Genomic DNA, 47,298 nt, shown 5'->3' with positions numbered 1-47,298 from the left:
CGAACGCGCCGCGGACCTCGACGACCTGCGCGCCCGCGCGATCGCGCACCTGCTCGGCGCCCCCATGCCCGGGGTGCCCGACCCGGGCCACCCGTACATCCTGATCGCCGACGACCTCTCGCCCGCGGACACCGCCGCCCTCAACCCGGACCTGGTGCTCGCGCTGGTCACCGCCCGCGGCGGCCCGACCAGCCACACCGCGATCCTCGCGCGCGCCCTCGCCCTGCCCGCCGTCGTCGGCTGCGCCGGGATCCTCGCCGTGCCCGACGGCACGCTCCTGCGCGTCGACGGCGACCAGGGCCTGGTCGACACCGGGGTCACCGATACCGCGGACACCGGCTCGGCGCCCGCGTCGGCCGCGCGGCGCCGCCCGGCCCGCGACGTCGAGGAGTACTCAGGCCCGGGGCAGACCGCCGACGGACACCTCGTGCCGCTGCTGCTCAACGCCGGATCCGCCCGCGACGCGCACACCCCCGCGGCCCGCCACGCCGAGGGCGTCGGCCTGCTGCGCACCGAGCTGCTGTTCCTCGGGCGCCACCAGGCCCCGACGCTCGAAGAGCAGCGCGACGCCTACTCCCAGGTCCTGCAGGCGTTCCCCGGCCGCAAGGTGGTCGTTCGCACCCTGGACGCGGGCGCCGACAAGCCCCTGCCGTTCCTGGGCCTGGGCGAGGAGCCCAACCCGGCGCTCGGCATACGGGGCCTGCGCACCGCGCTGGTGCGCCCGGATGTGCTCGACCTGCAGCTCGACGCCCTCGCACTGGCGGCCGCCGCCAGCGATGCAGACGTGTGGTGCATGGCCCCGATGGTGGCCACGCCCGGCGAGGCCGCCGCGTTCCGCGAGCGCGCCCGCGCCCACGGCCTGCACGTGATCGGCGCGATGGTCGAGATCCCGGCCGCGGCGATCAGGGCGCGCCGGCTGCTGGACGAGGTCGACTTCCTGAGCATCGGCACCAACGACCTGGGCCAGTACACCCTCGCCGCCGACCGGCAGTGCGGGCAGCTGGCCGAACTGCTCGACCCCTGGCAGCCCGCGCTGCTGGACCTGATCGCCGCGTGCGCGAACGCCGGGCGCGAGGCCGGCAAACCGGTCGGGGTGTGCGGCGAGGCGGCCGCCGACCCGCTGCTGGCCTGCGTGCTGACCGGCCTGGGCGTCACGAGCCTGTCGATGTCCGCCGCCGCGATCGCCCCCGTCGGCGCCCGGCTGGCCCGCCACACCCTGGCCGACTGCGAGCGGTTCGCCCGCGCGGCCCTGGACGCCCCCGACGCGCGCACCGCTCGCGCCGACGTCGCCCGCCTCGCCGCAGACCGCGACCCCGACCCACCCGAATCCGAATCCGAATCCGAGCCTGGGGCCGGGGCCGGGGCTGAACCCGCGCCGCGCCCCGGCGCACCCGACACGTTCGCGGCGGTCTGACCTACCGCACGAGGCCACCGCCCCCGCCGCGACGCTCTGAGGCCCGGCTCCGACGGGAGCCGGGCCTCGGGGAACCCGGGCTGCGCGCCCGCACGCCGCTCGTTGGAGAGCGCCGTGCGGGCGCGCAGCCACGTGAGCTGAGCGCACGCGTTGCGCGTCGCCCGGGTCGCGTGCGGGGACCGGCCGTAATGCCAGGTCAGCAGTAGGGGATGGGGTTTGTTTCGTCGATGATGTCCGAGTCGGGCACCCAGCCCCACTCGCCGTCGTCGGCCTCGGTCCACACCCACCGGTACGGGTGCGGGCTGCCCTCGCCGTTCCAGGCGCCGCTGTCGGTCTTGCAGGCGAACCAGCTCGGGTTGGAGTCCAGCGACCCGACCGAGTCGTCGTAGCTCGCGGGGATGTACGCGGCCGTGTTGACGTTGTGGCACCAGTAGGCCTCGTAGACGCCGCCGCCCGGGTCGCTCACCTTGAAGCCCCCGTCCCAGCAGTTGCTCGCGGCGCTGGCGTGGGCGGCCGGGACGACGGCCAGGGCGGCCGAGACCGCCATCGTCGCGCTCAGCGCGCTGATCCGGTTGAGAACACCCATCATTTCCTTCGCTCCTTACACGTGTTCTTCGTCTGTCGTGTCGTGCCGTGCCGTGGCGCAGTGCGTGCGTCTCAGAAGCCGGAGTCGTTGTAGTTGCCGCAGGGGCCGTAGACCCAGTGGTGCGCGACCGCGTTGTTCCAGAAGCCGTCGCCGAGCCCGTCGGAGCCGTGGTAGCCCTGCCAGGAGAAGATGTAGGTGTTGCCGTCGCCCTGGAACCAGAACGTGCCCGGGGTCATGCAGGCGTAGGCGCCGTAGCCCTGCGCGGCCGTGTCGTAGAAGATGTCGACGTCGGCCGGCCCGGCGTTGGGGTCGCCCTCGTTGTCGACGAAGATCTGCTGGTTGGCGATCCACGACGGCCAGGCGGAGCTGTTGCCGGCGGTCTCGTAGACCACGTTGTCGTTGCTCGCGCAGAAGTCGGTGAACGGGCAGCCGTCGCCCTTGTACGGGCGCGCCCCGTGGGACGGGGCGGGGGAGTGGGATGAGGTCGCGGCGCCCGCGGAGGCGGCGGACAGGACCGCCGCTCCCGCGACCGTGGCGGCCACGACGGTCGTGCGGATAAAGGACATGGCGATGCGAACTCCTTGTCGAACCGGTGTGTGTCCGCAGCCGGATCGCGGCGGACGGTCGGAAAGGGGTGGGGTGGGCGTGGGCCGCGGCCGACAGTGCCGTGAGTCGACCTTGCGCAGCTGCGGTCCGCGCGCTCTAGCCGCGCGCGACGACGCTGCGCGCCCTGGGCAGTGCGGCGACCTGCAGGGCGTACATCGTGTCGAACTGCGCCTTGAACTGCTGGTACACGGTGGCCGCATACGTGGCGTCGAGGTGGTCGGCGAGTGTGGCCAGCCCGGTGGACTGTGCGCACTGCGCCTCGGCGACGGCGGCCCGCACGTCCAGCTGCTCAGCGTTCGGCTCGTGCGACGCCAGGCGCTGGCTGCGCGACTGGGCGGGACTGGCAGCGGTCAGGCCGCGCCCGCGCATGCAGGCGCTCCACCGGGGCAGAGCCTGCTGGAACGGGGCGGAGCGCTGGACGTCGCCCTCGCGGATCGCGGCGGACTCCTGCACGGTCTCGCTCGCGGCGAACCAGGCGCTGCTGTTGCCGTATAGCTGCTGCCACACCTGCGCGGCGCAGCCGTTCGCGTCGTGCCCGAGGGTTCCGCCGAGCAGGTTGGGGACCGTCATGACCGCGTCGCGGGTGCCGTACAGCGCCTGCCCGAACTGTTGGAGACGCTGCGGGGTCAGGCTGTGCTCGTAGCGCGCGCCCGGGCTGCCGGCCGCCTGTTGTTCGATCTCGCTCTGAAGGTCGCGCCCGTATCCGTGAGCGCTGGCCCAGGCGACGTCGTCGACCACGTAGGGGAACTGGCGGTCACCGGGCACCGGCACGCGCGGCACCGGGAAATAGGTGAACCCCTGCCGCGCCATGCAGTCGCGGACCATCAGCTGCTCGGCCTGGTACAGCACATCCGCGTCGGCAGCGCTCACTGATCGCGGCCCGGCGGCGGTGCCCGAGCCTGACGAGTTCACAGCAACAGCGCCCCGGGCGGACGCGGTCCCCGGCCCGGTGAACGCCCCCGTGGCGAACACCGCCGCCACGCCCGCGACCGCTGTGCCGAGCGACAATCCGACCCGCAGCCCTCGCCCCGACATCATGCGCCTCCCGAAACCCCGTCCCGCGTGCGCCGACCCCGTCGGCCCCCTCATGGTGTCGGGCAACGCGTTCAAGCGGTACCTGAGGGCTCTTAGGGTCGCGGCGGTGAGCCAGAGATCGCGTTCCGGCTCGTTCGCCGGGATCGCCGCGTGTCCGCGTCGGGCGGCGACGAACAACCGGTCGCCTGCGACGCGACCGACGCCGGGCCCCTATGCCAACTGCGAACCTGCACGAAAGTGTCCCGCAGATACTGCATTTACGTGTCCCTGAACCTGCATCATATGTCCCGCCGCAGGTCAACGACCGAGCTGGGTGTCCGGAGGACATCGTGTCAGCCGCCGGTCAGATGCCGAAGTCGTGCATGGCGATGTGGCTCCATTGATTGGCCGCGTGTACGTACTGCGAGACGGCGTCCGAGGAGGGGGCCCAGGCGCCGTGTTCGGCGATGGTCGCGGTGGGAACGCCCGCCGACGCGGCCAGGGTTGCGCCCGTGGCGCGCAGCGAGTGGGTACAGATCTCCTGACAGTCGGCGATCCCGGCGTGTTGGGCCAAGCGGCGCAGGATCAGATTGAGCGCCCCTGGGCTGAGCCGTCCACTGGTTTCGAGCCGCCCGCCGCGGCCGCATGAGCGCAGGAGGGGACCGCCGAGGATGTCATGTTGGGCCAGTACATCGATCCATCGTCGGGTCAGCCTTACCGGGTCGGTGTCTTGGCCGCTTCCATGAGGGACGGTGGCCACGTGCGTGGCGCGGGCGCGCCCGCGGACGACGATGTTCAGGCCGCGCGGAAACGGTGTGATGTCGGCCAGGTCGAGACCGCACAGCGCGGACACGTTCGACATCAGGGCCGTACCCAGTGCGACGATCACTGCGTCGCGCAGCCCACGGGGCGAATCCGTGTCGCATGTTGCGAGCATCGAGTGGACTTCGTCGAGGGTCAATATCCTGGCGTTGCGCGGCGCGCGGCCGCGCCGGTGCGCTGCGGTGATTCGTCGGGCGGCGGTAGCGTCTGGTACGAGCTGACCGGCGTCGATATGGCGGGCCCGGATTGCGGCGATCGCCACGTCGATGCTGGAGGGGGCGTAGTTCGCCTCACAGAGTGTTGAGGTGTACGCCTCCAGCGTGTCGCTGGTAGCCGGACACGGGGAATGTCCGGTGCGTGCGCACCAGGCGGCGAACTCGGCCCATCGCTGCGCATAGGTGCGCGCCGTGTTGGCCGGGACGGGCTTGGGGAACTCGGTGGCGTTCATCGACCATCCGTATGGTGTTGTTCGCGGTACGCGGGTGTTTGACCACTGCCGTCCGGCGCCGGGTGGTGGGGTGGTCGCGGTGGCCCGCTGAGGTCGAGGGCGAATAGCAGGTCCGGATGCAGCCGGGCGGGCTGGTCGAATCCGGACACGTCGAAGGTTCCCGGTGCTCTCGTGCCCTCGTCCGCCACGGCGAGGTGGCGTTCGGTCAGGCGCTGCAGGTCGGTCGCAGTCATGATCGCGGTAGTCTCGCTGGCGGGTGCAGCAAGATGGGCATGGGCGATTCGTAGTACGTCGGCGGCGTCGAACGGGTCCGGTGCGGTGCGGTGGGCCAGCCACTGTTCGCGCTCATGCGGCGGCGCCGCGGCAGTTTCCTTGGCGCTGATCGCGAGTCTCCACCATCCACCTGTGCCTTCGAGGTGGTAGCAGTGGTCAGGGTCCGGGCTCAGCCTGGACTCGGTGATGACGGAGGTCAGCAGCCAGATCGGCCAGCCGAGGATCTCCGCGAGGTCCGGCAGTTGCCGCGGCGCGGCCGCCAGTGCGAACTCAAGGAGCAGCCTGTCGGCGACGGAGCAGTTCGGGGCGTCGTCGAGGTCCTGGACGATCAGGTCGAGAGGGAGTAGGTGCAACAGGTCCGCGAGCCTGTCGATCTGGCCGAGGCTGATGTCCTGTGCGCGCTCGCCGAGGCGCAGGCCGGTGACCTCGCGGATCTCCTCGTCGGCGAGTCGGAGTGCGGCCATGCGCTCGACCACCAGGCGGTAGCTGATCGACAGGCTCATTGCGCTGCCACTTTCGCCTGAGCGCGTGGGGTGGTGGTGCCCGTGCGGTGCACTGGATCGCCGACGATCCACGCAGCCGACATCGCGTGCCATGGGTCTCGATGGTCGCAGTCCGTGGAGCTCGGCAGCACAACGCCCACCGCTTCCGCAGCACGCTGCACCTGTGCCGCACTGACCCCGGCGAGCAGATGTGGCTCATCGCGCGGCCTGAGCCGGCAGTAGTGCGCCGCGGCGTCGATCAGAGGTTGAGCGGGACCCGGAACGCTATAGACCGCACGCGATCCGCCAGTTGCGATCTCGATCAGGTTGCCATGGTGCCCCGGCGGTAGGGGGATAGGGCGCTGCGTGATGCTCGCGGCGGGTCTGCCGGCGATCGCGGCGATGGCGAGCGCCGCGGCGAGCCGCGGATGGGCGAGGCGTTGTCGGATCGTGCCGGCGAGCTGTTCGGTAACGCACGGCCCGGTCAGCCCGGGGCCGCAGGCGCGCGCGAGTTCGGCGGGTACTTGCAGCAGCACACCGTGCAGGAGCAACCCGGCCTGTGCGCCGCGTAGGCGCGCGACTGTCGCGCTCGGTGTGAGCGAAGAGCCGGACAGTAAGGTGAGAAAGGCCTGCAATCCGACCTGATCGGGCCTCGGGGCCGGGACCCGTGGTTGGCGCCCGCGGGCTCGGCCTAGGCAGGCTGTAGCGCTGCGGCTGCTCGTAGTCACGTTTGGCGCGGCCTGAGATCGGTCGGCGCCGAGCGCTTCCAGGATCGGTTGGCACCGGCCTTGAGTGGTGAGCCAGACGCAGGCGCGCTGGAGTCCGTAGCGGTAGTGCAGATCTACGGCGGCGAACTGCGGGGGTGTCAGGGTTTGATGAGCCTCGGCCCGGAAGCGGGCGAGGCCAGAAACCGGCATGGCGGCCAGGGCTGGCAGCCCATCGGCCGAGAGCGTGGGCGGCAAGGTTGGGCGCATCTGGGCCCCGGCCAGCGCGGCGTCGAGGTCGCAGGTCTCGCGGAAGATGCCGCCCGGCGACCCGAAGGCCTGAGCCCAGTCGGGCGGGCGCCGATCATGCCAGATCGCGACGATCCGCAACTGCGCGGCGTGGGCCAGAACGGCGAGCCAGCGCAAGGAGGCCTGCGTCAGCCGGTGGGCCCGGACAACGACCACCAAGTCGATTCCGTCGGCGGCGAGCCAGGCCGCTACGGCGGCGAACATCGCCTCGGGCGTACCGAGGTGCTGGGCTCGGTCGGTGTCCTCGTCGATATGGCAGCCGAGCGCGGTGAGGATGTCGGCTGCGAGCATGGCCGCGGAGTTGGTTCCAACGGTCGGGTGCACCACGATCTGGCCGCGCCGGGGATCGTGGGCGGCCAGAGCGGCCCGGGTGATCTCGGGATCATCGTCGGGATCGTGGATGATTGTGACCACGCCCGCCCCGGGTCTGGTCATCATCCGCCGCCGAGGCGGGAGAAGATCCATTTGAGCAGGTCCGCGTCGAGGTCGGCGCCGCCGCGGCGCCGGGCCTGCAGAACGTGGTTCGTGATCCGCGCCCAGTTGCGGAAGTTGCCGTGGCCCGCGTGGAGGTCCGCGTAGCTGATCAGCTGGTCGGGTGCCTCGGACCAGACCGGGTGGAAGGCGGGGATGACCGAGAGGATCTCCTCCGGTTCCATCTTGCGGAACCTCTGCCACAGGTAGATCCGGGAGGCGAGCATCGGTTCGCGGCTCAAGACCCGGTAGCAGTCGCCTCCGCCGACGAACACGACCGCGATCTGCGTGGACGGGTCGTCCCACAAGTGCCTCCAGTACTCGAAGCATTCCCGGGACATCCACTGGGCCTCGTCGCACACCAGCACTCGGAACCGGTCGGCCAGTGCGGCTTTGAGCAGCCTGTCGAACTCGATCGGGTGTCCGGGCGGCTGTCCCGGGAGGTGCAGGCCGTGGAACAGGGCGTGGCGGATGTCGCGCGTGGTCGGCCGGGAGCGGAAAACGACCCGGACGGTGTTGTGCGGCGCCAGCGCACGCAGGGAGGCGTTGACCGCGAGTGACTTGCCGAAGCCCGCGCTGCCGTGCATGCAGGCCATCGCGGCGGCCTCGATGACGTCGTCGAGATTGTCCTGACAGGTGAGCAGCGCACGGGTGCCGACGATGTTCGCGTCCTGCAGGTGCAGGTAATGGTCGGCCTGGTCGTGTTCGCCCACCCAGGCCGGCTCGCCGGACACCGTCTCGATCTGCTCAGCCATCGGCTTCACCGTCGACAGCTTCCCCGTTCCTGATGCGAGGCATGACCCAGCCCGGGGCCGGGTGGCGCCGGGCGAACAGGTCGGGCATCGCCTGCGCGCCAGCGTCGAGCGCGCCGGCCTCGGCGAGCTCCGTCTCGGCCTCAAGCGCGCTGACCGAACCAAGGACCTGCGGCGGTGCGGCAGTGGTGGCAGCCGCGTACCGGACGCGGCGCTCGCGCTCGGCGGCGGCCAGGTCCTGGCGCAGTTGCCGGGCCTTGCGCGCACGCGCCTTGATCAGCTGCTTGACCTGCTCCGGGCTGGCCTGGTCGTCGGGGTGCGCGGGGCCGAGGTATTCGCCGGTGGCGGCGTCGAAGACCTCGATCACTTCGGGGTGGTTCGGCATCCAGCGCACGCGAACGCGGTCGCCTGCGCGCCCGACCATGCCCTCGCCCACGTAGAGCGTGCCGTGGAAGGAGACGCCCTTGGTGGTGATCATGCGGGCTCTGCCGTCGTCTTCCAGCGTGAACAGCGCCAGGTCGTGCTCGGGGACCTCCTCGATCGGCGTCGGGTCCTCGGTCCAGGCTTGCAGCGGAGTGCGTCCGCCGAGGGTCGGCATCGCGTTCGTGGTGTTCCAGTCCTGGACCCATCCGAGTACCTCGGCGACGAACGCCTCGAACCTCAGCGGCGGAGCGTGAGGGTCGGCGCCCTTGTTGTTGGCCAGCTTCGCCTCGCCGGTGAAGCGCGGCAGTCGCGCACACAGTTGGGTCTTGAATGCGCCGTTGACGGCTTCGACCCGGCCCTTGAGGTGCGGGGTGTAGCCCGGCAGATCGGATACCTGCACGGCGAACACCGCCATCGAGGAGGCGACGGCTTTGGACAGGAAGTCTTTGCCGCGGTCGATGCGGATCATCCCGGGAAGGCCGCCGAAAGGCCCGAACCCTGCGCCGCGCGAGATGCTGGCGCGCAGGGCGACGAGGATCGATTCGCGCGAAGGATAGCTGGGGGTGATAGCGGCGCCGCATACGGCGTTCGTACCGCAGTCCACGAACCAGGTGATCCACGGCTTGCGCAGCTCGCCGTCCACGTCCACCCAGTTCGAGGCCTCGACGTGGTCGCCTTCCCACACCGCATTGCGGCACACCTCGGGGCGGCGCATATACACGTCGTGCCGGCGCCGGGCACGCTCGCCATCTTTGAGACCGGAGCGCTCGCCGCGAGTCAGATCGCGGCGTACGGCGCGCTGCACCGTGTGCACGCTCGGTGCCGGTCGGTCGGAAGAGCGCGCCTGCTCGGCCAGCTCCCGGTGCAAAGCCGCGGCATTCCCGCGGTGGTAGGCCAGCCGGACGCGCAATGCGTCGTTGATCTCGAAGCGTGTGCGCCCGCGCGCACTGGCCGGGTCGACGGCGGCCTCGATCCATCGCCGTACGGTTTTCGCGGTTCTGCCCATCATCGACGCGACCGTGGCGATGTGGGCGGCGGTCAGCTCGTCACGTGCTCGCAACTGCACCAGTCGTCGGACAGCAGCCTGGCGCAGCAGCGCCCGCTCGCTGTCGCTATCAGCCCAGTTCCCGGTGGTCATGTATTCACTCCCGTGCCGGGTCGTGCGACCTGTCGTCCCCATACGTGTCGACCTTCACCTTGAGCGTCGCACGAGTCAGATGCCGGAGGAGGCAAAATGATCCAGTGCGCCTCATCCACCCCCGTACGCTCCTGTGTGGTGCGGTTGGGCGCGCCGATATCGGTCGGGGCCGACCCCCCGGGGACTGCTCGCCGCCGCGCCTCGGTGCGATCCGTCGTCCGGGGCGACGCAGACGCCCGGTGGGTGCGCGGCTACGGTGCGGCCATCGAAACGAGCACGGACAGCAGGTCGCGGCCGCTGGCACGCGGCATCGCGTAGGAGGGTGCGAACTTCTCCACTCGCGGCGCGAACTGGTCCGGGTCGATGAGGCCCCGCCGCTCGGCGTCCAGGATCACGCCGCCGACGTGGCCTCCATCGGCGCGGTCACGCAACAGGTCGATGATCGTGAGCGCCACAGTGGTGACCGGCAGTCCGTCGAGCATCGTCACCTCGCACACCGACAATTCAGTACGCACCCTCAGCCGGAGCCAGGGGCCGGTGATCCTGCGGCGCCTGGGCACGATCAGTTCGACTGTGGGTGCCGGGATGTCCCCGAGCCCGTGTACCACGCAGGCCGAGCGGTGGGAGACGACTCCGTCGTTGGTCCCCAGCCCGTCGCGTTCCCGCGCGGGCATCGCGGGGTCCAGGCGCAGCCACGCGACCCGGATCTCGAGATGGCTAGGCTCCGGAAACCCGTCGAGCAGATACACGCCGGGACCGACGGCATCCAGCGCGCCTTCACATACGAGTCGCCGCCTGGCACTGCCGTCGACGCCGACAGCGTTGGCCCCGGCTGCGGTCACCAGCCCCTGTTGCCCAGCGCTCAAGGCGCCGAGCCTACGCAGTGCGTCGCTTGATCTCACCGTTCAACTATCGCAGCGGCCGGACTCCGGCAAGCGGATCCGGCGCCCGCCCGCCGACCAACCGCCTTCGTGCTGCTGTCGGGAGTCAGTTAGACGCATACCGAAGCAGGTCCTGCGGGTCCCAGACCACCTGCGCAAGGCGCCGGTACAGCTCGGTCCGCTCCTCCAGGTCGGTCTTGGCGAAGTGGCCGTGCGGGCGGAAGGGCAGGCCGGTGGACTGCGCGAAGCCGACGAACCCCGGGTTGTGGCCGTAGCACTGCGGGTGCAGCGACCGGGCCAGGAGGTTCTGGGTGTTGTAGTGCGGGAGCTTGTCCGCGTAGGGAAGGTCGCCGTAGCTGGCGTTGAAGCTCTTGGGCAACAGCAACAGCCCGCCGAGCCGGTTGCGGTGCTCGGCGAAGTCGGCCGGGTGCGTGAACTCGCCCGTGTGGCGCTCGGGGTGGTCCGCCCAGATGTGCTCGACCTCGTACCGGACCTTGCCCATGTTGACGTACTCGGTGTAGCGGGAGGCCTGGCCGGAGCGGGTCTCGACGTAGTCGGTCACCCGGGCCAGCAGGCGGTGGATCGCGTGGCGGTTCTGCTGGTGGACCCGGGGCCGGTCGTTGGTTGCGAATGTCTCGCCATCCTCGGCGAGCTTCGCATGCAGGTGTTTGCCCAGCGCGTCGAGGTCGAGTCCTCTGATCTCGCGCATCACGAGGAACATCGCGTACTGCATCGTCGAGTACGCGATGCTGCGGGAGTTCCAGATGCGCCGAGCCAGCAGAATATCGACGTACCTTGCGACCAGATCCACCTTGCGCAGCGCCTGCGTGTCGCTGTCACTCGTCGTCAGCGGGGCGAGCAGCAGCATGTACTGGAGGGTGAAGCCGTTCTGGGCGTTGTACAGCACGTGCTCGAGTCCATCGATGGGTGCGTTCGAGGCGTCGATCAGCCGCAGGTACCAGCGGCTGTAGAAGTCGAAGTCGCTGTCGATGAAGCGGTAGAAGTCCCCGGTTCCCGGCTGCAGGCCGATCTCGGTGCTCGTGTTGCGCAGCCACCGGTGGTACTCCGTGCCGATCCGGTCGAAGTCCTCGGGGCGCGCACCCTTGCGCCGCTCACGGATTTTTGTGGCGTAGCGGCTGCGCAGCCATGCCTTGAAGAAGTCAGATTCGACGTCCTTGCCGGCCTCGTCCAACTGCCCGATGCGCGAGCGCCACCGGGTGTCGGCGTTCTGGCGCTGTGCGGGATCGGTGATGTTGGCGAGTAGGTACCCCTTGAGCATTTCAGTTGGGCTCAGGGACAGGCCCCTGTCGTTCATCGACTCGAAGATGGTGTACGCATCGTCGTCGGAATACGCGGTGATCTCCACGAGGTGGACGTTCTCGAGCAGCCAGTCGATGAAGTACGGCATGGCGTGGCCGCGCAGTTCCTCGGGGAAGTACTCCTCCAGAGTGCGATAGCGATCATGGAGGTTGCGGACCGACTCCGGGCGATCGGCGGTGTCGTACGCCAGTCCCCCGTATAGCGCTTCCATGCAAGCCATGCGTTCGTCGACGTGCAGGTTGAAGCTCTTTTTGCCGTATTTCTCGGACAGGATCAGCTCGTCGACGTTGACCGGGTGCGGGAACCCGGCCTGCAGGTTCCGCAGCAGGACCAGCAGCAGCGTCAGGCTCGTCAGCCGCTGCTGGCCGTCGACGATGTTGCTTGCCGCATCGGTCTTGCTGATGATGATCGAGCCGAGGAAGTAGTGTGGGTATTCGGCGACCTTCTCGCGCGGATGGGAGGCGTCGTATCCTTCCAGGAACTTTCCGGTCAGGTCGTCGACCAGTTCGCGGATCTGCTTGTCGTGCCACTTGTACTCGCGCTGGTAGTAGTCGATCGAGTATTTGACCCCCTTGAGCAGTTCGCGGACCGTCTTCGCTTTCCCGAGAATTTCCCGCACCGCCGTACCCTGCCTTCGCCTTCATGGATATGTGACATGGCTGACGTTGTGCCGCCGCCGGGTCAGGGGCGCTCGAGTCGCCCACCGGAATCGCGTGGGGGTTCACGCAGCCGCAGGTCACGCGCCGACGAGCGACGGTGATCAGGCACCGGTTCGTAGAGGAGGTTTTCGACGCGTCGCAGTTCCCGTTCGACGCGATCGGCCAGGTTCGGGTTGTCGATGACCACGCCGAACTCGACGTTGCCGTGCTCAGCGCTCCAGGAGAAGTTCGCACTGGTCACCAGAAGGAAACGGTGGTCGACGACGAGAAGCTTCGCGTGGTTGCGGACCGTGACCCCGTCGAACGCCTTGGTACGCAGCACTATGGCCCCGCGCAGGTGCGCGGCGATCTGCGCGGTGCCGGGCGTACCGGGCCGGCGATCGCGGTCAGCGGCGTCGGCGTCGAGGTATAGCCGCACCTCGATCTCCGGGCGCTCGGCCGCGCGGGCCAGCGCCAGCCACAGGCTCGATGTGGTCTGGAAATTGAACGTCGAGCACGTGACCGACTGGCGGGCGCCATCGACCAGCCGCGCGACCGAGCTGGTCAGCGGGCCGCTGCGAGACAGGTGGCCCGGCATGGTCCACACCGGGTCCAGCGCGGTCGTCACCGCTCTGGCGCCTTCGACAGCCCGCAGCAGCGCGATGATCCAGCCGCGTCCGTCTGTACCGGCGGCTGGCGCCTCCAACAGCGTCCTGATCTCCTCGCGCCGGCCTATCGGCACCACCTTGAGTGCCGCCGTCAGGGTGTACCCGTCGGCGAGCCGGTCGGCGATCGCTCTCGCCTCGGTGCCGCCGAGCAGGCGGCCGATCCGCATCGCCGCGTCGCGGTCAATCGGCTCGGTCGAAGAAGCCAAGGTCGCTCCCGGGCAGATCGATCAGGAACCTGCGGTCCAGGAACCGGTTGGCTCGTTCGCATGAGGTCTCCGAGGCCATGACGCAGCAGTGGCAGGCGGCTCCGTGCAAGAAGTCCTCCGGGTCCTGGGGTGTGCGCTTGGCGCAGACCGGGTCGGAGGAGCAGCGTGTGGCCCGGTCGAGCGCGTTGTGCACGACACGGCGCAGTCGCGCCGGCTCGCTCAGCTGGACCAGGCCGCCGAGCGTGCCGTCGCTGTCGGAGGCGGTGGTGCAGATCAGCAGCCCCGCCGCAGGCGCACGGTTGTCGGTTCCGGGCCAGGCGTAGAGCCGCTCGCTCAAACTGGCCGCCGAATAGCCACAGGTCATGGCGAGTTCGCGGATCATGGCGTGCGCGAAGGTGTGAATGAGCCAATAGCGCGGGCCGCGCAGCCTGGTGTCCGGGTCCACGTTCGCCGCGGTGTCGGAGAAGCGGCGGTGGAAGTTACGCCGGTGGGCCTGGCGGTGGGCCTCCCAAAGATCGGAGGCGAGGATCCGCTGTTCCCAGGCCGCGACCGTCTGCTCGTGGAGTCTGAGGAAGATGCCCTCGCCGTGGTCCTCGGTCGCCACCGTCCACTCCGGGCGCTCGGCCCGGGTGAGCGGGACGAGCCGGCCGGGCACGTCTCCGACGCGGTCGAGCGTGTCGATTCTGGTGAATCCGACCAGGGCGTTGACCTTGCGCAGCCTTTCCACCGCGAGCACCCGGTCGATCTGCGACGCCAAGTCCGGGTCGAGGTCGCGCTGTGAGAGCGTCAGTCCGCTTATCGGGTCTTCGACGAGCGGTCCGTTGACCGGCCGCTGCAGGTAGGACCACTCCGGGACGAGCAGGTCCACCGGGTCCCAGTCGCGGATGCGCTGCTCCTGCTCGGCGGCGGGTTCCGGCGGGGCCGACGCCGCGGCAGCCGCCCCGGCCAGTTCCGCATCCGACAGATCGGTGACGTCGACCTTGCCCTCGAGCACGTCGCGCAGCGTCTCGACATCGTCGCGGTATTTCGCCAGCCGGCTTTCGCCGAGCGCGATGCGGATCCTGTCCGCGAGATCGGTCCTGCGTTCCTCGACCGATTCGGGCATGACGATGATGGAGGTCGTCGCCCCGAACCACAGGTTGGAGGCGCCGACGAGCATCAGCCGGGTCTTGTTCTGGCAGGGGTAGAAGGCGTCCAAGTGCGGGTGCCGACCGCGGCAGCGCGGCAGCTTGTCGCGCCCGGCCTCGCCCTGCGCCTCGTTCATCGGCCGTCGGGCCCCGCAGGATTCGCAGCGGATGGTGGCCGAGGCGCCCTTGCCGCCGGTGCGGTCGACCATCTTCAGCGCCGGAAACTCCGCTTCCTTGCATTTCTCGCCGTGGTGCACCCACCGGTCGTAGGGGAACTCGTCGAGGTGCCCGTCGACGCAGGCCAGCAGGTAGCGTGCCGGAACCGCGGTGCGCCGGGACGGGCGGCGCGAACGGTCGCCGGCGCGGCCGGTGCAGCGCGCGTGCTCGAAGCAGGCCAGATCCGTCCGGTAGGGGTGGGTGTTGGTGTAGTCGAACTGGGCGACGGTGCCGAGCATGTCGCAGCCGGTGCACCGCAGCCACTGCGGGAATACGCGCGCCGGGACGCCGAGGTCGTTGCCCTCGGTGGACATGCTCACCTTCTTCGCCTGCCATGGGTGCGGGCGCAGTTGCACGTCGCGCGAGCGCAGCAGCAGGGCGACGACCTGGCGCAGCCTGGGTGCGCGGATCTCGGGGACGCCGTCGCGCCGACGCCAGATCCGCTCCCAGTCATCCAGGCCGGTGGGCATGATCGTGAACTGCGGCAGGTCCATGATCGCACCGGGGCCGTAGGTGTAGAGCAGCGAAGAAGGCCGCTCCGAGCCGACCTTCGCCCTGTTGTGCTTGCGGCCCTGCTCGGACTCGCGCTCCGCATCGCCCAGCGGGTCGACAGCGTTCGCCGGGTCGTACAGGAACCGCGCCTCGGCTCCCTGTTCCGCAATACTCACGCGTCCTCCTCAGCACGGGTGAACTCCCAGTCGGGCGCGCCCGGCGGCGGCATGAAGACGAGGTTCTCCTTGATCGGACTGACCAGCAGGTTGATTTCCGGCTGCACCTCGCGCATGGAGTTGGCCACCACGAATGGCGGGGTGTCCCTGCTGCCCGCGCTGCGCGCCCAGCGCGCGTTCTCCGCGCTCAGCAGCAGCGGACCGTGGCGGGCTTCGTCCTTGAGCCGCTCGTAGACGAGCGTCTTGCCGATCGCGGCCAGGTATTGCCGCCGCTTGACCCACTGATCGAGCCCGTTGAGCAGGTGCTGCCGGGCGCGGTCCGCCGACAGTTCGCTGCCGGCGGCGCGCCGGATCCGCTGCGTCAACGTCTCGATCAGCGACTCGACGAACGCGTGCTCGTTCCCGATGCGGCCCGCGCTCTGCTCGGCCGACAGCCCGAGCGCCCGGTCCGACTGCATCACCCGCGCGGCGCTCACCAGCACCGCGTCGAGCCCGCGCTCGAGCGAGGTCGCGGAGAACGGCGTCACCGACAGCGCCTCGACGCGTGCGTAGAACGTCTCGTGGTAATGCCGGAACTGCTCGAAGTGCGCCAGGTCCCGGGGCCTGGCCCAGTTGCCCAGCGCGACCACGAGACCCGGACGGTCCGGGTCACGGCCCACGCGCGAGGATGCCTGAATGTACTCGGCGGTGTTCTTCGGCTGGCCCACCACAAGCATCAGCCCTAGCCGGGTCACGTCCACACCGACCTGCAGCATGGAGGTGGCGAGCACCACATCGAACGGCGCTGCCTCACGGGACGGCGTCTCGCTTCCTGCGGCGCGCGCGGCGGCGAGCGCCGCCTTGCCCGCCCGCGAGTCGAACCGCGGGTCGAAAGGCACCGCCATCTGGTCGAGGGTGCTGGTGATGTCGGCGCTGGCGATGCGAGAGGTCAGCTCGGCCGTGTTGAGCTGGCCGAAATCGGTGCCGGTACGTCGCGGCAGCAGCGACCACGGCCTGCCCTTCGACAACGCCGTCTGCACGTCGTCGGCCATATAGCGCGCCATACCGGCGAGCTCACGGGTGGCGCTGAAGTAGCCCACCAGCGTCATGTACGGGTCGGCGGCACGACCCGACCGGTTCAGCAACTCCTGTCCGCCGGCCATCAGCACCTCGGCGATGCGGATCTCCGCCGTGGTCAGGCGCACTCCAGTCGTGCTGATGCCCAGGTACCGCCGTCCCGGAGAGTCGTCCGTGACGGGCTTCTCCTGGGAGAAGAACGTGCTGCCGGCGTCGAGTACCTGCGGAGGGAAAATGGTGATGTCGCGGCCGTAGAGAGCCCGCACCTGATCGGACGCGTTGCGCGCCGTGGCCGTCGAGGCGACCAGCAGCGGCATGACAGGCCGGCCCTCGGCGTCTCGCCAGGCGCAGAACACGTCGATACCGACTTCGAAAAGGCCGACCGTCGTACCGAGCGCACCGGTGATCAGGTGCAGCTCGTCCTGGATGATCAGATCCGGCGGTCGCAGCCGGCCGACCGGGCGCACCGACGCCGCGGGCAGCCCGTCCTTGGCCGGATGCCGCCCGTTCTCGGTCAGGTCGCACGGCAGGTAGTCCGGGTGCACATAGCCGTGCCGGGCACACCGGCGCGAGACGTAGCCGAACAGGGCGGCGGCCTCGCCCTCGCGTGCCAGTCGCGCGAACTTGTCGACCGTCGCGATCACGAACGCGGGCGCGAGCCGGTAGATCTCCTCGTCCACGGTCAGCACGGGCAGCCCCTCGGCCACCTCGCCGCCTTCGGCGAAGGGGCAAGCCGCGAGCTCGTCACCGCAGTACACGTGCACGCGCCGGGTGGCCTCGATCGCCTTGACCTCCCTGGCACCGATCTTGCTGCCGCACCAGGGGCACCGCTGGATCTGCAGCACCGTCAGCCGGTAGGACCTGGCGCCGTTCACGTTCAGCAGTTGCTTGGCTGCCTCGTCGTAGCGCTTGGGGCTGACATCCGTACCGACCCACAGCCCGATCCGGAACGGCTCGGTGCCCCAGGTCTCCTCGTCCCTGCGCCGCTCGATCTCCGCCGCGCACACCAGCGCCGTCGCGCGCTGGAACTGCTGGGCGGTGAGCAGCCGCAGGGTGTAGCGCATCAGGACCGCGACGCCCGACATGCCGTCGAGCGCCGCCCCGTCAGCCGTCATGACTGCGCCCTGCCTGCGCCGGATGGCGAAGGTGAATGCGGCCAGACCGAGATACGCCTCCGTCTTGCCACCACCGGTCGGGAAGAACAACAGCTGCGCCTGAGCCAGCTCGCCGGAGCGCTTCTCAGCGGCGGGGTTCGTCAGCAGCGGCAGCTGCATGAGGATGAAGGCCAGCTGGAACGTGCGCCACGAGTGCGCCTTAGCGCCCTCGGCGTCGAGGATCGCGGTACGCGCCTCCTTGATGGACTCGCGCGGCGTGTTCGCGCGCCGCGCGGCCACCTGCGACTGGATGCGCTGCTCGGCCATCACCTGGTTCATGAACTGGAAGCAGCGCAGCGCCTCCGGATCCACGAGCAGGTGATCGAGGCCGTCGATAAGCTGCTGCTGCACCCGGCGAGCGTCACCGACCGCCTCAAGGCCTTCGGAGCGCAGATGATCCGGCAGAGCCTCAGCGCGTTGCTGCTCGCCGTCGAGCCAGGCGGTGTATCCGGAGACGATCGGCGTCAGGCCGGCCCGCAGCTCGTCGACACTCGCCTTGGCAAGCAACGTCATGTCCAGAAGCGCCGCACCGATCTCCTGCGCGTCGGTCTGCGGCGTCTGGCAGGTGGGCAGCCACGTCGTCCACACCGAACTGGCGCGACGCGCTCCCGGCGCAACCTGCCAGTCGACCGAGCAGGTGCGCCCGGCGGCGAACTCGAGCCGGTCGCGGTACTGCAGGTTGAGGCGGCGCACCTCGTCGTTCGGCTCGCGGCGGGTATCGGTCAGCGCGTCGTAGACCGGCAGGAAGACCTCCGCGCCGCCGGCGTTCACGGTCAGCTTGGTCTGATAGAGCCACGCCTCGACGGGGATCCGGCGCGGCGTCTCCCGGTCGTTGCACAGCGCGATCTCAATCAGGCGGTAGCCGGCCGCCTCGTCATCGTGTCGATCGATGCGGAGAACGACCTTGTCCTTCAACGGGAACTCGCTCGTGCCGCCGGAGGCGAGGTCGGCGACCGGGATTGGAGTGTCGATCTCGACCGGGGTCCGCTTGTACGAACGCTGGCGCGAACTCTCGTCTTCGCTCTTGATTGGTGTGTAGACGCCCCACGACGCGGTGACGGTGAATGACTCCAGGTCGCAGGGGATTTGACAGCGCAGACCCATCGACGCCGGGATCATCAAACCCCGCTGTTGTGGCAGGTCCTCGGAAGAGTCGGCGCCGTCGCTGGAATCCGCGTCGGCGAACGAGTCGTCCACTGCGGTCAGCGGGACTCCGCGCCCGTCGAGTGCGTCGACGGCGTCGCCGATGTCAGCGGTGGAGGCGCCGTTCCCATCGTCGTCTGAATCGCCATTGCCGTCAGTGGTCGCGGCGGACTTCGGATCATCCTTGCTTGCGGTCAGCTTGTACGGTGCGATCCGTCCGACGAGGTAGGCGGCATCCGGTGAAGCGGTGATTACTTCCTCAGGACCGTTCGCCGGGCCCAGAAGCTCGCGTTCGAGGATATCGACGAGGTTCTCACGCGCCGTCCAGGATCGGGAATCGGGCGTCAGTTTCAGCCGGTACTCCTTCGCAGGAGGCTGCGAGGGCTGCTGCGGCCGCGGTTCAGTGGTAGGCGCGCTCACTCGTCGTCACCTTCGATCGAGTCGGAGTCCTCGTCCTCGGAGTCGAGAGCTGGAAGCGCCTCGCCCTGGAGCGCGGTGCGACGATGGTTCTCATCCAGCAGTAGGTCGAGAATCCTGACTTGCGCTTCAGGGCTAACAGTCCAACGGCGCATCTGGCGATATGTATTGAAGCCGTGGTCGAGCGGAACATCGGACCAACCGTAGGCGTCCATGACGACGCGATCGAGCTCAACATGGATCTCGCGCAGGCGCGCAACGTCGGAATCGGACGAGTCGGTTTCCGGGTCGTTGACCAGATTGTAGAGCTTGGTCAGACCGAGACCGCGACGCACCATAATTTCGCGCCGCTCTAACTCGAGTATCTTTCCAATCTCTTCGAGCGGTTCTGTAGCCGGTGGCCTAGGAAACGTTTCATAAGCCACGCTTGGTGAATAGCTCGGATCTACTCGGTTCGTGGTGCTGTAACGAGCTACCCACAACCAGTGAGCCGATGAAGATAACGCGCCTTGCTCTGCGTACGAATCAGTAGCAACTATAATTACCTTATGGCTATAGACTGGGCCAGCCGGGACGCGCCGGGGAATAATTGTGGACGACACTTCTGCGAAAACCAGAAACTCGCGAAGCCGGCTTGTCGCGCGCCTCATTCCCTGGGCAGTTGATTCAAACCTCCACCATTGCTCTCTCAATTGACGCGTAGAACTATTTTGACGTTGCCTGCGAACTGTATTTGCGAGACGGTCGAAGGGGGCTTCGAACCCTTCAGCCTCCGCCCTTGTCATGCCACTAAAGTCAATCACCATTCGCTGTGCGTGTAGTTCTACCATATCATTGATGTCATCGCCCGTGAAATATGGCAGCACCACGCGGCCAATGGACGGGTTTGCCGAAATCCAGCTTGAGGCAATTCTCTTTTCAATAACAAAACCCGCTCCACGTAGCTTGCAACCAAGGAAGGCCCGCGCCCTGTTGCTACTTAGACGATTGGGCTCGCTGAAAGCTGTACCCGTGGGTTCTAACAGACTTGAAATAGCCCCTACCGGCTGCTCATCTAATACGCGAACTGCTGCGGCACCCAAACGTCGTTTCGTTGCCCAGACAAGAGCGAACTCAAGAGATACAGCTCCTCCGGGCCACGGCCTGCTTCTCGCCGCTCGATACACCTCTAATCCGTTTTCAATCATCGAGGCCAGGCCGACCTTTCTACTGTCGCCCTGGGCAATAGAGTTAGTACCGATTAGGGCAAGACATCCATCCGAGCAGACAAGCTGATGTGCTCTCAAGAAGAAGTAAACTACGAGATCGGCTTTTCCGCTTCTGCCTTCTGCGGTATGCCAAATTGCCCAGTCGCGAATCCGAGAGCTAAGCGCAGGAGTGATCTTAGTCGAAGTCAAAAACGGTGGATTTCCGATGATAGCGTCAAAGCCACCACGCTCCATAACGTCAGGCACAACCAGGATCCAGTGCAGCGGCTTCCAGCGCTCGTAGTCAGTCTCGACAGTTGGCGTCAGCCCGGCCTTCAGAATCCCGTCCAACATTGAACGGTCCGGCTCGCTGCCGTCCGCTGGATAGGCCATCCCGACTGCGATGCGCAGGTTTTCGTACGCCTCGTTCAGCGCTTTGCCCGGCTTCCCGCCGAACCTGAGTCCTGTCGCGATCACGCCGTCCGCGACATCTGCCAACTGCCTCGTCAGTTCCTGGTACTCCCGCCACTGCCTGCCCTTCGTCGCCGCAGAGCGCTGCGGGTCGTCGTCGTTGACCTCCGAGGCCAGCGCCTTTCTCAACCTCGACGCGCGCCGCAGCACGTCGTCGACATCCAGTTGCCTGACCATGACCGACCCGGTGCCGATGTCGAACAGCGCGTCGGCCGCAGCCTTCTTCGGCGTGATGTGCAATGCACGCAACTGCTCCGGATCGGTCAGCCCCAGCAGCGAGTTTCCGTGTAGCACCTTGTCGTCGACGAAGGAGAACGGCAGCTTGGGGTCGAGTGAGACGAGCCAGAGCGACAGTTTGCACATTTCCACGGCCATCGCGTTGATGTCCGCGCCGTACAGGCAGTGCGCCACGACCTCTCTTATCGCGTGCACGTACAGGTCGTGTGAGCTGCCGCGAGCCACATCGTCCCGTCGCCATGCTTCCACGAGCCGCGCCGCGAGGAACCTTGCCGCCGCGACAAGGAAGGCGCCGGAGCCGCAGGCGATGTCCGCAACCTTTAGGTCCAGAATCTCTTCGGGCGAGACGAGCCGCCACGCATCCTGGTCCGCGGTTTGGTGCGGACCAGGGTTGTAGACCAGCGGTTCGAGCGCATACTGGACGACTTCCTCGGCGAGCTTGCGCGGCGTGTAGTGGGCGCCAGCCGTCGCGCGCGACGGCGTCTCCACGACGAGGACCCCGCCCGGCTCGACGACGACCGGTCGGTCGCGCAGGTCGCGTCGGATGATCCCGATGAACGGACGCAGACGGTCGCGCAGCTCCTCGTCCCCGGGCGCGACCCGCCGAAGTGCGCGCTCTGCGTCCGTAGCGTCCGCGCCTGTGCGGATCGCTTTGGCCAGCGCGGCCTTCGATGGTGCCTTGGCCGCCGGCTGGTGCTCTTTGACCCAGGCGAGAACGTCATCAGCGAGCTTGCCCGAATCGTCGCCGCGCCGCTCGGCCATCTCCTCGAACACGTCGAGAGGGATCTCTGGTTCCTCGCCAGATTTTCCGATCAACCCGAGGACGACGCCCGTCTCGCGCGTGACCTCCGCGCTCGAGTAGCCGAGTAGGCCTTCGTAGATGTAGCCGATCTGCTCGACGTCGACGTCGCGGAACGAGATGCGCCGCGCCGGTTCGCCGCGCAACTGCGCCATCTGCACCGATTCGAGGACTGCGAGCATGACCCGGTCGCTGACCGTGATCGACAGAGTGCCGCGCGGGCTGCGCGCGGTCAGGAACGGAAACCGCTCCGGGTCGAACAGGGATCCGCCGTAGGAGGGCAGCCGCAGGTCCTCAAACGACGCGCCGCGCGCGAGTGCATGGGAGGTGGCGAGCAGCCTGTGCCACGTCAGGTGTGTGCCGTCGAGCGCCTCGCTTCCCTGCTCCTCGCGGGTGCGCTGGTCGAGGACATCGAGTTCGTCGCTGATGCCGTAGCCCGCAGCGAACAGCCGGGTCTGCGGCAACAGCCCGCGTTCCTCCGCGAATAGCAGGAACACCACCCGCATCATCACCGTCACGGCCGCGTCGTAGACCACGGACCGGTCCTTGGGCAACGGGTCGGGCTCGCCGCGCCGCACGGCGTCGAGGGCGGCCTCCGACAGTGCCTGCACCAATAGCTCGACCGCCCGGCGCACCTGCACTCCGAGCGCTTCGGTGATCTCCTCGGCCGCCGCGACCGACTCGCCGAACAATGCGGTGAGCCGGTCTTCGGGCTTACCTCCGCGCAAGCGGCGCAGCCGGAGCAGTTCAATGAACGCGTCGCGGGTCTGCGGCTCTTCGATCCACGTTTGCGCGTCGATGATCCCGGATGCGGCCATCGTTTCTGTGCGGGCGCTGACAATCGCCCACCAGCGGCCGTCGGTCACGACACCGATCGTCTCGGTCAGTTTGGCGTGCCGCAGCAGTTCTTCCATACGGTCGATCGGGCTGGTCGCCCATCCGTCGTCGAGCGGATCGCGCAGCGATTCCACCGGGTCGACGACGAGCACGAGCGCCCCGATGTTCCCGGCGTGCACGAGTGCTCCGGTCGGCCGGACGGTCACGACGTGGCTGGGTGAGTGCACACCGCCGGCCACGGGCGCGAGCGCGGCGTCGCCCAGGTCGCTCGTATACCTATCGCCCCAGCCGAGCACGTCGCGGAGCACACGTTCGACCCATGTGTCGCGCGCCTCGCGGTATCGATCCAGGGCGGCTTGGTCGTCGCGGCGTAGGTCCCAGTCCTCCCACGCCTTCTCGAATGAGGGCCTGGCTGCCTTGAGCAGCGCCACCTGGTCCGCAGCGAGGCGCGGCATCCCCTGCGGCCACACCCGTTTGAGTGCGGGGATCGCGAGGAACGGCCCGTCGGTGTCCACCAGTTCGAGCCATGCCCGGTGCTGGTCCGCCGCGGACGGCGCGCCCGCGCGGCGCCGGTTCTGTGCGCCTCGCCTCATGACAGCACCTTTCCGGATTCGATCAGGCCGCGTTCGGCGTCGGCTGGAGTGAGCGCGAAGACGACGGCTGCGGCCGACACGTGCGGCTTGATGTCGGTGTAGCGTTCGTCGATCGCGGCGATCTCGCGCTGTTCCTCCTCATGCAGGCTTTCGAGCCGGTCATCCATACCGGCCAGGTCCCTGCGCCGCTGCCGCTGCTGGTCGTCGGTGAAAAGCATCTCGTCCTGCTTGCTGATCTCCGCAGCCAGCCGGTCGCGCGACTCTGTCAAGTTCCTGCGGAACGCGGCGAAGATCTCGCGTGCGCGTTCGATGTCGGCGGCGCGGCGCGCCCTGAGTTCTTCGGTCACCCGCTCCTGGTGTGTCTCGGCCCGGCGCGTGACCGCGCTGAGCAGGCGGGTGCGCAGGCGCGAGCCGTCCGCGTTCCACAGTTGCGCGAGCTGCGCGCGGGTGCGTTGATCGGCAGGAAGCAAGCGCTCGGCGTCGAGGGCCTCGTCGAGCACGGCCTCGACTTTGGCCTCCGCCATCGCCTGGCCGCGCAGCCGCACGCCGGTGAGGAAGACCTCTTCGTGCAGCCGCAGTCCGCCGCGGCCGACGAGCACGAGCCTGGAGATCGCGGCGACGCACGATTCCGGCGCATCCTCGATGACGACCGCCGTCACCCGCTGCACCGGGGACTCGACACTGAACAGCGCGCTGCGCAGCAGCCTGGCCGAGCGCTGCATGAGCGCGTGTCCGAGGTGGACGTACACCAGGTCGGTTCGGCCCTGCGCGGCCTTGTCGTCGAACGTGATCGGGCGCGGGACGCCTGGGTGCAGGCGGGTATCGAGACCTTCGAGGGCGTGCTGCCAGGATGGGCCGAGTGCGGGGACCTCGAAGACTCTCGCGTCTGTGCGGTCGTCGCCGATCTCGTTCAGCGGGGGCTGCGCGGTCAAGGTGAGTGCAGCGTCCACGACGCGGCGTGCGTTCTCCGGGGTCAGGTGCATGGCCAGCTTGCGCTGATCGTAGGTGCTGGACAGTTCCGTGAGCCGCCGGTTGAGCTCCATGCTGCCCGCCAAAGCCCGGGTGATGATCGCATCGCCACTGTCCCGGTCCGCCGCGGAGGGTTTCTTGCGCCGCGCAGTCTTGTCGGGGCTGAAGTGCTCTTGCAGTTCCGCGTCGATGACCTGGTTGACCGAACCCAAGTCCTGCGCCACCGCGCCTACCTTCTCGGCGATCCGGCGCAGAAAGTCCATGTCGGCCGCGTATGTCGCGGAACTCGCCACCGGCGCGAAGTGATAGATCTCCGGGGTCTGCTGCTGGCCGTAGCGGTCGATGCGGCCGATGCGCTGCTCCAGGCGCGAGGGGTTGAACGGGACGTCGAAGTTCACCAGCCGGTGGCAGTGCGTCTGCAGGTCGATGCCCTCCCCGGCCGAGTCGGTCGCCACCAGCACCCGCACCTTCTCCTCGGCCGGGTCCTCGGTGAACCGGGCGCGGATCTCCTCGCGCTCCTCGGTCGGTGTCGAGCCCTGGATCACCGAGAGCACCTCGCCGTAGCCGCGCTGGGTGAGCACGTCGGCGATCCAGTCGAGCGTCGCGGCGTACTCGGTGAACACTACGACACGCTCGTTGGACCAGTGCTTTCCGTCCGGCCGGCAGACCGCGTCGAGGAACTCGATCAGCGCCTCGAGCTTCGAGTCCGGCTTGTGCTCGTACCGGCGCCCCCACTCGACCAGAGACCTGATCTCCTCGGGTGAGGCGGCCACCAGCGGATCGGAGCCCTTGCTCAGCTGCAGCGCGGTGAACTCGGGCTGGTCGACGTGGCCTTCCTCCTCGTCCGACTGTCGGCTGCCAAGGACTTCTTGGTAGTACTCGTCGTCGTCATCCGGGAGGTCTGGCAGCCGCCCGGTCGCGGCCGCTGCCTCGTAGAGCTCGAGAGTGCGGGCGAAGGACCACGGACTGGACAGGAACCGCTTTTTGAGCAGCATCGCCACGATATCGCCCGAGCGCTTCTTGCCGTTGGCGCGGGCGCTGTCCGCGAGCAGGCGCTCGAGCAGAGCGAACCTGCGCTGCTCATCCTCGTTGGGGGTGAACGGGATCGTCTGGAGCCGTCGTGTCGGGAAACCCTTGTCCTTCAGCTCGGTCTTGAGCCGACGGACCGTGACCTCGCGCAGCGCCTGCTCGTTCAGGATCGCGCCGCGCTTGAACCGGCGGCCGTCGATCATCTCCATGAGCGCCGTGAACGACTCCTGGTAGCCGTTGTGGGGCGTGGCGCTCAGGAACAGGCGGTGTTCGCACCTTTCGGCCAGCTCCCGCGTGGCCAGCGTGCGCTGGCTGTCGATGGCGTAGCCACGGCGGCCGTCCGGCGAGCTGGGGCTGGCCGGGGCGACGTGGTGTGCCTCGTCGACCACGAGTACGTCAAACGCGAAGCGCCGCGCGGTGGCCGTGTCGCGGGCGTCGGCGTACACGGCGCGCAGCAGACGCTGCGCGCGCACCGTCGGCAGCCAGGACATGCTCACGATGACGCGCGGGAAGAGCCGAAACGGATTCGCGTTCAGCCCGTGGGCGCGCCGCACCTGCGCCATCAGGTCACTGTTGACGATCACGAAGTCGAGGCCGAACTTCTCGCGCATCTCGTCCTGCCACTTCAGCGCCAGGCTCGGCGGACAGACGATGACCACCGAACGCGCCCGGTGCCGCAGCAGCAGCTCCTGCACAACCAGACCCGCCTCGATCGTCTTGCCCAGGCCGACGTCGTCGGCGAGCAGCAGGTTCGTGCGCGCGGACTGCAGCGCCCGGCGCAGCGGCTCAAGCTGATATGCCTCAACGTTCGCGCCGCTGCGGAACGGCGCCTGGTACGAGTCAGCGTCAGCGGAAGTCACGGCCCCCCAGCGCACGGCGTCCACGAACGCCGCAAGCGTGCTCGGGTCGTCGAAGCCGTCTGCGGCGATCGTCTCCGGTAGCCCCTGGTCAGGCGCCACCGTGTGCCCGACTTCCAGCTCCCAGACCACCGCGAGCTCCTCGCCCAGGCGGTCCTCCGCCAGGGATTGCAGGCTGACCACGTGCGAGAGCCGAGCGGTCCCCTCGTCGGCGGGGCTGCGCGGCAAACCCTGCTCGCGCACGTCGGTCACCGCCCACGTCGCACCCCGTACATCGACCACCTGCCCGGGCTCGGGCAGCGGAGGCAGTCCGGCGGCCCCCCGGGTCGGGCCGGACTCCGGCGTCGAGCGCTGCTCCGTGGTCACTGTCATCCCGCAATCCTTCCGCCGCCGGCCGCTCCATCCTCCCCATGTTTTTCGATTTTCGCAAGTTCGGTGCTATGATCGCTTCATGCCGAGCGCCTCCGACCGCGTCCGCGACCTGATTCAGGCGTCGGGGCTGAGCCAGCGCGACTTCGCCCTGCGGATCGGGCTCGACGATTCAAAGCTCTCCAAATCCCTCGGCGGCACCCGGCGCTTCTCCTCGCTCGACCTCGCGCGCATCGCGGAACTGTGCGAGGTCACCGTCGACTGGCTGATCACCGGCGAGGAGCCGCCGCTTGCGCTCGCCGCGCGAACCACCGGGGGCAGCGCCGGCGCCGCGATCAAGGCAGCCAAGCGGTACAGCACTCTTCGATCGGACATCACTGCTCTGGGCTATCCCCAACCCTGGCGCACGCCGACGGCACGAATCAACGGCGGCACGTGGGCAGCTCAGGGCGAACAGCTCGCAAAGGCGGCTTCCGCGGAGGTCACCCAGGCAGGCCGCACGCTCGACGAGGCCGACCTGCCGAAACTGATCGAGCACGTCTTCGGCGCGGACGTGGCGGTCGCCGAACTCGGCGCCGACTTTGACGGCCTCGCCGTCTCCTCGCCCGAGGTCAAGCTCATCGTGCTGTCCACCAGCCACGTTCCGGCCCGTCAGCGCTTCACGCTCGCTCACGAGCTCGCCCATCTAATCGCCGACGACGACCAGGGCGTGCACCTGGACCGGGACGTGTACGACAAGGTGCAGTCGAGGGATCCGACCGAGCAGCGCGCCAACGCCTTCGCCGCGGCGTTCCTGATGCCGGCCGAACGGCTGACCCGAGCCGTCGACACCGGCGGATTCGGAGAGACGGACTTCGCCGCTCTCGCCTGCGAGCTCGCGGTCTCACCCTCAGCGCTGGCGATCAGGCTGTTGAAGCTCCGCCTGATCGACGCAGGCACCTGCGATCGCTTCAAGGCGGTCAGCGCTGCAAAGGCGGCCACCCTTGCCGGACGCGGGGAGGAGCTCTCTCGTCGCACGGCGGCGGCCGCCATCCCGCGGGCGCCGGGCCTGCTCGTCCGCGACACGTACGCCGCGTACGAGGCGGGGCGCTCGACGTTGCGCCCCTACGCCGCGCTCATAGACGTCGAGGTCGAGGACCTGCGCGACGCCCTGGAGTCGGGGAGCGAGGTCCACGGCGGAAAGTGAGCGTCTTCTTCTTCCCGGACAACACCGTCCTGTGCAACTTCGCGGCCGTCGGCCGCCTCGACCTGTTGGCCGGGGTGCTCGACGGGCGCGGCAGGTGGACGGCGGCGGTGGCCTACGAGGCGAGCCGTTCAGCACACCACCATCCCACCCTCGCGGATCTGCCCACTGCCGGCTGGCTGGGCGAGCCGATCGAGGTCACCGAGGACGCGGACATCCAGCAGGTCAACCTCGTGCGCCGCGCCGTGTTCGGCGGCACCGACGATCTGCCGCTCAAGCATCTCGGCGAGGCGGAGACCTGCCACATCATCCTTCATTGGGAGCAGTTCAACGGCTCCTGGTGGATCAGCGACGATCGCGAAGCCCTGATATACGCCAGAGGTCGCGGCATCACCACGCGCGAGACGCTCGACATGGTGGCGGCCGCGACCGTAGCCGGCGCGATCACCGCCCAGGACGGCTTCGACCTGCTGCAGAAGATGGTGGACGCGGACCGGCACCTGCGGCTTCCCACCCGGCCATCCGATCTTCTGCTGTAGCGAGGTTCCATCGGGGGTGCACTCGAGAACCGAGCTCATCGGGCCCGTCTCGCTTGTGAGAGACATTCCGGAGTTGATCCGCGGAAGCGACGAGCTTTTGCGCACGGCGCCTTCGCCGCGGTGGTCGTGATCTGGCCGCCACCGTCTGCGCGGAAGGCTGATTCGCGGGGAGGTCCGACGCCTCATCGAGCCGAGGTCGTGGCGCTAGGCTTCGAGCTCCGACTGCAGGATGAGCGCCCTGCGGTGGCCGACAGTGACGAGCTCGTCGAGCATCCGCTGCAGTGTGGGTCGATGATCACCGATTGCCGACGGGTGGGTGAACACGTATCTCAGCCATGCGACTACTAATCGCGACTCCGCCTTGATCCGCACAGGATCGGTGCCGAGCACGAGTAGCGTTGCCCGGGTGGCTTCCGGCTCCTCGAGCCACCCGCCGCGATTGATGGTGTCGATCAGGCGGTCTGCGAGGTGCGGGCAGCTCTCATACGAGCGCACCCACCTCCAGATGAGTACGCCGGTTCTTTCTGTCGGCCACGGCGCGTCCTCAGGTGGCAGCGGAAGCAGTGCGGCGTCGAGGGCCTCGATGTCTTCCTCCTGCGGGCGGCGGCCGTCGATCGTGACGATCTGCCGGTCCTCAGGCAGCAGCGCGTTCATGACCGAGGGCCACACACCCTCCAGCGCGCTCACGCGTTCCGTAGTAGTGGCCAGTCCGACCATAGCGGTCAACAGCCCAGAAAGTTGCTCCGCGACGGGCGCGAAGGCTCGCAGGTACCGGCTCAGGTGACCTTGATCGCCGTCGAGGATCCGTTGAGCGCTGTACTGATCTATGGCGTTTCGCCACGCGAAGCGCTGTTCGAAGCGTTCGCGGGCGTACTCGATGGGCCAACGCACCGTGTCGTAGGTTGTCAGTGCTTCGAGCAGGTCCCTGGCCTGCCGACCGTGAGGGCACTCGGATCGCGCCGCGGCGGCAAGGCCTGTGATCGCCGGGCTGACCAGGCCGAACTCGAGGCGGATCGCATCATCGACGATCGCGTCCGGCAGCGGCTCAAGGAGCCTGACCGGCTGGCGGATACGGGCACCAGGGTGCCGCGGCCCCAGTCCGCTGGTGGCGAGCATGCCGCGTAGGGCTGCCAGGGCCGTGTCGTGGTTCGGGCAGTCTTTTTCACACGGAACGCTCCAGGTCGGCGCCAGTGCACGCGCGAGGCGTTGACGCACCTCGATGAACATGCTCCCGGCGAGAGTGACGAGAGCCTCGGTCAGTGTGTCGGCCTCGACTCCGGTGCGCTGCTGGATGTGCGGGTGAAGCAGGAGCCACGGCAGCCCGACGGCCGCGGACCGGTCGGCGCCCATTTCCCAAAGCTGCTCTGGGGTGTCACCGAATGCACGTGGCAGTTGGGGTTCGGGGTCCGCGGCATCGAGTAGCGTCCTGGCAGCCCAGGTGAGGTCTTCGTCGGCGATCTGCTCGCCTCGTGCGGGCGCGATGAGCAGTGCTGCCGCGACGGCCGCGGCGCAATCTCGAACCAACCGGGTCTCTTCCGTGGCGGTGACCGAGGTGAGTTGGCCGAGTGCCGTGGTCATGGTGCGGTGCATCTCGGCGGCTGTGGTCCCGTCGGTGCTGCAGTTGCCGTACTCGATTGCCTGCGCGGTCACGGCCGTGATCTCAATATAGGCGGCGGCGTGGCGCCCACCCGCTGCGGCGAGACCTTCGGCGACCTCCGGGTTGATGCTGGGTCGGATCGCGATTCTGCCGTCGGGCTCGTGGTTTGTCGTGTATGTGGCGCCGTCGAGGATCGCCGCCCACTTGCGGGTGATCATCTCGTTCACTGTCGTGTCGGGCTGAGGGTATGTGATGCCTGCGTCGGGTTGCTCCAGTGAGAGTTGGGGCAACCCGCAAGGGCCCTCCAGTTCTGAACCGTAGGAGATCAGTACTCGCCCGACGTGCTGGAGGGCGAGGCGCTGTGCCTCGTCGCTGGCCAGTGTCAGATCCAGGGCGACCGACTCGATGTCCTGGTCGATGCGCGGCGCCTCGGGTACGTGAAGGGTGGGCAGGGAGCCGGGGCGTGTCCGCAGCGTCTCCAACTGCCACACCAGCGGGTGGGCGAGAAACGGGTGGAGCAGTTCGCCGTGCTGTTCGAGCACGCCGACGAGGAGGGAGAAGGCGACGGCGACCAGGCCCAGGCTTCCTCCGGCGTCGAGGATATCGTCGATGACCTGCTGCGGCGGGTCGTCGTGGGCGATACGTTCCGCGCCCCAGGCGCGTAGGGCCATGAGCGCCGAGAAGGCGGGGTAGTCGCCGATCCCGCGACCGCGATACCAGGTCCATACGTTGGTCGTTCCGCGGTAGGTGCGCGAGGTAGGCCAGTGTGCGAGGGCAAGGTTGAGTCGAAGCTCTCGATCGTGCCCACGGCTTTCGGCACGGATGCGGGCATCGGTGGCCGCATCCACGACGGCGGCCACCAGCCGCAGGCCGCCCGGCGGATCTGCGGCGAGCAAGGCCGCGAACGGACCGTAGTCCGGGTGTGCGAGCGGTCCGCCGCGGTGGGGCAGATGCTCGCGCACACCGGATTCGTCGCCGCCCCAGCCGCGCCGCGGTGGAACACCATTGACTGAGGCGCGGCTCGCCGATGCCTCGTCGCGCTCCAGGTCGCAGCGAAGGTAATAGCCTGCGGAAAGGCGTAGCAGCAGTGCGGGCCGATGGCGTGCCATGGCTTGCGCTGCGAGCGGCAGTTCGATCGCATGGGCTGTCTCGAAGGCTGAGGTGTTCGTAGACTCGATCAGGAACCTCTCGGCGGCCTCGTTCAGGTGGGCGGCGAGAAGGCCCAGCGACTCCGCCGTTCCGCGCAGCCGGTTGTCCCACGACCGCCCGCTCCAGGCGATCATGGCTGAGGGGAGATTCGAGGCGGAGGGCAGCAATCTGCGCGTTTCGGCTTCTGGCGTTTGCGCGAGCGCCCGCAGGTGGTCACGTACGAGTGTCGTGGCGGCTTCGCGGTGGGCGGAAGGCAATCGCGACCCGAGCTCGGCGAGGAAGCCGACGATCGGGGCGGACAAGGCTGCATCGAACCTCGGTGTGGTTACGCCGATAGTCAGCGCCTGCCGTTTGGTGACCTCTATCAGCTGGCCGAGTCCCTCGCCGTCATGCTCGAGCAGAGCAGGACGCAGCGCACGCAGGGCCTGTTCCACGGGGCCGAGATTGACCAGCGCCTCGTAGGGTACCGCGGTCCAGCGTGGCCCGTCTCGTTCGGTGAGCGTTTCGGCATAGCTCAGCAGGTCGCCCCATTCGGCGGTGAGTGCGGCTGGGGAGGAGGCCATGGCGGCTGACAGGCGCTGCTGGATCCACAGTCGGATCGCGCGCAGGATCCGGCGCGGCTCAGTGGCCGATGCGACCAGCGCTCGCCCGTCGCGGGAGGCAAGGCGCGTGCTCACGGCGTAGTCGGCCAGCACGTCGTGTGCTAGACGGTAGTCGGTGCGTTCTCGTGCGAGGACGTCGTCGCTGGTCAGGCCTTGCCGGGCCTCGCCGTCGGTACCGCGAAGCTGTGACGCGGTAGTTCCCGTGAGGATGGTGTCAGCCATCGTGAGGTAGATGTCGGCGCGGTCATCGGGGGCGCCGCGGCCGGGCAGTAAGCCCTCGCCCAGGCGCACGATGCGCTCGAATACCAGGTCCGCCACGTCCTCCTCGGCCAGGACCGTGGCGGGCAGAGGTGACTGCTGGCTTGCGCGCACCAGGAGGTCGACCAGGTACGGCCGTCGCAGAAGCCTGCGGGGGCGCGGGTGTCGATCCAGCGGACGCAGCGCCGGGAACTGTCCGATCAGCTGGCGGACGTCGCTGTCGGTCAGGTCCCCGACGGGTAGCTTCGCCGGAGAGCGGCCGTATTCGGAGGCGATGATGTCGGCGACGGCTGAGGCTGCTTCGTCTCGCGCGGTGGCCATCAGGTGCCAGGCGAAGCCTTGCTCGTTGCGGGGAACGGTCTGCAGGACGCTGCGCAGGAGGGCGCCGCCGTCGGTCAGGCACTGTTCTGCGCCGTCGATCAGGACCAGCAGCGGCCCGGTGGTCGGTGCGCTGGCCAGTGTTTCTCCGAGGTGGATATGCAGCTCGCCCTCGATATCGGCGAGCGTTCTCCAGTTGCGTTCGGTCAGTGACAGGGCCAGTACGCACGCGCCCGTCTCTCGTGCGTGGCGGGCCGCACGGCGGGCGAGCGCGCTCTTGCCCACCCCAGCCCTGCCGGAGAGTACGACCGCCGTCTGCTCGGCGAGCGCGGTGGCCACCATCTGCGTATCATCGGCCCGCTCAAGGTGCACGGCGCCGGCTACGGTGTCGCGGGTTCGGTCGAGAAATTCACGCGTCCATGCGCCAAGGGATTCGAGTTCGAGTGCGTGGCGGGGGTCGCCGCGAAGCCGTACTCGACTGGCCGCCAGGGCTGCGCGCAGTGCGGGGACGTCGAATCCCCCGGTGCGCGGCCCGCGCGTCGCCGCGAAGCTCGCAAGGCTCTGGAACAGCTTCTCGGCACCGTCCGCTGGGGCTGGGGGCACGAGATCGCCGAGCCGGTTAAGCGCGTCGCGATGATCCCGTCCGCCGTCGTCGACATCCGTGACCCACACGACCATCGCGCCTGCGATCAGGTACGTGAGTTCGTCGGCCTCGTCCCCGGAGACCGGCGAGCCCTGCGCGGCGGACACGTCGATGATCGTGTCTCGCAGGTTGACCCACCGCTCTCGTACCGCATCCTCCACCTCCTCCGCCCGCGACATCATCCGGATCGCCGGCGCGGACTCACGCTGCGCACCGACCCAACGCGTCAGCTCCTCAAGATCAGCGAGCGTGTTGACGGGCTTGGGTGCGGCCAGCCCGAGCCGGTGGTGCCGCCGCGCCACGCCCTCACGATCCGCGCCGACGACCTTCAAGCACTGCGTGACCACCGAGATCCACTCGCGGTTTTTCCGCGTCGGCGAGATGGTGCGCTTGACCTGGAACTCGACGATAAGCGTCGTGCCACTTTCGTCCGCCGCGCGCGCGATGACGTCGTCGAGGTACAGGCCGGCGTTGCGCTGCTGCAGATCGACGTGTGTGATCGGAACGTTCAGACCCGGCACCCGGTCCCCGCGCAGGAGCGCGGCCAGTGCCAGGGCGGCGAGCCGGTACTCGTAGATCGTCCCCGCGCCCCCTGTGGAGAGACCTGATACCACCGACTCCGCCGTCATATGACTGCCCCTCCCGACCTGTGGCCTAGCCGCGTTCTACTCTCACAGTCTCGCCCCTGACCGGCACACCTCGGCGATTATTGGCGAGTTCTGCCAGTATGTCGTGATCGGGCGCGTCCCTCGCTTATAGGGTGTCGGCGCGGGGTGACGATCCCCGCCGACGGACCCTAATCCGGTCTCGTTGAACCGATGATCGCGGCGTGGCATCGTGGGTGAGCGCCTATTGGCTCGGGTCGAGCAGACCTTGTGCCGGGTTGACCTTCAAGGTCTCGTCGACGTACCGGTAGAGGACCTTGGAGCCGGGGGTGAATCCGGCGTGCCGGGCGACGTGCAGCGGGTCGGCGCCGGAGGCGAAAGCTGCGGTGACGAATCCGCGGCGGGTGGAGTGCGCGCTGACCTGCCGCGGAACGTTCGTTCCGTCCTTTTTGACACGCACATCCACTCCGGCGGCGGCCGCGCGCTTGCGGATGACGCGGTAGATGGTCTGCTGGGTGATCCGGCCATCATCCACCGTGCGAGCGCGGGCGGGGCTGCCGGCTGCGGCGCCGATCCGGCCGCGGTTGTCCAGGCGCGGGAACAGGGCCGCGCCGGTGTAGCCACGGCGGGCGAGCTCGAGCTGCCAGCGGCGCACCGCGGTGACCGGGCAGTAGCGCACATCCTGGCTACGTGGCACGTCCACGGAGTCCTCCTTCATCCCGGAAGAGTTCGTCTTCGACAGCCGCACGCGCACGCGCAGCACTTCACCGTCGGCCTCCTCCGGCTCGGTCAGGTCGTTGGCGTTCACGGCGGCGATCTCGGCGCCGCGCCGGCCCATCGCGAACCCGAGCAGGATCAGGGCCTTGTCGCGCATGCCGACCAGGGTGTTCTGCTCGATCTTGTCGACCATGGCGCGCACATCCACCGGCAGCAGCGGCGCGGCGCGCTTCGTACCGGGGTCCGCCAGCGGGTCGAGCGCCACCGCCCGGGACCGCGCGGCGATCGCCTTGCGCGCCAGCACGGTGGATGGGGCGACCGGGTCCTCCCCCGGATCGACGCCGTGCAGGCGCAGTCCGGCCAGGCGCTCAGTCTCGGCGGCCACCCACAGGTGCGTAAGGGCCATGAGCGAGCCGAGGTGGGATTCGAGGGTAGAGACCTTCAGTCCCTGGTCGTGGCCGAGGTAGTCGAGGTAGGCGGCGAGCATCGCTGCGGTAGGCGGCATCGGAGTCGCATAGCCGTTCGCCGCGCACCAGATCTCGTAGCGGGCCCAGCGCGAAGCCCAGGCCCGGCGGGTGGGGCGGGACGGCCTCGGCGAGCCGGGCCGCGGCCTCCGGCGGGAGCTGGTGGTCTCGTGCGTTGCGGCCGGAGGATCTCGCCCGCCCGGCCGGGATAACCGCTTCGCTGGGCGGAGCGAGGGTTAGCGGCTGCTCGCCGCGGGCGACGGCCTCAGCCTTCAGGTCCTTCAGCGGTTCCAATCGAGGGGTCCTCTTCCGTGACAGGTGTGTCTGATATGTGAACAGTATCAGACACACCCAATCCGGCTTCGGCGGTGGCGCGGAGCGCCGTCGGCCCGGAATGGCTTCGCGGAGAGGGCTTCTGACGGCGCATCCGGAACGGCCCACGACACCTGCCTGCGCTCCAGAGGGCTCCTGGCGAAGCGTCAGGTCGCCGCAGGTGGTGGCTCCGTTCACGACAAGCTGGAGTGCAGGACACCGTTATGCGGGGACAGGGACGCCCTCATGCAGGCTCGAAGGTGCTGTGACCTGGGCGATGTCCACTCGCGCAGGTCTTGGGGGACATTCCGATGCAGGTTCGAGGGCACCCGCATGACGCTGCGGCGCGGCATCTGAGCGTCAAAGCACTCTGACCTGCAGCGGGACACTTCGTGCAGGCTCCGCAGGGACACCGTAATGCAGGTTCGCAACTCGCCCCCTTGCGCCGGGCAACGGCGCTCCCGCAACTCAACCCCACATAACCGGGATTATGTGGGGTTGCGGAAGCGGATGTGCGGGACGGTTTTCGTGACCTTTATTGGATTGTTGATACCGGTAATTCGATAAATGTTGAGGATGGGGCGGGGAAGTGCCACGAGAGACGCGCGGTGGGTGCGTTGTTGGCGCCTGACGCCGGAAAATCCGCGGGCGGCAGCTTGCGCAGGCGCGGGTGCGGTGTCGCTGTGCGGTCAGGGGCAGGCGGATAGAACCGCGTCGGCGACGTCGCTGAGGTGGCGGGCGCCGCGGTGGCCGGACTCGAGGCGGTCGGTGAGGTAGGCGAACGCGAGGTCGCGGGTGGGGTCCGCCCAGGCGATGCAGCAGTTGCTGCCGTTGTGGCCGAACGTGAGAGGGCTGCTGGTGCGGCCCATGGGGCGGCTGGGGTGCGGGGCGGGGACGGGGCCGCCGAGCTGGAAGGCGTGGGACCAGCGGATCGGCAGCCTGATGACCTTGTCGATCTCGTCGTTTGCGGTGGAGGGTTCGCGGGCGGCGGCGAGGGTGTCTGCGGTCAGGATGCGGGCGCCGTCGAGTTCGCCGCCGGCGAGCAGGGCCTGGTAGAAGCGGGCCAGGTCGCGGGCGGTGGTGGAGATTCCGGCGGAGGGGATGGCCGCCTCGCGCAGGGTTCTCGTGTTGACGGCGAGGGCGGTGGCGTATGCGAGCGGGTCGCCGCCGCGGACGGGGACGTGGCGCGGCCAGTGCCCGGGACGTAGGCCCAGCGCGGTGTCGGTCAGGCCCAGCGGCTCGAGGAACGTGGCACGCAGTACGTCCGGCAGTTGTTGGTTCGTGATGCGGCGCACGAGTTCGCCGAGGATCGCTCCGTAAGTGATGACGTGGTAGGCGGGAGTGCGGCCCGGCGGGTGGGTCGGGCGGGCGGCCTCCAGGGCGCGTACGGTGCGCTCCGAGTCCGCCATGGCGAGCATGTCGAGGGCCGGGTTGCGGGCGAAGGGGACGCCGGAGCGGTGCTGGAGCACGTGGCGGATGGTGATGCCGCCCTTACCGTGGGCGGCGAACTCGGGCCAGTGGGCGGCGACCGGGTCGTCGAGCGCGAGGCGGCCGTCCTGCGCGAGGCGGTGCACGAGCAGCGCGGTGAAGGGCTTGCTCGCGGAGAAGATCCAGAACAGTGCGTCGGGGGCGCACCGGTAGGCGCGGTCGAGTACGACGTGGCCGTGGTGCAGCACGCACAGCTGGGCGGCGCCGCCTCGGGCCCGCACGAGATCGACCGCGTGGGCGAGCCGGCCGGGGTCGGCTCCCGTGGCACGTGGCATGGACTCGGTCCAGTCGATCACGCGGACCCCGGGGTGGGGGTGGAGGTGGGGGCGGGGTCGTGGTGCGTGGTTTGGGCGGCGGTCGCGGTGGCAGCGGTGGGCGGGAGGGAGGGGGCCGGTAGGCCGGTTTCGCGCAGGGTGAGGTTCAAGCGGCCCCGGGTCAGTCCGGTGGCCGGGTCGGCAGTGCCGGGCAGGACCCTGGGTACGCCGTGGAAGGCATATCGGGAGGGGCCGCCGAACACGAACAGGTCGCCGGAGGCAAGCTCGACGTCGGTGTAGGGCTTGGCGCGGGTCGCGGTGTTGCCGAAGCGGAACACGCAGGTGTCGCCGACGCTCAGGGAGACCACGGGCGTGCCGACGCGTTCGTCCTTGTCCTGGTGCATGCCCATGCGGGCGTCGCCGTCGTAGTAGTTGATCAGGGTCGTGTCGGGGGTGTAGACGCGGGCGGCGGCGGGGTCGTGGTAGGCGTCTGCGACGGCGCTGCGGCTCAATCCGATCAGCCAGCCGGGCAGCGGCGCGGGCCGGGCGCCGTTCACGTCGGCGGCGGTGGCCGTGTAGCGGTAGGGCTGCCAGTGCCAGCCCAGGCAGACGGTCTGAACGGACATCACGCCGCCGCCGGGCAGGCGCGTATGGCGGATCGGGACGGGGCCGAGGGACCAGGCGCGGCAGTCCTCGACGATGCGCTGCTGGTCGGCGAGCGAGAGCCAGCCCGGGATGTGGACGGCTCCGGGGGCGATCTCGGTGCGGGAGCGGGGAAGCGGAAACAGGGAGGTCACGGGCGGTCCGTCGGGGCGGGCGAGGTTGGACGGCGGGCGGCGTGTCGGTCCCAGAGGTAGTGCATGGCGTAGGACCGCCACGGGCGCCAGGTGTCAGGGCTCGGTGATGCGCCGTCTGCGGTGCGGGCGGCGGAGAGGACGGGGTCGTCGTCGAGCAGGACGTCCGGGTCGCCCAGCGCGCGCATGCGGATGTATCCGGCGGCCCACGGGGTCAGGCCCGGGACGGCGCGCAGGGCCTGCTCGGCGGCGTCCCGGTCGGCGCCGACGTCCAGGCGCACCGTGCCGTCGGCCAGCGCGCGGGCCAGGGCGCGGGCGGCGGGGGCGATGTCCGCGTCGGCGAGGGCCTGCGGGGTGGGGAACAGGTGCGTCAGGCCGCCGCGCGGGGTCGGCAACGGGTCGCCGTAGTCGGTGACCAGGGCGTGGATCTGGCGACGGGCAGAGTCGTCGGGCAGCTGTGCGCTCGTGCTGGTCAGGGCGGTGACCAGGGCCAGCTCGGCCGGGTCGGCGGCGCCGGGGGCGCGCAGGCCCGGCGCGGCGGCGCACAGCGGTGCCAGCAGCGGGTCGTCGGCGAAGGACTCGGCGACGGCGTACGGGTCGGCGTCCAGGTCGAACAGGCGGCGGACCCGTCCGATGGCGGCGGTGAAGTCGCGCAGGTCGTCCAAGTCGAGCACGCAGTCGAGCCAGCTGGCGCCGCCGGGCCGCTCGTTGACCTGGGCGATGCCGGCGCCGTGGGTCAACCGCAGGGTGCGGCGGTAGACGCGGCGGCCGGGCGCGCCGGTGATCTCTTCGACGCCCGCGACGGCGTGGCACTGGAGGTAGTCGAACACCTGGGCGGAGGCGTAGGTGCCGCGGTAGGCCAGGCGCAGGGGGATGCCTCCGGACGGCGGGGCGGACGGGGGAGAGGGGGCGGGGTTCTGGGGGCGCTCGGGGGTGGCAACGGGGGTGGAGGTGGGGTTCTGGGCAGGTTCGAGGGCTGAGGCGGGTGCGGCGAGGACGGAGGTGGGCGGTGTGGCAGGGGCGTGGCGGCGCAGCTGGGTGGGGGTGGCGGCGTAGACCTCGCGGATCGTGTCGTTGAACTGGCGGATGCTGGCGAATCCGGCGGCGAACGCGATGTCGGCGGCGGACAGGCCGGTGGTCTGCAGCAGCACCCGGGCGGCGTGGGCGCGCTGGGCGCGGGCCAGCGCGAGGGGTCCGGCGCCGACCTCCGCGACCAGTTGCCGCTGCACCTGCCGGGCGCTGTAGCCCAGCCGCCGGGCCAGTCCCGGCACGCCCTCTTCGTCGACGACTCCGTCGCTGATCAGCCGCATCGCCCGGCCGACCATGTCGGCGCGCGCGTTCCAGGCCGCGGAGCCGGGCACGGCGTCGGGGCGGCAGCGGCGGCAGGCCCGGTACCCGGCGGCCTGCGCGGCGGCGGCGCTGGGGTAGAAGCTGACGTTCTCGCGCTTGGGGGTGGTGGCCGGGCAGCTGGGGCGGCAGTAGATGCCGGTGGTCGACACGGCGAAGAAGAACTCGCCGTCGAAGCGGGCGTCGCGGCTGCGCACCGCCTCGTAGCGGCCTTCAGTCGTCGGCGGTGTCGGTGACGCTGTCGGCATCGTGGCGGGCGTCGCGGTCGTGGTCACGGTTCCAGTGTGCGCGCCACGGGAGACGGGTGATGGCGGTTTTCGGACATCGCGATGGGGCGGCCGTCGGACAACTCCGCGGGAACGGTCACCGTTGAAGCGTCGACCGGGCGGTGTGGGTGGCGAAGCGGGAGCGGCTCAGGCGCTCGCGCAGGTCGGCCAGGTCCGCTTCGGGGGCCTCGACGCGAAACGGGCGAATGTCGCTTCCGGGGTGAGACTGCGCTGTGTTCACGGTGAGCATGCTGGGGCGCACTTGCGGTCAAGAACTGTCCGCAAGGGGTGCGAGAATCCCGGCATGTTGGAAACCTCGGCGCGGCTGCTGCGCCTGCTGTCGCTGCTTCAGATCCACCGGGACTGGTCGGGCGCGGACCTGGCCGGCCGCCTCGGGGTGACGCCGCGCACGGTGCGGCGCGACGTGGACAAGCTGCGCTCGCTCGGGTATCCGGTGCACGCGTCGACGGGCACGGCCGGGGGCTACCGGCTGGGCGCCGGGGCCGCGCTGCCGCCGCTGCTGCTGGACGACGAGGAGGCGGTGGCGGTCGCGATCGGGCTGCGCTCGGCGGCGCTGGGGTCGGTGGAGGGGATCGCGGAGGCGTCGGTGCGGGCGCTGGCCAAGATCGACCAGGTGCTGCCGTCGCGGCTGCGGAGCCGGGTGGAGGCGCTGCGGGCGGTCACGGTGACGGTGGACTCGCGTGCGACGAAGGTGTCGGCGGACGCGCTGACGCTGCTCGCGGCCGCGTGCCGGGACCGGGAGCGGGTGCGGTTCGAGTACACGGCGCGGGCGGGGCAGGACAGCGCGCGGGAGGCGGAGCCGTACCGGCTGGTGCACACCGGGCGGCGCTGGTACCTGGTCGCCTATGACCTGCAGCGCGCGGACTGGCGCACGTTCCGGGTGGACCGGATGCGGCTGAAGACGCCGGCCGGGCCCCGGTTCGCCCCGCGCGAGGAGCCGGACAAGGACACCGCCGGGTGGACCGCGCGGCGGCTCGCGGTCGACCAGCACCCGTACCGGGCACGCATCACGATGTTCGCCTCGGCGCAGACGGTGGCGGACCGGATCCCGCCGGAGTACGGGCTGGTCGAGCCGGTCGACGCCGACTCGTGCACGCTGATGGTGGGCGGGGACCGGCTGGACGTCATGGCGCTGTACGTGGCGTTGGTGGGGGTCGAGTTCCGGGTGCACGAGCCGCCGGAGCTGGTCGAGCAGGTGCGGGCGACGGCGGCGCGGATGGCGCGCGCGGCGGGCGCGGAAACGGGCGGGGACGTCGACGGCGGCGGCGGGCGGGTCCCGGCGGAACCGGGTGCTGTGGACGCGGGCGGCGGCGCGTAGCGCGGCCGGGGCGCGCCTGGTGGGCTAGCGTGGCGCAGGCGCCTTCGCGACGCTGCCGAGAATCCGGCCCAGGGGAGACCACATGCAGTCCGGGAAGGACGCGCAGTTGCCGCCGGTGCTGCTCGTGACGGGCGTGTCCGGCAGCGGCAAGACCACCGTCGGCTCGCTGCTGGCCGGGCAGCTGGGCTGGACCTACGCCGAGGCCGACGCGTTCCACCCGCCGGCGAACATAGCCAAGATGCACGCCGGGCACCCGCTCACCGACGCCGACCGGGTCCCGTGGCTCGACGCGATCGGCGCCTGGATCGACAAGACCACCGCCGAGGGGCGCCCGGCCGTAGTGACCTGCTCGGCGCTCAAGCGCTCCTACCGCGAGCGGCTGCGCGCGGGCCGTCCCAACGTCACCGTGATCTACCTGGACGCCGACCCGGACACCGTGCGCACCCGCCTGGCCGCCCGGGAGGGCCACTTCTTCCCGGCCGAGCTGCTGGCCAGCCAGTTCAGGGATCTCGAGCCGCCGGCGCCGCAGGAGCACATCGAGCACGTGCGGGTCGGCCTGGACGTGACGGGCGCGCAGATCGTGCAGCGGCTGCTGGACGAGCACGGCGCCGCCTGGCGGGCCGGGGCGGGCACGGCCTAGACGCCTGCCCGGTGCCGTCACACTCCGACGCCGGTGCGCAGCCACGTATCGGCGCGTTCGCGCCAGGCCAGCGCGGCGAGCCGGGCGAGGGTGAAGGCGGCCACCACCCACCACAGCCCGGTCAGCGCGTCGGGCGAGGTGGCCGGCACCGCGGCGCGCAGCACGGCGAGCCCGGCGAGGAACACCGCGGTGCACCCGACCGACGCCCAGGCCAGGAAGGCCGCGTCGTCGGCGCCGATGAGCACCCCGTCCAGCACGAACACGACCCCGGCGACCGGCTGGATCAGCGCCGCGACCGCGAGCACCGGCATCAGGGCCGCGCGCACCGCGGTGTCGCCGGTGAACAGGGGCACGTACAGCGGCCGGGCGGCCAGCAGCACGATCCCCGTCCCGACGCCGAACACCGCGCCCCAGCGCACCATCAGCCGCACGGTGCCGCGCACCCGCTCGGGGCGGCCGGCGCCCAGGTCCCGGCCGACCAGCGCCTGCGCGGCGATCGCCAGGGCGTCCAGGGCGAGGGCGAGGGTGAGCCAGAGGTTGGTGGCGATGGTGTGCGCCGCCAGGGCGACGGTGCCGAACGATCCGGCGGCCCAGACCGCGGCCAGCAGGTACACCCGCAGGGCGGCGGTGCGCAGCAGCAGCGCGGTGTTGGCGCCGAGAGAGCGGCGGATCGCGGCGGGGTCCGGGCGCAGCCTCACCCCGCCGGCGCGCGCCGCGCGGGCGATGACGGCCACGTACACGGCGGCCATCGCGCACTGCACTGTCACGGTGCCCAGCGCCGACCCGGCGATGCCCAGGCCCGCGGGGTAGACCAGCGCCCAGTTCGCGGCGGTGTTCACGACGGCGGCGAGCGCGGCGACGAGCAGCGGGGTGCGGGTGTCCTGCAGACCGCGCAGCAGCCCGGTGGCAGCGAGCACGGCGAGCATCCCGGGAAGGCCCGCGCAGCTGATGCGCAGGTAGGTCGCGGCGTAGGGCCGGGCGGCGGGGGTCGCGCCGAGCAGGTGCACCAGCGCGGGGGCGAAGGCGGCGCCGACGGCGGCCAGCACGAGGCCGAGGGCCGCGGCCAGGTATATGCCGTCCACGCCGCGGGCCAGGGCCGCGCGCCGGTCGCCCGCGCCGAGCAGCCGGGCGACCTGGGCGGTGGTGCCGTAGGCGAGGAAGACGCAGACGTTGACCAGGGTATTGAGGGCCGCGGCGGCGGTGCCGAGCCCGGCCAGGGGGGAAGCGCCGAGGTGGCCGACGATCGCGGAGTCGGCGAGCAGGAACAGCGGTTCGGCGATCAGGGCGCCGAGGGCGGGCAGGGCGAGGGCGAGGATCTCGCGGGCGTGCGCGCCGCCGCCGGGCCGGTCGCCCAGGTGCGCGGGGCCGGGGTCGGCGGACGCGGTCACTGAAGGATCATGCCACGGGCGGTGCGCGGGGCCACCCGTGCGAGTCGATCCGGTGGACGGGGGGCGCGCCGTGTCGGGGTTATCTGGCAAGCTTCGGGGTGCGCCGACGACCGCCCGCGACGCCAGGAGACCCCCGTGACCGCTGCCGCCGCCGACGACCTGATATCGCGTCACCGCGCCGCACCCCCGTCCCAGCCCTCTGCCAGCGCGCACGCGGGTCAGGGCCCTGCCGTCGCGCCGCCCGGCGCCGCCGCGTACGCGGCGGCGAACGGGGCGGGGGCCAACGGCGCTGCCGCGAGCGCTGTGGCGAACCACGCCGACGCGGGCTACGAATTCGCACACGCAGACGGGTACGTTCACGCCCCGGGCTCCCCAGCCGGGACGTACCGGCCGCCGACGGCGGCCACGGCCGGCGAGCTTGCCGCGCGGGCCCGGGCGATGGAGCCGACCGGGCAGGTCGAGCCGCTGGGTTCCGCGTGGCTCGCGGTCACCGTCGTGATCGGGATCATGGCCGCGCTGATCGCCCTGGGCGGCATGGTCCTGTCGTTCCGTGCGGTGTCGGTCGAGATGGTGCCCGCGTTCGGTGCCCGGTGGGCGTGGCTGGTGCCGATCGTGGTGGACCTGACCGTGTTCGTGTTCTCCGGCGTCGACCTGGTGCTCGCCCGCCTGGACATGGGCCATCCGCTGGCGCGGTGGACGGTGTACGGCGCGACGTTCGGCACGGTGTGGCTGAACTACTCCGCCGGGGGCTCGGCGGCCGGGCGGGTCGCGCACGTGCTGATGCCCAGCATCTGGGTCGTGTTCGTCGAGCTGATGCGGCACGTGGTGCGCCGCCAGGTGAACCTGTCCACCGCCTCGCACCGCGAGCCGATCCCGGCCGCGCGCTGGCTGCTGTCGCCCTGGCCGACGCTCAAGCTGTGGCGGCGGATGGTGCTGTGGCGCATCAACTCCTACCCGCGCGCCCTGGACCAGGAGAAGATGCGGCTCGGGGCGATCGCGACCGCCCGGGAGATGTACGGGCGGTTCTGGCGCGTGCGCATCAGCCCGCTCACGCGCCTGCAGATCAACCTCGGCGAGGTCGGCGCCGGAGATCTGCGCCCCGACCTCTACGCCCAGCCTTCGCGGCCCGCGCAGGCAGCGACCGCCCCGGCGTCCGCCGGTCCCGCGCTGCCGCCGCAGGCAGCGCCGTATGCCGCACCCGCCCCGCCGTACCCCGCCGCGGCCCCAACCGTGCAGGCCGCGGCGGCACCGGTCCCGCAGGCGCAGCCGCAGGCCGCGGCTCCCGCCGCGCCACCGGCACCTCAGGCGCCACCGGCCGCACCGCCGGCGTCCCCGGCTGCGGGTACGGTGCCGGGTCAGCGGCGCGGCGCCCACGGGCGGGAGCCGGCCATGTTCGCCTCCCAGCCGCTGCCGGGTCCCGCCACCTCCGGCCCCGTCCAGCCGAGTGGGCGTGCGGCGGGTCCGGCGCTGGCCGCGGCCCTGGCCGCCACGCAGACCGTGTCCCCTCCGGCGGCCCCCGCGAACCTCCAGCCGCCGGCCGCCGACGCCTCCGCGCTCCCCGCGCCCGGCAACGGCGTGCGGCAGGACCCCCCGCACGTCGAGTTCCAGGCCCCGCCCCCGATGCCGCCGCTGCCGCGCCGCAGCGTGCGCGAGAGCGAGCTGCTGACGGCCGCCCGGGAGGTCGAGCGGTGGCGCGGCCAGCCCTCGGCCACCCGCATCAGCCGCGAACTGGGCATCGGCATGCCGCTCGCCAGCTCCCTGGCCAACGCGCTGCGCGAGGAGGAGGGCCCCGGCGAGTGACCGGCGGCTGACGCGCGAAACAGGCTGTTCACAAGCACGGCATTAGCGCGGCGTCGGAAACCCGGCCCGCCGCTGCTACCGTAGAAGGAGCCGTTCATCCCGGACGGGAGAGTCCCAGGCTCGCCGAACGCCGGCGGGCCCGGGCGCCGAAGGAGCAACTCCTCCCCGGAATCTCTCAGGCCCACGGACCGTACGGGACAGGCGACTCTGGAAAGCGAGGGTGTGGACACACCCTCCACCGACGGTGCAAGCCGGGCGTCCAACCCCGCCGTTTGAGGGGCGGGCGACCCGGTGAAGCTCTCAGGTCCCGTGACAGAGGGGGAGCAGCCGGTACGCGACCGCCGCGCGCCGGACGGGATCCCCTGTGGAGGCACCCATGGCCCACGAGACCGCGCCGCCGCCGCACCCCGGGCCGACGCTGCTCGAACTCGAGCAGGCCGCGCCCTTCGCCGCCCGCCACATCGGCCCGCGCCCCGAGGAGCAGGCCAAGATGCTGGCGCTGCTGGGCTACGGGTCGCTCGACGAACTGGCCGAGGCCGCCGTGCCCGCCACCATCCGGATGACCGAGCGCCTGGGCCTGCCCGCGGCCCGCTCCGAGGCCGAGGTCACCGCCGAGCTGCGCGAGCTGGCCGGACGCAACCGGGTGCTGCGCAACATGATCGGCCTGGGCTACTACGGCACCGTCACCCCGCCGGTCATCCGCCGCAACGTCCTGGAAAGCCCCGCCTGGTACACCGCCTACACCCCCTACCAGCCGGAGATCTCCCAGGGGCGGCTGGAGGCGCTGCTGAACTTCCAGACCGCGGTCGCCGACCTGACCGCTCTGCCCACCGCCAACGCCTCCCTGCTCGACGAGGCCACGGCCGCCGCCGAGGCGATGACCCTGGCCCGCCGCTCCTCCCGCTCGGAAAGCCGCCGCTTCGTCGTCGACACCGACCTGTTCCCGCAGACCCTCGCGGTCCTGCAGACCCGCGCCGAACCCGTCGGCATCGAACTCGTCCCCGCGGACCTGACTGACGCCGACCCGGCCGCCGCGCTGCCCGACGGCGACTTCTTCGGCGTGCTGGTCCAGTACCCCGGCGCGTCCGGCGCGGTGCGCGACCTGCGCCCCGTCATCGAGGCCGCGCACGCCCGCGGCGCCCTGGTCGCGGTCGCCGCCGACCTGCTCGCCCTCACCCTGCTTCAGGCCCCCGGCCAGGCCGGCGCGGACATCGCGGTCGGCACCACCCAGCGCTTCGGCGTGCCGCTCGGCTTCGGCGGCCCGCACGCCGGATACATCGCCGTGCGCGACGGGCTCGCCCGCGCGCTGCCCGGCCGCCTGGTCGGGGTCTCCCGCGACGCCGACGGCAACCCGGCCTACCGGCTCGCGCTGCAGACCCGCGAGCAGCACATCCGGCGGGAGAAGGCCACCAGCAACATCTGTACCGCGCAGGTGCTGCTCGCCGTCGTCGCCGGCATGTACGCGGTCTACCACGGCCCGGACGGGCTGCGCGCGATCGCCCGCCGGGTGCACCGCCACGCCGCCGTGCTGGCCGCGGGCCTGCGCGCCGCCGGCTACCGCATCGCGCACGACGCGTTCTTCGACACCGTCACCGTCCACGCGCCCGGCCGCGCCGCGGAACTGTGGCACGCCGCCCGCCTGGCCGGGGTGAACCTGCGCCTGGCCGGCCCCGACACCATCCAGGTCGCCTGCGACGAGACCACGACCTGGTCCGACCTGCACACCGTGTGGGGCGCGTTCGGCGCCGAAGGCCCGCAGGTGCACCTGCTGGTCGAGGCCACCCCCGACGCGCTGCCCGCCCACCTGCTGCGCACCGGCGAGTTCCTGACGCACCCGGTCTTCCACCGCCACCGCTCCGAGACCGCGATGCTGCGCTACCTGCGGCGCCTCTCGGACCGGGACGTGGCCCTGGACCGCTCGATGATCCCGCTCGGCTCGTGCACCATGAAGCTGAACGGCACCGCCGAGATGGAGCCGATCACCTGGCCGGAGTTCGCCGACCTGCACCCGTTCGCGCCGCTGGAGCAGGCCGGCGGCTACCTGACCCTGATCGGGCAGCTGGAGCGGTGGCTGGCCGAGATCACCGGCTACGACCGGGTCTCCGTGCAGCCCAACGCCGGCTCCCAGGGGGAGCTGGCCGGGCTGCTGGCCGTGCGCGCGTTCCACCGCTCCCAGGGGCAGCCGCAGCGCGACATCTGCCTGATCCCGTCCTCCGCGCACGGCACCAACGCCGCCTCCGCCGTCATGGCCGGGATGCGGGTGGTCGTGGTGGCGTGCCGGGACAACGGCGACGTCGACGTGGACGACCTGCGCGAGAAGATCGCCGCGCACCGCGACGAGCTGGCGGTGCTGATGGTGACCTACCCCTCCACCCACGGGGTGTTCGAGGAGCAGATCACCGACGTGTGCGCCGCGGTGCACGAGGCCGGCGGCCAGGTGTACGTCGACGGCGCGAACCTCAACGCCCTGGTGGGGCTGGCCAAGCCGGGCCTGTTCGGCGCGGACGTGTCCCACCTGAACCTGCACAAGACCTTCTGCATCCCGCACGGCGGCGGCGGCCCCGGCGTCGGACCGGTCGCGGTGCGCGCGCACCTGGCCCCGTTCCTGCCCGGCCACCCGCTGCACCCGGTCGCCGGCCCCCTGCGCGGCGCGGTCCCCGCGCAGGTCGGCCCGGTGTCTGCGGCGCCGTGGGGGTCGGCGGGGATCCTGCCGATCCCGTGGGCGTACATCAGGCTGATGGGCGCCGACGGGCTCAAGCGCGCCACCCAGGTCGCGGTGCTCGCCGCGAACTACGTGGCCGCGCGCCTCGCCCCGCACTACCCGGTGCTCTACGCCGGCCCCAGCGGCCTGGTCGCGCACGAGTGCATCCTGGATCTGAGGGACATCACCCGGGAGACCGGGGTCACCGGGGAGGACGTGGCCAAGCGGCTGATCGATTACGGGTTCCACGCCCCCACGATGTCGTTCCCGGTGGCCGGCACCCTGATGATCGAGCCGACCGAGTCCGAGGACCTGCGCGAGCTCGACCGGTTCTGCGACGCGATGATCGCGATCCGCGGCGAGATCGAGCAGGTCGCGACAGGTGTCTTCGACCGGGAGGACAATCCGCTGCGCCAGGCCCCGCACACCGCCGCCATCCTCGCCGAGATCTGGGAGCACCCCTACGGCCGGGCCACCGCCGTGTTCCCGGCCGGCCCCGCCCAGGCCGCGGACAAGTACTGGCCCCCGGTGCGCCGCGTCGACGGCGCCTACGGCGACCGCAACCTGGTGTGCTCCTGCCCGCCGGTCGAGGACCTGGCCGAGGGCTGAG

Annotated in this window: 29 protein-coding genes and 2 riboswitches; of the genes, 7 read left to right on the top strand and 22 right to left on the bottom strand. The window is 70.3% G+C overall.

The window, feature by feature from the left end:
• A partial coding sequence (locus VGZ32_RS01420) for a putative PEP-binding protein (protein ID WP_326883912.1) occupies positions 1–1,414 on the top strand: 1,414 nt, incomplete at its 5' end.
• A 196-nt stretch (positions 1,415–1,610) separates the two neighbouring features.
• Here the strand turns inward: VGZ32_RS01420 and VGZ32_RS01415 are convergent.
• The 15 genes from VGZ32_RS01415 to drmD form a co-directional block, all read right to left on the bottom strand.
• Positions 1,611–2,003: a hypothetical protein gene (locus VGZ32_RS01415; protein ID WP_326883911.1), complete on the bottom strand. Its 393-nt coding sequence runs from the start codon at positions 2,001–2,003 to the stop codon at positions 1,611–1,613.
• Between the two features lie 68 nt (positions 2,004–2,071).
• The gene (locus tag VGZ32_RS01410; protein WP_326883910.1) at positions 2,072–2,566 is read right to left on the bottom strand and encodes a hypothetical protein; all 495 of its coding nucleotides are present in this window, start codon (positions 2,564–2,566) and stop codon (positions 2,072–2,074) included.
• Positions 2,567–2,702: 136 nt separating this feature from the next.
• Complete coding sequence (locus tag VGZ32_RS01405) at positions 2,703–3,644, bottom strand: hypothetical protein (protein WP_326883909.1); 942 nt, start codon at positions 3,642–3,644, stop codon at positions 2,703–2,705.
• A 340-nt stretch (positions 3,645–3,984) separates the two neighbouring features.
• The gene (locus VGZ32_RS01400) at positions 3,985–4,890 is read right to left on the bottom strand and encodes a tyrosine-type recombinase/integrase (protein WP_326883908.1); all 906 of its coding nucleotides are present in this window, start codon (positions 4,888–4,890) and stop codon (positions 3,985–3,987) included.
• Complete coding sequence (locus tag VGZ32_RS01395; protein WP_326883907.1) at positions 4,887–5,666, bottom strand: hypothetical protein; 780 nt, start codon at positions 5,664–5,666, stop codon at positions 4,887–4,889. The genes VGZ32_RS01400 and VGZ32_RS01395 overlap by 4 nt, the downstream gene beginning before the upstream one ends.
• Entirely contained in the window at positions 5,663–6,949 is a 1,287-nt protein-coding gene (locus VGZ32_RS01390; protein WP_326883906.1) for a hypothetical protein, read from the bottom strand. Before VGZ32_RS01390 ends, VGZ32_RS01395 begins: the two co-directional genes overlap by 4 nt.
• A gap of 143 nt (positions 6,950–7,092) precedes the next feature.
• Complete coding sequence (locus VGZ32_RS01385) at positions 7,093–7,884, bottom strand: ATP-binding protein (RefSeq protein ID WP_326883905.1); 792 nt, start codon at positions 7,882–7,884, stop codon at positions 7,093–7,095.
• Complete coding sequence (locus VGZ32_RS01380; protein WP_326883904.1) at positions 7,877–9,442, bottom strand: Mu transposase C-terminal domain-containing protein; 1,566 nt, start codon at positions 9,440–9,442, stop codon at positions 7,877–7,879. Before VGZ32_RS01380 ends, VGZ32_RS01385 begins: the two co-directional genes overlap by 8 nt.
• A gap of 251 nt (positions 9,443–9,693) precedes the next feature.
• Entirely contained in the window at positions 9,694–10,308 is a 615-nt protein-coding gene (locus VGZ32_RS01375; protein ID WP_326883903.1) for a hypothetical protein, read from the bottom strand.
• A 121-nt stretch (positions 10,309–10,429) separates the two neighbouring features.
• Entirely contained in the window at positions 10,430–12,262 is a 1,833-nt protein-coding gene (locus VGZ32_RS01370) for a DUF262 domain-containing protein (protein ID WP_326883902.1), read from the bottom strand.
• 62 nt (positions 12,263–12,324) lie between these two features.
• On the bottom strand, positions 12,325–13,155 hold the full coding sequence (gene drmC, locus VGZ32_RS01365; protein WP_326883901.1) for a DISARM system phospholipase D-like protein DrmC: 831 nt from the start codon (positions 13,153–13,155) through the stop codon (positions 12,325–12,327).
• Complete coding sequence (locus tag VGZ32_RS01360) at positions 13,130–15,166, bottom strand: DUF1998 domain-containing protein (RefSeq protein ID WP_326883900.1); 2,037 nt, start codon at positions 15,164–15,166, stop codon at positions 13,130–13,132. The genes drmC and VGZ32_RS01360 overlap by 26 nt, the downstream gene beginning before the upstream one ends.
• Entirely contained in the window at positions 15,163–18,939 is a 3,777-nt protein-coding gene (gene drmA, locus VGZ32_RS01355; protein ID WP_326883899.1) for a DISARM system helicase DrmA, read from the bottom strand. Before drmA ends, VGZ32_RS01360 begins: the two co-directional genes overlap by 4 nt.
• On the bottom strand, positions 18,936–23,060 hold the full coding sequence (locus tag VGZ32_RS01350) for an Eco57I restriction-modification methylase domain-containing protein (RefSeq protein ID WP_326883898.1): 4,125 nt from the start codon (positions 23,058–23,060) through the stop codon (positions 18,936–18,938). Before VGZ32_RS01350 ends, drmA begins: the two co-directional genes overlap by 4 nt.
• Positions 23,057–26,287: a DISARM system SNF2-like helicase DrmD gene (gene drmD / locus VGZ32_RS01345; protein ID WP_326883897.1), complete on the bottom strand. Its 3,231-nt coding sequence runs from the start codon at positions 26,285–26,287 to the stop codon at positions 23,057–23,059. Before drmD ends, VGZ32_RS01350 begins: the two co-directional genes overlap by 4 nt.
• 79 nt (positions 26,288–26,366) lie before the next feature.
• On the opposite strand from drmD, the gene VGZ32_RS01340 reads away from it, so the two are divergent.
• On the top strand, positions 26,367–27,470 hold the full coding sequence (locus VGZ32_RS01340; RefSeq protein ID WP_326883896.1) for an XRE family transcriptional regulator: 1,104 nt from the start codon (positions 26,367–26,369) through the stop codon (positions 27,468–27,470).
• Positions 27,467–28,006 (top strand): hypothetical protein, encoded by a 540-nt coding sequence (locus VGZ32_RS01335; protein ID WP_326883895.1) that lies wholly within the window; start codon positions 27,467–27,469, stop codon positions 28,004–28,006. Before VGZ32_RS01340 ends, VGZ32_RS01335 begins: the two co-directional genes overlap by 4 nt.
• Positions 28,007–28,210: 204 nt before the next feature.
• Here the strand turns inward: VGZ32_RS01335 and VGZ32_RS01330 are convergent, their stop codons facing one another.
• The 6 genes from VGZ32_RS01330 to VGZ32_RS01305 form a co-directional block, all read right to left on the bottom strand.
• On the bottom strand, positions 28,211–33,202 hold the full coding sequence (locus VGZ32_RS01330) for a hypothetical protein (RefSeq protein WP_326883894.1): 4,992 nt from the start codon (positions 33,200–33,202) through the stop codon (positions 28,211–28,213).
• Positions 33,203–33,422: 220 nt separating this feature from the next.
• Positions 33,423–34,400: a hypothetical protein gene (locus VGZ32_RS01325; RefSeq protein WP_326883893.1), complete on the bottom strand. Its 978-nt coding sequence runs from the start codon at positions 34,398–34,400 to the stop codon at positions 33,423–33,425.
• A gap of 960 nt (positions 34,401–35,360) precedes the next feature.
• Positions 35,361–36,434: a serine hydrolase domain-containing protein gene (locus VGZ32_RS01320; protein WP_326883892.1), complete on the bottom strand. Its 1,074-nt coding sequence runs from the start codon at positions 36,432–36,434 to the stop codon at positions 35,361–35,363.
• A gap of 17 nt (positions 36,435–36,451) precedes the next feature.
• Positions 36,452–37,210, bottom strand: coding sequence for an alpha-ketoglutarate-dependent dioxygenase AlkB (locus tag VGZ32_RS01315; protein ID WP_326883891.1), 759 nt, complete (start codon positions 37,208–37,210; stop codon positions 36,452–36,454).
• Positions 37,207–38,802 (bottom strand): bifunctional transcriptional activator/DNA repair enzyme AdaA, encoded by a 1,596-nt coding sequence (locus VGZ32_RS01310; RefSeq protein WP_349263441.1) that lies wholly within the window; start codon positions 38,800–38,802, stop codon positions 37,207–37,209. Before VGZ32_RS01310 ends, VGZ32_RS01315 begins: the two co-directional genes overlap by 4 nt.
• Positions 38,803–38,917: 115 nt before the next feature.
• Complete coding sequence (locus VGZ32_RS01305) at positions 38,918–39,061, bottom strand: hypothetical protein (RefSeq protein WP_326883889.1); 144 nt, start codon at positions 39,059–39,061, stop codon at positions 38,918–38,920.
• Between the two features lie 63 nt (positions 39,062–39,124).
• Here VGZ32_RS01305 and VGZ32_RS01300 point away from each other — a divergent pair, with 63 nt between their 5' ends.
• Entirely contained in the window at positions 39,125–40,159 is a 1,035-nt protein-coding gene (locus tag VGZ32_RS01300) for a helix-turn-helix transcriptional regulator (protein WP_326883888.1), read from the top strand.
• An 82-nt stretch (positions 40,160–40,241) separates the two neighbouring features.
• Positions 40,242–40,799 (top strand): gluconokinase, encoded by a 558-nt coding sequence (locus tag VGZ32_RS01295; protein WP_326883887.1) that lies wholly within the window; start codon positions 40,242–40,244, stop codon positions 40,797–40,799.
• 17 nt (positions 40,800–40,816) lie between these two features.
• Here VGZ32_RS01295 and VGZ32_RS01290 read toward each other — a convergent pair whose 3' ends face one another.
• A complete protein-coding gene (locus VGZ32_RS01290; RefSeq protein ID WP_326883886.1) occupies positions 40,817–42,187 on the bottom strand; it encodes an MATE family efflux transporter in 1,371 nt (456 codons plus the stop codon).
• Between the two features lie 135 nt (positions 42,188–42,322).
• Between VGZ32_RS01290 and VGZ32_RS01285 the strand changes: the two genes are divergently transcribed.
• Together VGZ32_RS01285 and gcvP are read left to right on the top strand one after the other, a co-directional pair.
• A complete protein-coding gene (locus VGZ32_RS01285) occupies positions 42,323–43,987 on the top strand; it encodes a DUF2637 domain-containing protein (protein ID WP_326883885.1) in 1,665 nt (554 codons plus the stop codon).
• A 94-nt stretch (positions 43,988–44,081) separates the two neighbouring features.
• Positions 44,082–44,188, top strand: a riboswitch (glycine riboswitch).
• Positions 44,189–44,313: riboswitch (glycine riboswitch) on the top strand. It begins immediately after the preceding riboswitch.
• Between the two features lie 50 nt (positions 44,314–44,363).
• Entirely contained in the window at positions 44,364–47,297 is a 2,934-nt protein-coding gene (gene gcvP / locus VGZ32_RS01280; protein ID WP_326883884.1) for an aminomethyl-transferring glycine dehydrogenase, read from the top strand.
• The last annotated feature ends 1 nt before the right edge of the window (position 47,298 follow it).

The organism is Actinocrinis sp. (assembly GCF_035938995.1).
In the GTDB taxonomy this organism is placed as follows: Bacteria; Actinomycetota; Actinomycetes; order Streptomycetales; family Catenulisporaceae; genus DASZGI01.
This window is presented reverse-complemented; position numbering and strand designations above follow the sequence as displayed.

Bases quoted from the DNA above. Each gene is read 5' to 3' on its own strand.
- VGZ32_RS01415 (WP_326883911.1), bottom strand. From the start codon at position 2,003: ATGATGGGTGTTCTCAACCGGATCAGCGCGCTGAGCGCGACGATGGCG.
- VGZ32_RS01410 (WP_326883910.1), bottom strand. From the start codon at position 2,566: ATGTCCTTTATCCGCACGACCGTCGTGGCCGCCACGGTCGCGGGAGCG.
- VGZ32_RS01405 (WP_326883909.1), bottom strand. From the start codon at position 3,644: ATGATGTCGGGGCGAGGGCTGCGGGTCGGATTGTCGCTCGGCACAGCG.
- VGZ32_RS01400 (WP_326883908.1), bottom strand. From the start codon at position 4,890: ATGAACGCCACCGAGTTCCCCAAGCCCGTCCCGGCCAACACGGCGCGC.
- VGZ32_RS01395 (WP_326883907.1), bottom strand. From the start codon at position 5,666: ATGAGCCTGTCGATCAGCTACCGCCTGGTGGTCGAGCGCATGGCCGCA.
- VGZ32_RS01390 (WP_326883906.1), bottom strand. From the start codon at position 6,949: ATGCTCGCAGCCGACATCCTCACCGCGCTCGGCTGCCATATCGACGAG.
- VGZ32_RS01385 (WP_326883905.1), bottom strand. From the start codon at position 7,884: ATGGCTGAGCAGATCGAGACGGTGTCCGGCGAGCCGGCCTGGGTGGGC.
- VGZ32_RS01380 (WP_326883904.1), bottom strand. From the start codon at position 9,442: ATGACCACCGGGAACTGGGCTGATAGCGACAGCGAGCGGGCGCTGCTG.
- VGZ32_RS01350 (WP_326883898.1), bottom strand. From the start codon at position 23,060: ATGAGGCGAGGCGCACAGAACCGGCGCCGCGCGGGCGCGCCGTCCGCG.
- drmD (WP_326883897.1), bottom strand. From the start codon at position 26,287: ATGACAGTGACCACGGAGCAGCGCTCGACGCCGGAGTCCGGCCCGACC.
- VGZ32_RS01340 (WP_326883896.1), top strand. From the start codon at position 26,367: ATGCCGAGCGCCTCCGACCGCGTCCGCGACCTGATTCAGGCGTCGGGG.
- VGZ32_RS01330 (WP_326883894.1), bottom strand. From the start codon at position 33,202: ATGACGGCGGAGTCGGTGGTATCAGGTCTCTCCACAGGGGGCGCGGGG.
- VGZ32_RS01325 (WP_326883893.1), bottom strand. From the start codon at position 34,400: ATGCCGCCTACCGCAGCGATGCTCGCCGCCTACCTCGACTACCTCGGC.
- VGZ32_RS01320 (WP_326883892.1), bottom strand. From the start codon at position 36,434: ATGCCACGTGCCACGGGAGCCGACCCCGGCCGGCTCGCCCACGCGGTC.
- VGZ32_RS01310 (WP_349263441.1), bottom strand. From the start codon at position 38,802: ATGCCGACAGCGTCACCGACACCGCCGACGACTGAAGGCCGCTACGAG.
- VGZ32_RS01300 (WP_326883888.1), top strand. From the start codon at position 39,125: ATGTTGGAAACCTCGGCGCGGCTGCTGCGCCTGCTGTCGCTGCTTCAG.
- VGZ32_RS01295 (WP_326883887.1), top strand. From the start codon at position 40,242: ATGCAGTCCGGGAAGGACGCGCAGTTGCCGCCGGTGCTGCTCGTGACG.
- gcvP (WP_326883884.1), top strand. From the start codon at position 44,364: ATGGCCCACGAGACCGCGCCGCCGCCGCACCCCGGGCCGACGCTGCTC.